General features: G+C 59.2%; 48 protein-coding genes (1 of these 48 running past the window's edge). 36 read left to right on the top strand and 12 right to left on the bottom strand.

The window, feature by feature from the left end; translation table 11 throughout:
• Positions 1 to 6 precede the first annotated feature (6 nt).
• Entirely contained in the window at positions 7 to 1,449 is a 1,443-nt protein-coding gene (locus tag ACFSKT_RS24965; protein ID WP_377720940.1) for a S41 family peptidase, read from the top strand.
• 111 nt (positions 1,450 to 1,560) lie between these two features.
• On the opposite strand, the gene ACFSKT_RS24960 is transcribed toward ACFSKT_RS24965, so the two are convergent.
• The gene (locus tag ACFSKT_RS24960; protein WP_377720941.1) at positions 1,561 to 2,439 is read right to left on the bottom strand and encodes a LysR family transcriptional regulator; all 879 of its coding nucleotides are present in this window, start codon (positions 2,437 to 2,439) and stop codon (positions 1,561 to 1,563) included.
• Between the two features lie 113 nt (positions 2,440 to 2,552).
• Here ACFSKT_RS24960 and ACFSKT_RS24955 point away from each other — a divergent pair, with 113 nt between their 5' ends.
• Together ACFSKT_RS24955 and ACFSKT_RS24950 are read left to right on the top strand one after the other, a co-directional pair.
• Positions 2,553 to 3,839 (top strand): adenylosuccinate synthase, encoded by a 1,287-nt coding sequence (locus tag ACFSKT_RS24955; RefSeq protein WP_377720942.1) that lies wholly within the window; start codon positions 2,553 to 2,555, stop codon positions 3,837 to 3,839.
• A gap of 259 nt (positions 3,840 to 4,098) precedes the next feature.
• Positions 4,099 to 5,199: a copper amine oxidase N-terminal domain-containing protein gene (locus ACFSKT_RS24950; RefSeq protein WP_377720943.1), complete on the top strand. Its 1,101-nt coding sequence runs from the start codon at positions 4,099 to 4,101 to the stop codon at positions 5,197 to 5,199.
• Positions 5,200 to 5,308: 109 nt separating this feature from the next.
• Here the strand turns inward: ACFSKT_RS24950 and ACFSKT_RS24945 are convergent, their stop codons facing one another.
• The 3 genes from ACFSKT_RS24945 to ACFSKT_RS24935 all read right to left on the bottom strand — a co-directional run bounded on the left by ACFSKT_RS24945 (position 5,309) and on the right by ACFSKT_RS24935 (position 11,492).
• Positions 5,309 to 8,131: a glycosyl hydrolase gene (locus ACFSKT_RS24945; protein WP_377720944.1), complete on the bottom strand. Its 2,823-nt coding sequence runs from the start codon at positions 8,129 to 8,131 to the stop codon at positions 5,309 to 5,311.
• A 536-nt stretch (positions 8,132 to 8,667) separates the two neighbouring features.
• On the bottom strand, positions 8,668 to 9,279 hold the full coding sequence (locus ACFSKT_RS24940; RefSeq protein ID WP_377721130.1) for a DUF2087 domain-containing protein: 612 nt from the start codon (positions 9,277 to 9,279) through the stop codon (positions 8,668 to 8,670).
• A gap of 1,448 nt (positions 9,280 to 10,727) precedes the next feature.
• The gene (locus ACFSKT_RS24935; protein ID WP_377720945.1) at positions 10,728 to 11,492 is read right to left on the bottom strand and encodes a tryptophan-rich sensory protein; all 765 of its coding nucleotides are present in this window, start codon (positions 11,490 to 11,492) and stop codon (positions 10,728 to 10,730) included.
• A gap of 373 nt (positions 11,493 to 11,865) precedes the next feature.
• Between ACFSKT_RS24935 and ACFSKT_RS24930 the strand changes: the two genes are divergently transcribed.
• Positions 11,866 to 12,828, top strand: a complete 963-nt coding sequence (locus tag ACFSKT_RS24930) for a hypothetical protein (RefSeq protein ID WP_377720946.1) — start codon at positions 11,866 to 11,868, stop codon at positions 12,826 to 12,828.
• A 75-nt stretch (positions 12,829 to 12,903) separates the two neighbouring features.
• Here the strand turns inward: ACFSKT_RS24930 and ACFSKT_RS24925 are convergent, their stop codons facing one another.
• Entirely contained in the window at positions 12,904 to 13,848 is a 945-nt protein-coding gene (locus tag ACFSKT_RS24925) for a hypothetical protein (protein ID WP_377720947.1), read from the bottom strand.
• A 527-nt stretch (positions 13,849 to 14,375) separates the two neighbouring features.
• On the opposite strand from ACFSKT_RS24925, the gene ACFSKT_RS24920 reads away from it, so the two are divergent.
• The 3 genes from ACFSKT_RS24920 to ACFSKT_RS24910 all read left to right on the top strand — a co-directional run bounded on the left by ACFSKT_RS24920 (position 14,376) and on the right by ACFSKT_RS24910 (position 16,362).
• Positions 14,376 to 15,215: a copper amine oxidase N-terminal domain-containing protein gene (locus ACFSKT_RS24920; protein ID WP_377720948.1), complete on the top strand. Its 840-nt coding sequence runs from the start codon at positions 14,376 to 14,378 to the stop codon at positions 15,213 to 15,215.
• Between the two features lie 63 nt (positions 15,216 to 15,278).
• Positions 15,279 to 15,674: a hypothetical protein gene (locus ACFSKT_RS24915; RefSeq protein WP_377720949.1), complete on the top strand. Its 396-nt coding sequence runs from the start codon at positions 15,279 to 15,281 to the stop codon at positions 15,672 to 15,674.
• Between the two features lie 112 nt (positions 15,675 to 15,786).
• Positions 15,787 to 16,362 carry a hypothetical protein gene (locus ACFSKT_RS24910; RefSeq protein ID WP_377720950.1) on the top strand — a complete coding sequence of 192 codons (576 nt, stop codon included), beginning with the start codon at positions 15,787 to 15,789 and terminating at the stop codon, positions 16,360 to 16,362.
• Positions 16,363 to 16,404: 42 nt separating this feature from the next.
• On the opposite strand, the gene ACFSKT_RS24905 is transcribed toward ACFSKT_RS24910, so the two are convergent.
• Positions 16,405 to 16,686: a toxin-antitoxin system YwqK family antitoxin gene (locus ACFSKT_RS24905; protein ID WP_377720951.1), complete on the bottom strand. Its 282-nt coding sequence runs from the start codon at positions 16,684 to 16,686 to the stop codon at positions 16,405 to 16,407.
• Between the two features lie 590 nt (positions 16,687 to 17,276).
• On the opposite strand from ACFSKT_RS24905, the gene ACFSKT_RS24900 reads away from it, so the two are divergent.
• The 6 genes from ACFSKT_RS24900 to ACFSKT_RS24875 all read left to right on the top strand — a co-directional run bounded on the left by ACFSKT_RS24900 (position 17,277) and on the right by ACFSKT_RS24875 (position 23,564).
• Positions 17,277 to 17,966 (top strand): response regulator transcription factor, encoded by a 690-nt coding sequence (locus ACFSKT_RS24900; RefSeq protein WP_377720952.1) that lies wholly within the window; start codon positions 17,277 to 17,279, stop codon positions 17,964 to 17,966.
• Complete coding sequence (locus ACFSKT_RS24895; protein WP_377720953.1) at positions 17,963 to 19,348, top strand: sensor histidine kinase; 1,386 nt, start codon at positions 17,963 to 17,965, stop codon at positions 19,346 to 19,348. Before ACFSKT_RS24900 ends, ACFSKT_RS24895 begins: the two co-directional genes overlap by 4 nt.
• A gap of 208 nt (positions 19,349 to 19,556) precedes the next feature.
• The gene (locus ACFSKT_RS24890; protein WP_377720954.1) at positions 19,557 to 20,267 is read left to right on the top strand and encodes a hypothetical protein; all 711 of its coding nucleotides are present in this window, start codon (positions 19,557 to 19,559) and stop codon (positions 20,265 to 20,267) included.
• Entirely contained in the window at positions 20,264 to 21,685 is a 1,422-nt protein-coding gene (locus tag ACFSKT_RS24885) for an efflux RND transporter periplasmic adaptor subunit (RefSeq protein ID WP_377720955.1), read from the top strand. The genes ACFSKT_RS24890 and ACFSKT_RS24885 overlap by 4 nt, the downstream gene beginning before the upstream one ends.
• Positions 21,686 to 22,414, top strand: coding sequence for an ABC transporter ATP-binding protein (locus ACFSKT_RS24880; protein WP_377720956.1), 729 nt, complete (start codon positions 21,686 to 21,688; stop codon positions 22,412 to 22,414).
• Positions 22,392 to 23,564, top strand: coding sequence for an ABC transporter permease (locus tag ACFSKT_RS24875; protein ID WP_377720957.1), 1,173 nt, complete (start codon positions 22,392 to 22,394; stop codon positions 23,562 to 23,564). Before ACFSKT_RS24880 ends, ACFSKT_RS24875 begins: the two co-directional genes overlap by 23 nt.
• 388 nt (positions 23,565 to 23,952) lie before the next feature.
• Here the strand turns inward: ACFSKT_RS24875 and ACFSKT_RS24870 are convergent, their stop codons facing one another.
• A complete protein-coding gene (locus ACFSKT_RS24870) occupies positions 23,953 to 25,164 on the bottom strand; it encodes an MFS transporter (RefSeq protein ID WP_377720958.1) in 1,212 nt (403 codons plus the stop codon).
• A 185-nt stretch (positions 25,165 to 25,349) separates the two neighbouring features.
• On the opposite strand from ACFSKT_RS24870, the gene ACFSKT_RS24865 reads away from it, so the two are divergent.
• The 4 genes from ACFSKT_RS24865 to ACFSKT_RS24850 all read left to right on the top strand — a co-directional run bounded on the left by ACFSKT_RS24865 (position 25,350) and on the right by ACFSKT_RS24850 (position 29,668).
• Positions 25,350 to 26,306, top strand: coding sequence for an NAD(P)/FAD-dependent oxidoreductase (locus ACFSKT_RS24865; RefSeq protein WP_377720959.1), 957 nt, complete (start codon positions 25,350 to 25,352; stop codon positions 26,304 to 26,306).
• Positions 26,307 to 26,495: 189 nt separating this feature from the next.
• On the top strand, positions 26,496 to 28,223 hold the full coding sequence (locus ACFSKT_RS24860; protein WP_377720960.1) for an ABC transporter ATP-binding protein: 1,728 nt from the start codon (positions 26,496 to 26,498) through the stop codon (positions 28,221 to 28,223).
• Between the two features lie 183 nt (positions 28,224 to 28,406).
• Complete coding sequence (locus tag ACFSKT_RS24855) at positions 28,407 to 29,180, top strand: hypothetical protein (RefSeq protein WP_377720961.1); 774 nt, start codon at positions 28,407 to 28,409, stop codon at positions 29,178 to 29,180.
• A gap of 2 nt (positions 29,181 to 29,182) precedes the next feature.
• Positions 29,183 to 29,668 (top strand): hypothetical protein, encoded by a 486-nt coding sequence (locus ACFSKT_RS24850; protein ID WP_377720962.1) that lies wholly within the window; start codon positions 29,183 to 29,185, stop codon positions 29,666 to 29,668.
• Positions 29,669 to 29,698: 30 nt separating this feature from the next.
• On the opposite strand, the gene ACFSKT_RS24845 is transcribed toward ACFSKT_RS24850, so the two are convergent.
• A complete protein-coding gene (locus ACFSKT_RS24845) occupies positions 29,699 to 30,259 on the bottom strand; it encodes a CBO0543 family protein (RefSeq protein WP_377720963.1) in 561 nt (186 codons plus the stop codon).
• A gap of 211 nt (positions 30,260 to 30,470) precedes the next feature.
• Here ACFSKT_RS24845 and ACFSKT_RS24840 point away from each other — a divergent pair, with 211 nt between their 5' ends.
• On the top strand, positions 30,471 to 31,694 hold the full coding sequence (locus tag ACFSKT_RS24840; RefSeq protein ID WP_377720964.1) for an MFS transporter: 1,224 nt from the start codon (positions 30,471 to 30,473) through the stop codon (positions 31,692 to 31,694).
• Here ACFSKT_RS24840 and ACFSKT_RS24835 read toward each other — a convergent pair.
• Positions 31,691 to 32,491 carry a Cof-type HAD-IIB family hydrolase gene (locus ACFSKT_RS24835; protein WP_377720965.1) on the bottom strand — a complete coding sequence of 267 codons (801 nt, stop codon included), beginning with the start codon at positions 32,489 to 32,491 and terminating at the stop codon, positions 31,691 to 31,693. The two genes, ACFSKT_RS24840 and ACFSKT_RS24835, sit on opposite strands and share 4 nt — an antisense overlap.
• Before the next feature lie 146 nt (positions 32,492 to 32,637).
• Here ACFSKT_RS24835 and ACFSKT_RS24830 point away from each other — a divergent pair, with 146 nt between their 5' ends.
• The 10 genes from ACFSKT_RS24830 (at position 32,638) to ACFSKT_RS24785 (ending at position 44,992) form a co-directional block, all read left to right on the top strand.
• Positions 32,638 to 33,621, top strand: a complete 984-nt coding sequence (locus ACFSKT_RS24830; RefSeq protein WP_377720966.1) for a LacI family DNA-binding transcriptional regulator — start codon at positions 32,638 to 32,640, stop codon at positions 33,619 to 33,621.
• Positions 33,622 to 33,868: 247 nt separating this feature from the next.
• Complete coding sequence (locus tag ACFSKT_RS24825; RefSeq protein ID WP_377720967.1) at positions 33,869 to 34,288, top strand: GIY-YIG nuclease family protein; 420 nt, start codon at positions 33,869 to 33,871, stop codon at positions 34,286 to 34,288.
• 39 nt (positions 34,289 to 34,327) lie between these two features.
• Entirely contained in the window at positions 34,328 to 35,596 is a 1,269-nt protein-coding gene (locus ACFSKT_RS24820; RefSeq protein WP_377720968.1) for an MFS transporter, read from the top strand.
• A 169-nt stretch (positions 35,597 to 35,765) separates the two neighbouring features.
• Positions 35,766 to 36,815, top strand: a complete 1,050-nt coding sequence (locus tag ACFSKT_RS24815; protein WP_377720969.1) for a sugar ABC transporter substrate-binding protein — start codon at positions 35,766 to 35,768, stop codon at positions 36,813 to 36,815.
• 41 nt (positions 36,816 to 36,856) lie between these two features.
• Entirely contained in the window at positions 36,857 to 38,560 is a 1,704-nt protein-coding gene (locus ACFSKT_RS24810; RefSeq protein ID WP_377720970.1) for a methyl-accepting chemotaxis protein, read from the top strand.
• A gap of 216 nt (positions 38,561 to 38,776) precedes the next feature.
• Positions 38,777 to 39,769, top strand: coding sequence for a GNAT family N-acetyltransferase (locus ACFSKT_RS24805; protein ID WP_377720971.1), 993 nt, complete (start codon positions 38,777 to 38,779; stop codon positions 39,767 to 39,769).
• 219 nt (positions 39,770 to 39,988) lie between these two features.
• Positions 39,989 to 40,585 (top strand): sigma-70 family RNA polymerase sigma factor, encoded by a 597-nt coding sequence (locus ACFSKT_RS24800; RefSeq protein WP_377720972.1) that lies wholly within the window; start codon positions 39,989 to 39,991, stop codon positions 40,583 to 40,585.
• Positions 40,582 to 42,138 carry an ABC transporter substrate-binding protein gene (locus tag ACFSKT_RS24795; RefSeq protein ID WP_377720973.1) on the top strand — a complete coding sequence of 519 codons (1,557 nt, stop codon included), beginning with the start codon at positions 40,582 to 40,584 and terminating at the stop codon, positions 42,136 to 42,138. The genes ACFSKT_RS24800 and ACFSKT_RS24795 overlap by 4 nt, the downstream gene beginning before the upstream one ends.
• Positions 42,110 to 43,483 (top strand): ABC transporter substrate-binding protein, encoded by a 1,374-nt coding sequence (locus ACFSKT_RS24790; protein ID WP_377720974.1) that lies wholly within the window; start codon positions 42,110 to 42,112, stop codon positions 43,481 to 43,483. Before ACFSKT_RS24795 ends, ACFSKT_RS24790 begins: the two co-directional genes overlap by 29 nt.
• A gap of 195 nt (positions 43,484 to 43,678) precedes the next feature.
• On the top strand, positions 43,679 to 44,992 hold the full coding sequence (locus ACFSKT_RS24785; protein ID WP_377720975.1) for an ABC transporter substrate-binding protein: 1,314 nt from the start codon (positions 43,679 to 43,681) through the stop codon (positions 44,990 to 44,992).
• A 96-nt stretch (positions 44,993 to 45,088) separates the two neighbouring features.
• Here the strand turns inward: ACFSKT_RS24785 and ACFSKT_RS24780 are convergent, their stop codons facing one another.
• Positions 45,089 to 46,264 (bottom strand): ROK family protein, encoded by a 1,176-nt coding sequence (locus tag ACFSKT_RS24780; protein WP_377720976.1) that lies wholly within the window; start codon positions 46,262 to 46,264, stop codon positions 45,089 to 45,091.
• A 305-nt stretch (positions 46,265 to 46,569) separates the two neighbouring features.
• On the opposite strand from ACFSKT_RS24780, the gene xylA reads away from it, so the two are divergent.
• From xylA to ACFSKT_RS24750, 6 genes are all read left to right on the top strand, one after another.
• A complete protein-coding gene (xylA, locus tag ACFSKT_RS24775) occupies positions 46,570 to 47,883 on the top strand; it encodes a xylose isomerase (RefSeq protein ID WP_377720977.1) in 1,314 nt (437 codons plus the stop codon).
• A 16-nt stretch (positions 47,884 to 47,899) separates the two neighbouring features.
• On the top strand, positions 47,900 to 49,393 hold the full coding sequence (gene xylB / locus ACFSKT_RS24770) for a xylulokinase (protein WP_377720978.1): 1,494 nt from the start codon (positions 47,900 to 47,902) through the stop codon (positions 49,391 to 49,393).
• Positions 49,394 to 49,556: 163 nt separating this feature from the next.
• Positions 49,557 to 51,242, top strand: a complete 1,686-nt coding sequence (locus ACFSKT_RS24765) for a methyl-accepting chemotaxis protein (RefSeq protein ID WP_377720979.1) — start codon at positions 49,557 to 49,559, stop codon at positions 51,240 to 51,242.
• A gap of 71 nt (positions 51,243 to 51,313) precedes the next feature.
• Positions 51,314 to 52,015: an ABC transporter ATP-binding protein gene (locus ACFSKT_RS24760; protein WP_377720980.1), complete on the top strand. Its 702-nt coding sequence runs from the start codon at positions 51,314 to 51,316 to the stop codon at positions 52,013 to 52,015.
• 21 nt (positions 52,016 to 52,036) lie between these two features.
• Complete coding sequence (locus ACFSKT_RS24755; protein ID WP_377720981.1) at positions 52,037 to 53,308, top strand: ABC transporter permease; 1,272 nt, start codon at positions 52,037 to 52,039, stop codon at positions 53,306 to 53,308.
• 102 nt (positions 53,309 to 53,410) lie between these two features.
• The gene (locus ACFSKT_RS24750; protein ID WP_377720982.1) at positions 53,411 to 53,812 is read left to right on the top strand and encodes a hypothetical protein; all 402 of its coding nucleotides are present in this window, start codon (positions 53,411 to 53,413) and stop codon (positions 53,810 to 53,812) included.
• A gap of 97 nt (positions 53,813 to 53,909) precedes the next feature.
• On the opposite strand, the gene ACFSKT_RS24745 is transcribed toward ACFSKT_RS24750, so the two are convergent.
• A complete protein-coding gene (locus ACFSKT_RS24745; protein ID WP_377720983.1) occupies positions 53,910 to 54,200 on the bottom strand; it encodes a hypothetical protein in 291 nt (96 codons plus the stop codon).
• Between the two features lie 80 nt (positions 54,201 to 54,280).
• Positions 54,281 to 55,543, bottom strand: coding sequence for a BaiN/RdsA family NAD(P)/FAD-dependent oxidoreductase (locus tag ACFSKT_RS24740; protein WP_377720984.1), 1,263 nt, complete (start codon positions 55,541 to 55,543; stop codon positions 54,281 to 54,283).
• Positions 55,544 to 55,724: 181 nt separating this feature from the next.
• On the opposite strand from ACFSKT_RS24740, the gene ACFSKT_RS24735 reads away from it, so the two are divergent.
• Positions 55,725 to 56,108: a LytTR family transcriptional regulator DNA-binding domain-containing protein gene (locus ACFSKT_RS24735; RefSeq protein WP_377720985.1), complete on the top strand. Its 384-nt coding sequence runs from the start codon at positions 55,725 to 55,727 to the stop codon at positions 56,106 to 56,108.
• A gap of 29 nt (positions 56,109 to 56,137) precedes the next feature.
• A protein-coding gene (locus ACFSKT_RS24730; protein WP_377720986.1) for a two-component system sensor histidine kinase NtrB crosses the window boundary here: on the top strand, positions 56,138 to 57,671 show its 5' portion. The gene runs 128 nt beyond the window's last position; the window shows 1,534 of its 1,662 coding nt (coding positions 1–1,534); the start codon lies at positions 56,138 to 56,140; its stop codon lies beyond the right edge, outside the window.

The raw sequence follows: 57,671 nt of genomic DNA, 5'->3' as shown, positions 1-57,671 counted from the left end.
GATGCGATGAACAGATTTGGCGAAGAAGCGATGGCGCAGCGCAAGCGCACGATCCGGGGGCTCCTGCTGCTCGTGGCGGTCGCGGCCGTTTTCCTGGCGGGCCGGTATTCGATGGTGATGCAGCATCCGATTTTGAAGACGGCGAATTTCGAGAATTTAAGCTATGCCTATAATGAAATCATAAATGGTTACTTGGAAGGCGCCGAAGGGGAGAAGCTCGTCGACGGCGCGGTTGAAGGGATGGTCGCGTCGTTGGACGATCCGTACTCGGTCTATTTGACGGGCGAAGCGGGCAAGGCGTACATGGAATCGTACGAGGATCATTTCGTCGGCATCGGGGTCGAAGTGCGCGAAGAGGACGGCGCGTTTATTATCGAGAAGGTCATCGAAGGCGCGCCTGCCGAGAAGGCCGGGGTGAAGGACCACGATACGATCGTCGCGGTCGACGGCCAAGCGGCCAATGGCATGGCGTCCGATAAGCTGCTCGGCATGGTCCGCGGCAAGGAAGGCACGACGGTCAAGCTTAAGCTGGCGCGGGCGGGGGTCGAGCAGCCGATCGAGCTGTCGGTGAAGCGCGGATCGGTGCCGATCAAGACGGTGGAGTACGAGATGAAGGAGAACGGCATCGGCCAAATTACGATCGAGCGGTTCGCGGACAAGACGGGCGACGAGTTCGACAAGGCATTGGAGGCGCTCACCGCTAAAGGCATGAAGGGGCTGCTGCTCGATCTGCGCGGCAACCCGGGCGGTCTGCTGGATCCGACCATTCAGATCGCGAGCCGGTTCCTGCCGAAGGGCGAGAAGATTTTGCAGGTCGTCGGCAAAGGCGAGAAGCACGTCGTCACGCACAAGTCCGACGAGGAGACGCCGCTGAAGCTGCCGATCTCGATTCTCGTGGATGGTCATACCGCCAGCTCCTCGGAGGTGTTGACCGCCGCGTTGAAGGAGAAGGCGGGAGCGACGGTGATCGGCGAGAAGACCTACGGCAAAGGCATCGTGCAGCAGTTTACCCAGCTGAACGACGGCTCGGTGCTTAAGATCACCAAAGCGCAGTGGCGTACGCCGGAAGGCAGCTGGATTCACAAGAAGGGCATCGAGCCGACGACGGAGGTCGAGCCGCCTGCTTACACGCTGCTGCCTTCGCTGCCGACAGGCTTATCGCTTAAGAAGGGCGACTACGGCGACCAGGTGAAGACGGCCGAGCACATGCTCAAGGCGCTCGGGTATTTGCCGGGCGAGGCCGGCGGCGTGTACGACGACGCGATGGAGCAGGCGGTCGAGCGGTTCCAGCGCAGTCAGTCGCTGCCGGAGACCGGCAGCCTGAACGACAAGACCGCATACCGGATGACGACGCTGCTCGCCGAACGGTATGACCGTGAAGATCCGCAGCGGAAGAAGGCGGAGGAGACGTTGAGGACGGCTATCGGGGGGACAGCTAAGTCGCGGTAGTTGAAGTAAGACGGCATGACCACACGGTACGCGCATAGATGGTCCGCATTAAAAGAAGCCGCAATTCGGCATGCCTTTGGGCATCCGCGTTGCGGCTTCATTGCGTTCGCCTTAAGGGAAGCAGCTTAGGAAACGGCTGGCGGCGGACGACAGCGGCACGCCCTTCAACGTCGCGATCCCGATGTGACGGGGCGGAATGGGCGGCTCCAGCGGGATCTCTACGAGTTGACCGGAGGCCAGCTGATCCGCGACGTATTCGCGCGCGATGATCGTCAGGCCGAAGCCGCTCTGCGCGAACTGCGCCAGAAGATCAAGGCTGCCGAGCTCGAATTCGGGCGTCAGCTGCACGCCGCATGCAAGCGCGTACGCATCGAGGTAACGTCTGGTGCTTCCGCCGGATTCGAGCAGCAGAAGCGGGTGGCGGCGCAGCTCTTCGAGCGGCATCGGGCTTGCGGCGAGTTCTCGGTAAGCCGGACCGCCGACGAGGCAGTCCTGCAGCGGGGCGCTCGGTCGAAGTTCGACCTTCGCGTCGTCCGCCGGCAGGTTGACGAGGCCGAAGTCGATTCGCCCCTCCTTCAGCAGCGCGAGTGTCTCCGGCGTTGTCCGGTTCGTCACCTTCACCCGGATGTCGGGATACTGCCGGTGGAATCGCTCCAGCTGCGGCAGGAGGAAATGCCGGCATAGGGTATCGCTCGCCCCGATGCTGATCTCCCCGTAATCCAGATTGTGCATCTCGGCCAGCTTCCGCTCCCCGAAGTCGATCAGCTGCATCCCCTGCTCGACGTATCGGAACAGCATTTCACCCTCGCCGGTTAACGTGACGCCCTTCGCGGTTCGGAAAAACAACGGTCCGCCGAGTCCAGCCTCCAGCTGCTTGAGGGTATGGCTGACGGCCGGCTGCGTAATGTGCAGCTGCTCCGCGGCCTTCGTCAGGCTGCCGAGCTTTGCGGTCCAATAGAAGACGCGATACCATTCCAAACTGAATTCCATAGCCATTACCTCATTTTATGACTGGTATTAGTTATATGCATTTTATTAATGGTCTCCTCCGAAATTATAATAAGCCTTGCAGAGGAAAACAAGAGACTCGGGAGGCGAAGGGAATGACGGTGACGGCAATCGTGGGCGCCAATTGGGGCGACGAAGGCAAGGGGAAAATGACGGACGCGCTGGCGGCGAATTCTGCTTATGCGGTGCGGTTCCAAGGCGGGAGCAACGCAGGACATACGATCATCAACGCGTACGGGAAGTTCGCGCTGCGCATGCTGCCCTCCGGCGTGTTCAATCCGGAGGTCACGAATGTGATTGGCCCGGGAACGGCGCTGGATGCGGAGATTCTGATGAAGGAGCTTGCCATGCTGACCGAGCGGGGCGTACCGGCCCCGCGATTGCGCATCTCCGACCGGGCGCAGGTTGTTCTGCCCGTGCACCGGTTGTTCGATGAACTGGAGGAGCGGCGGCTGGGCGACCGCAGCTTCGGCTCCACGCGTATGGGCATCGCGCCGTTCTACGCCGACAAGTACGCGAAGCTCGGCATCCAGGTCGCCGATCTATTCGACGCGGACAGGCTGCGGGCGCGGCTGGAACAATTGCTGGAAGCGAAGAACGTGCTGCTCGTCCATCTGTACGGGCGCGAACCGATTGCGGCGGACGATCTGCTGCCGGCGTTGATGGAGACGGGGGTGCGGCTGCGGCCCTATCTGTGCGATGTATCGTTATTGCTGGCGGAAGCCCGAGAACGCGGGGAATCGATCCTGCTCGAAGGCCAGCTTGGCGCGCTTCGCGATCCGGATCACGGCATCTATCCGTATTCGACTTCGTCGTCGACGCTGGCCGGGTTCGCGCCGGTGGGGGCGGGCTTGCCCGCGCATGCGATTCAGCACGTGCTAGCCGTCACCAAGGCGTATTCCAGCTGCGTCGGAGCGGGGCCTTTCGTCACGGAGCTGGCAGGCAGCGAAGCGGAGGAGCTGCGCCGGCGCGGCGGCGACGCGGGCGAATACGGCGTCAATACGCGGCGTCCGCGCCGGGTTGGCTGGTTCGACGCCGTGGCGACTCGTTACGGCTGCGCTATCCAAGGGGCGACGTCGGTCGCGCTCACTAATCTCGACGTGCTCGGTTATTTGGACGAGATCCCGGTCTGCATCGCATACGAACTGGCGGACGGCACGGTAACGGACCGGTTCCCGGACGGCGCGAGGCTTGCCGGGGCGAAGCCGATCTGGCAGAAGCTCGCGGGCTGGCGCGTGGATATCTCGGACGCGCGCACGTTCGAAGAGCTGCCGCCGGAAGCGCGGAACTACATTGCATTCATGGAAGCCGCCATCGGCGTGCGCATCTCGCACGTATCGGTTGGGCCGCGGCGCGATCAGCTGATCGTCCGGGACGAATAAAGCGGCGCGCGCAAGCGCACGGAAGAGGAAGAGCCTGATCGCGATCAGGCTCTTTTTGATGCGGTGAGACGTTCGTTCATGTTCTACCTGATCGGCCACCTAGCGGCGTGAGTTAACTTGAAGCGGTCGTAGTCGTTCGTTTGGCGACCGGGCTCGCGCATGCCTACATATCGTAGCGGCGGCATGGGTGTTCCGGGCGCGCGAGCTGAAGTATAATTTGAATTGCATGGTATGAGGGCATTGTAGGAGGACATTTAATATGAGATTCACGTTTAAAATAAGCGGCTTGGCCTTCATGACGGCAATGCTGCTGCTGGCTTCGCTGCATTGGCAGGTCGGAATCGCCCGGGCGGACTCCCCGCTGACCTCGACGGATTTTCACGAGGCTTATGCGAACGTCGCGAAGGTGAGCGAAGCCCGCAAGAACGGGTTGACGAAGAATGTGGCGGCGTTCCTGGCGTCGGAGAAAACGGCGCTCGCCGAGAAGGCGGCCGCGGTTCATGCGATTTATGCCGGCGCGGGCGCTTGGGAAGAGCGGGACCTCGCTTCGCAATACGTCAAGCTTGCGTACGGCAAAGCCCTATCGTCGCTCGGGACGAAGACGCTGCGTCCGGACGAGGTGTTCGTCGTCGGCTATTTGAAGGCGATGGACCATTACTTGGCGCCGGATACGGCATGGCTGGCGGCAGCCCAGGACGCCATGCCGGACAGCTTGACGGCCGCGCTCATCTATGCGCTGGCGCAATCGCAGGGACAGCCGGATTCGTCGTTGTACGGCTGGTGCGCGATTGAGCGCGTGCTGAACGATTCGTCGCTTAAGAAAGACATGCGTCAGGATGCGATCTACCGAATCAAGAACTATATGATGCTGTACCAGAACGGCGAGTGCAAGGACGAGCTCGCCTTGCTGCTGGAGCAGTCAGTCGCCTTAACCATTGAAGGGCCGGCGGTGCTGATCCATGGCAAGTCGGGCACCGTCGACCCGGAGGACGCGGCTGTCAAGCCGTATGTACAAGATGGCGTGACGCGGGTGCCGCTGCGTTTCGTCGCCAGCGCCTTCGGGGCGAAGGTCGACTATGACGCGAAGAAACGGGAGGTCGCGGTGGCGTACGCGGGAGAGCGGCTGATCTTCGGCGAGGGAGGAGACGGGGGAGGGCTTCTTCGGGTCTTGAACGGGCGGACGTTCGTCCCGCTGCGGACGATTGCCGAGGCGCTCGGCAAGCAGGTCTATTACGACCAGGGCTTGATTATTCTCTCAAGCGGCATCCGTCTGAATCCGCAGGACGGACACGACCGGGCGCTTGCGGAGCAAGTACGGAAGCTGCTGGGCGATTTAGCGGCGAAAGCGGTGCAGCACTAAACAGCGGTCCTCGCGCCGCAAACGGAAGACGCCTCCGGCGCCGCATCAAGCGGTCCCGGAGGCGTCTTCTCGTCATGTAAGCTGTATTGTATCCTCGCGAGCAGGGAGTTTAGTGCGTATACGTATAATGCGGCGAGTCGTACTGCGGTCCGGATTTCTCGTACGTGAACCACAGGTCGATCGCTTGCCCTGCGCTGAGTCCGTTAATTGTATGCTCCCATGTGCCGTTGTTGTTGGTCATGCGCACGTTCTGCTGGTTCGCGCCGTTCACCGTGTAGTGGATATCCACGTACAGGGCGGCGGTCGTTGGCTTGAACGTGATTTTCTCCGAGGAGGAGGTCGGCTTCGTCACCGTGGCGGTGAAGTCCGCCGTCACGTATTGACCGCTGCTCGCATTCGTCGTGACGCTATGCGCCGCGCTCGCCGCGGATACGTTGCCCGCGGCGTCTTTCGCGCGTAGGGTGTAGCTGTATGCCGTTCCGGCCGCAAGGCCGTTGTCCGTATAGCTCGTGGAAGCCGTGGAGCCAACGAGAGCGCCGCCGCGGTAGACGTCGTAACCGGTCACGCCGACGTTATCCGTGGATGCGTTCCACGTCAGCGTCACGCTGGTGCTCGTCTTCGTGGAAGCGAGGTTCGTCGGCACGGAAGGCGCCTGCGTATCGCCGCCACCGCCACCGCCACCGCCACCGCCGCCGTTGCCGGTGTTGAAGCTGTTCGCCGGGACGTTCACGACCGTGCCGTCGGAGAACGTGACCGTGATCGGCGAATTGGTCATGTTATACGCGATATACGTCTTGACGCCGTTCTTGTTGAACACCGCATAGAGCGGCGTGTTCGCCGTGATCGTCGGATCGGCGTTGCCCATCGCGTCCAAGTTGTAGATCCAGTGGTAGGCGTTCGCCTTGGAGTTGCCGGCTTCCGCGCCGAGGGCCGCGCCGCGGGCGCTCCAGAAGTTCTTCGCCTCGGTCGGATTCGAGATGGCGCGGTACATGTAGATCAGATCTTCCCACGCGTCGAAGTTCGTGCCGCCGTTCTCGCTGACGAGCGCGGTGTAGTTTTTGTTCGTGTAGGTCGGGTAGTGCGTCAAGTAAAGCGATGCCGACGTGAACGGCAGCCAGTTGATGCCGTGCACCTCCTCCGGGTTGCCGGTCCACCACGTGCCGTCGCCGACCGTCTTGCCGCCCCATACCATGCTCGCGGTCGAACGGGTGAAGCTGGCCGGACGGTTCGTGTTCGCCACGTCGAACCAGTATTCGTTGATCGCGTTCATCTCCGTCGTGTAGAGCGCAATGCCGGCGTCGCGGACAGCCGTGTCGCCCGTCGCTTGGCCCCACAATACCATACCGGCCCACGCGTTCATTCCCTCGGAGGACGATTCGTTGTTGTTGCCGTCGCCGAAGCGGGCATGCCCGGCAGCCCAGGAGTGGCCGGCATACGGGTCAAAATTGCGCAAGTACGGGAACATCGAGTCGCTGCGGTTCGTGTTGGCGATGTCGCGGATGAGCAGGTTGACCATCGGTCCCCAGCTTTGCGCCCACGACTTGTCGACGCGCGCGACTTCCGCCGCCGCCTTGATGAAGTAACCGTAGTGGAAATGATGGTCGTTCAATTCCTCGCTCGAGCCATAGCTGGCTGGGTAGCCGATGACCGTTCCCCAGTTGCTGTTGTAGTAAAAGACGCTTTGGCTCTTCAGGTTGCCCGCCGCGTCGCTTGCTTTGAACCAATTCTGCAGGATGGATTTGATCTCGTTGCGGAATTTGGTCGCTGCCGTCGCGTCGCCTACTTGATCGGCGATCGGCGCGAGCGTCGCGAGCTTGCCAAGCCGCTTGCCGACCCAGTACGTATCGGCCGTGCCTGTGTACGTCTCGGCTTCCGCCTCGTTGACGTACTGCTGCAGCGTCGTTTTGTTATACGAGCCTTTATCCGGCAGCGTCGGGAGCACGCCCGTGAACTTCATCGACGTCTGGAACGAAGTGCCCTCCGCCGCTTTCATCGCGCCGCGTACGGAGTTGTACGTGTAGGGAAGAAGCGCCTTCGACGAGTTCTTCCATTGATGCGGGTAGAGGGCGAAAATCGTGCCGGACTGCGAGCCCTGCTTCGCCTGGGTCGTGTACGTGTACGTCGTCGTCACTTGGCTAGCCGCCGCGTTGAACGCGTAGCTGACCTGCGTGCCCGTAACGTGCGAGTAGGCGTATTGCGCGAATTTGTTCAGCGTCGCCTGCGTGTTGTCCGGAAGGACGGCAACGGAGAAATACGAGCTGCCGTTATTGGTCAGCGTCTTGGAGCCGATACCGCTCCACGTGCTGCCGTTGGCCCCGAACAGACCATAATGCGCGCCTTCCATCGTAATGCCGAGCACCGGTGTCGAGGCGCTGCCCGACCAGACCGTCGGCGGCGTGTAGAAGGAGAGCTTCGGATTGCCGCCCGTGAAATTAAAATAGACGTAAGGCGAGCCGTGTCCATAGGAAACGTTCATCGCGCTGCTGCCGCTCTGGTAGTTCGCCTTGACGAACCAGTCGCTGAAGCCGTCGACTTTCGCATCCGGGAAAGTCGCGACTGCCGTATGGCCCACCGTGAAATCATGGATGTCGTTGATCCAGCCGCACACGCAGGAGGAGTTGGCCGTGATCCGGTTGCCTGGATAATAGATGCGGAAGCCGTCGGATTGATTCTTCACCGCGAGCGGGTGCGGGTATTGCGCTTCGGAATACGTATCCCAAGCGAGGTTGCTCCACCAGTCGTTGGTCGGCATCGGACCGGAGACGTTGCCGGTCTTAAAGATCGTGCTTTGCGTATTCGTGGCCCCAGGCGGCAAAACGGTCGAGTACGAACCCGAGCCGAGCGGGACCTCGCCGTTGAATGCGCCGGCTTGAGCCGGGAGCAGCGTCGCGAGGAGCGTGACAAGCAGCAGATAGATGGATACTTTTTTCATTAGAACCTCCTATAAATTATGATAACGCTTACAAAAAATCCGGTTCCTCCTTTCCGTGCGAACTTTCGCGGGCGGCTGGCGCGAGCCCGTTCAAACGATTAACTGCCCGAAAGGTTCGTGCCGTGAATTTGAACTGTCGGACGAACCCGCCGGCTTTCGCCGTGTTTCTATCGTATCAGCGGCGCGCAGGCGGCTGAATAGCCAAATTGTTGTGATCGATGCCAATTATTTGTGGAAAATCGGGGAATTCGTCAAGGATTTGGTGAATTGCTGCAGAATTGAGGGACTCCAATTTCGATACAAGACGGATCGGAGTTGGGACAGGTTAAGCGAGGCGTATTTAGATTAAGACGCTGCGGAGCGAGCAATAAGAGAGGCGAGCAGAAGATCCGGTTCCTCGGAAGGAGCGGGACATGCGAATAGAGACAACCTGACGACAGCGGCAGTCTAAGCGGTGTTTCCTATCTTGGTCCGCCGCTGGTTCATGTTGATGTTCCGTCTAAAACGTGGTTCGCAACCTGCTATTCCCGATGGGGCTAGGATAACGTCTCCCACTTTTCCCACATCTCGCGAGGGTTGCGTTCGTAGATCTCATGGTCCCGGAACAAATACGCATGCATGATGAATTCGCGGCGGATCGTGGCAAAGTCGGGATGGAACGCCTCGATGAAGGCATTAATCTCCTTCTCGGTGTAGGTGCGTCCGGCCTCGAGCTTCTCGGCCAAAAATTCGAGCACGATGCGTTTCTTCTTCAGCTGCGATGGAATGTGCTTCAGCTTTCCGTCCGCGGTGAAGAAGTTTTTGATGACGGACAGCTTGAGCCGTTCGTTCTTGTCAGCCAGGGGTTCCTGCTCCTCCGAAACGGAGCGCGCAGTCCGGCCGGCGATGAGCTGCTGCATGGCTTGGGCGTACGCATCCAAGAAATAGCGGTCGAGCGTAAAATAAATCGAATTCTTGTCGCGCCGCTCCTTCACGAGACTGACGGCCCGCAGCTTGGCGGCGTGATGCGTAACGGTGGCGGGCGAAAGGCACAGCTTCTCGGCCAGCTCCTGTCCGGTCAGCTCGCCCTCGGTCAGCAGAATCACCATCCGCATCCGCGTCGGGTCTCCGAGCGCTTTGTGATAGCTGACGATCTTATCCAACTGCATCATAGTCGTTCACTCCTTATGGAGTTAGGCTATCATCTAATTAGATGAGAGTCAAATGGAAATACGGTCAGGGGCAAGTCATGCGAGAGAGATGAATCGGCGCTTATAGTTAATCAGCAACCGTAAGCTTTGTCCGAGGGACAAAAGCGTGCCACGATCGCAACTACCCGCCAACCACTACCCAACGTGTTAGCACGAAATTGGGAGTCCAGAGGGCAGCGCCCTTTGGAGCCTCCTCGGTGGAGGAGGTGGGAGGTGGGACACCAACGTAAGCTTTGTCCAAGGGACAAAAGCGTGCCACGCTCGCAACTTCTCGCCAACCAACTACCCAACGTGTTAGCATGAATCGGGAGTCCAGAGGGCAAAGCCCTTTGAAGCCTCCTCGGCGGAGGAGGTGGGAGGAGGGACACCAACGTAAGCTTTGTCCAAGGGACAAAAGCGTGCCACGCTCGCAACTACCCGCCGACCAACTACCCAACATGTTAGCATGAATCGGGAGTCCAGAGGTAAAAGTTTTCCCAAGGAAAACTCGCATCGAAAGCATATGCTTAGCCCTTTGGAGCCTCCTCGGCGGAGGAGGTGGGAGGAGGGACACCAACGTAAGCTTTGTCCAAGGGACAAAAGCGTGCCACGCTCGCAACTACCCGCCAACCAACTACCCAACGTGTTAGCATGAATCGGGAGTCCAGAGGTAAAAGTTTTCCCAAGGAAAACTCGCATCGAAAGCATATGCTTAGTCCTTTGGAGCCTCCTCGGCGGAGGAGGTGGGAGGTGGGTGATCCAATGAAAAAGGGATTTCAATTGTCCGAAGACAACTGAAACCCCTGGCTGTACATGATTGACCTATTCAATTGCCTTTGACACGCTCCGTTCGACAACTTGCGTTGCTTAAAATGATGATGCTCATTCGGTTAAACCCGGATTCCGATTGACAACGTTTCGACTTGAGTTCCCGCATGTCTTATGCCGTTCACAATGAAGGAGATGACTCCTTTCCGCATAATGCAGATAACCGCTAGCGCTGGCTGGGTTACCTTATACGAAACCTGCTCGCCTCAGATGGGTGGGCGAATCGGTTAGATTCAAGACATGCATCGCTTGCCTACTTCAATGGACTATCCCCTCTCGCCTCGAATTCCATCCGATCCGGCCGCCATCCTTGGGAGAAGCTTGTCGCCGGTGTAGCTTGTACCGGATGTTATGGTTTTATTGTAAACGCAGATGATAATTTTGTAAATATTCAGAAAATTGAATTAACGGGCTTATAGGCGCGTGGACGCAGGTTTTTCTCGCCCATGCTGCCGTTTAGATGGAATTTCGCATCCTTTCGCTGATTTTCGTTCGCTTAGCTCGCTGAACGAGATCATTGTCGTCATCGTCATCGTCCTCAAGGGTGGAAGGCGCACGAAAAAACCGGCTTCTCCGAGAAGCCGGTCTACATGAAGTCGTTAGTCTTTTACATGCTTAAACTTGCGGATCCATAGGGCTATCGCGTACGCGAGCAGCAATCCGGCTGCGATCAACGCCGATGTCATGACGGATTCATAAGACTGCTGCTTATAGGCAATCGCGATATAGGCCCACACGAACACGAGCACATAATAAGGGTCCGTATACAAACCGCCGATTACGAAAGCCAGTATTGTCCCGAGCGTCAGCACGATGACGCTCCACGTCGCATCGGAGAGACCGAACCCTTCCCAGCCGGATTTGTAGAACGCGACGGAGATGTTAACGATCGTGGCCACGCTGATCCAGCCCAAATAAATACTGAAGGGAAGCTGGACGAGCAGGCTCTCGCCGACCGTCGGCCGATCCGTCGCGGTGTGCGTCTTCACGTAGAGCGCGATAAGCGAGAGAAGCAGCGCCAACATGACGGCCACGCTCGCATAGACGTATTCGTAGTGCCAGACAAGAATCCAGCCGATGTTGAACGCGCAGCTAAGAATAAACCAAGGTCCGATACGTTGGATCGTCGACCGCTCGATGGAACGGGAGCGCGCTTGATAAATAACGAAGCCGGCGAGCAGCGCATAGATGAGCGACCAGATCGAAAAGGCGTAGCCGGCCGGCGTGACGAGCACCGGATATTTGGCGGACAATTCGCCGGTCGTCAAGCCGTTGATCGGCAGTAAATTGGCCAGCGCGTTCACGGCCACGACCGCAACCAAGCCGATGACGTTCAACCATCGGTAAGGATGACGCGTTTGCATGGCATAACCCCCTCGCAATATCGGACGGCCAAGCCGACCGCCCTTTGTAATGGTATTCACCAATGCGGAATTTCATTAAAACTCGCTACTTGGTTTGCACGCCCGGTAGGGCGGGCAGCATGTAGCGCAATGATTGGTTTGAGCGCCCGGTAGGGCGAGCAGCATTCAGCGGTCTACTTGGTTTGCACGCCCGGTAGGGCGGGCAGCATGTAGCGCAATGAGTGGTTTGCACGCCCTCACCTCTACTATGGCCCTCGGGCGCATTTCTCTTTGGTGAAAATGTGGTAACATATGGAGAATAAACACCGTCTAAAGGTGGCAAAGCGAACCGTTGAACGACGGCTGAAGAAGCAGGGAGCTAGGAGGGAATAGGATGAGAAAGACATTGCTGCTGGCGGTGCTGGCCTGCACGCTGGCCGGCTGCAGCTCGAATAATGATCAAGCGGCGCATCGGGCGCCACAGCAGAACGGGCAGGCGGAAAATACCACCGCCGATTCCGGGAACACGGTCGTCGAAGAGGAGACGACCGCGGGCGCGACAGCGGACGGAGAAGCGGAGCCTTCTGAAGCAGAAGCGTCGGAAGAGGCGATGAACCGGGAGGAGCTGGGCAAGGGCGCGTTCGCTTTCGCGGATGAGACCGGCAAGAGGCTGATCACGATCGGAGATACCGAAGCGAAGCAGGATCATTACGATTTGGCGGTAGGCAGCAACGGCACGGTGCTCAAGGTGAAGTTCGCGCAGCAGCAGGCTTCGGACGCGGAGGATACGAGCAGGCAGAGCATGTACAATTTCGACCATATCGCCGGACATGTGTATGTGGTGGTCGAGGGTGACGCGAAGCCGGACGACACCTACCTGATGACAACGTCGGACGTCTGGGTCCCAGGCGCGGCGCTGGCGATCGATGCGGCCGGTCATGGCCAGACAGTAGACGAGCAGCTCGTGCAGGCGGTCGAGGCGAAAAAGCAGCGAGGCGTCCTGCAGGGCGGGAAAATCGCGGATATCGGAGCCGATAGCGCGTTGTACTTAATTCAGTTCGAACGGCAGGAAGACGATATGCTGGCCAGTCTCGTGCTGACGCGGGGCAACGAGCTGTTGTTTTGCGATTTTCCCGCGACGTACGAGCCTAGCTCGACTTGGCGGGTAGACGACGGCGGCGAGATTAGCGCCGGACAGTTCGAGCTTATGTTCGCGGCGAATACGGACAAAGGGCTTGTCTTGTCGGTGAACTGGCTGGGCGCAGAGGGAATTACGAGCTTCTTCATCGGCGAAGAAGGCGAAAGCGGCTTGAAGCGCTTGGATACCGGAGTCGCGAGATACACGGCCCCGCTATAACAAGCAAGCATTCGCATAACAAAAAGAAGGCTCGGCAGCGAAGGACTGCCGAGCCTTGTCTATTTTGGGTGCTCGCTAAGCAAGCTCGCGCCCTTCGATCCAGTTGAGCCGCCCGATCTTCATGCCGGCCAGCTGCGATTCCGCGGCGGCGTGCGCCGCTTCGGTCCGGGCCACCATGCTGCGGACGCTCAGAAGCGCGCGGTGAATCACGTCGATCGCGTTCAGCATGCGACCGTGTTCGATCCAGTCGCCGATCAAACCGTCGATCCATTCGTCGGTCAACCGCAGCAGACCATCCGGATCGAGGCCGAGATCCGACGTGCGCTTCACTTCGATCAGCTCGTCGCGGTAGGCGGCCAGCAGGTGCTGCGCGTGATGGGTATGGCTTTTGGCCTCGTCGATATCGTTATAGGGGAGAGGTTTGCTGCCGAAACCGCGAACGGGAGCATCCCACCCGCCCCAACGCTCCACCTTCCCGAGCATCCGGGAGACGTCATCCAGCGACGCCGCTGCACGGCGTCCCGCGGCGCAAGCTTCCTGCAGCTCCTTGGCCAGCGCGGCCTGCGTGGCGATCGACTCGTCCATCTCGGCCAAGTCGTACGTAAAGGTGGGCGAGGTACGCAGCAGCGCCTCTTTCTCGGCCGTCAACTCATCGTATTCGCGCGAGGCGTTGCGGTAGTGGCTCAAGTCGACGCCAACCTGGTGCAGATCCGCCTCCGTGTCGGCATGCAGCTGCCGGGCGGCTTGAAGCTGCAGCGCGGCCGCCAGCGCCAGCCGGCGGCCCGGCTTCCGCTGCTCCTCTTCGCTGTGAAGCAGCGTTTGGAACAGATGCGCGACCGGCAGGCGCAGGAGCTTGCCGTAGTCGGGCGTTTCGGCCTCGAGCGTCATTTCGTGCCGCATGATGAGCCGCTCCTGCTCCCGGAGCCGCTTCTGGAGCTCCTCTTTGCGGCGCTGCGCCTTCTGCAGCCGAAAGACGCGTTCTTTCGCGCCGATCAGTCGTTGATGCACGGAATCCGACATGATGATCCCTCCCCTACTGGACTTGAATGAAGTTTTCCGATCGATGCATGTTTCTCCGGGCTTTGCAAAACCCGCATACCCTACAGTTTCCGCATGAAGCGGCCGCATTCCTTCTACCGGATGGCAAAATAGGAAGCATCTCCCGGTTACGATTTTGGTCACACGGGACTTGCCGCCTATTCCGTGTTGGCCGTCTGAATGCCGAATAGCTGGCGCGTACGAAAGGCGTCAGCGGAAACTAATGTATTAGTCTGAAAAAACTGCAGGTAAGCGATCGTACAGTTTAGCGCAACAAATTCATCATTATTTGCGTATAAAGGTTGAATGGTAAAATATGGGTTGTAACTGCGGGTTAAGAGTGTGAACCTTTTAGGGAGTGAACAAATGGTGCTGTGGTTATCGTTTCTGTCGGAGTTGGTGGTGCTCTAGCATACCAGCATGTATATGCCAAAAGTGCAACTACCCCAAGCCGCGTTAGTGCGCAAGCCAATAAGGGTAGAGGATCATTTAGATGCGGAGGTAGAAAATTGAAGAAGGCGCTCTCAGGGATTCTCTTAATTCTAATAATGATTTTGACCGTATCACCGGTTACATCCGCTGCGGACATGCAGATTCAAATTGACGGTGTTACCCTTGTATCCGAGGTTAAGCCAGAAATAAAGAATAGTCGAATGATGGTTCCTTTGCGGGTCATAAGTGAGAATTTATGGGCTACAGTTAACTGGTCAGGCTCTGATGTAATACTGAAGAAAAGGGACCTAGAGGTAGTAATCACATTAAATAGTAATAAAGCCGCTGTAAACGGTAAGCCTGTGCTGCTTGATGCCAAGCCCTATCTAAAAGATAATCGGACTTTTGTGCCTCTTCGTTTTATAGCACAAGCTTTTGATTGTAACGTGATGTATACAAACGCAATCGCAACCATTAAAACGAAGCCATTCTATATAGACGGTGTTAAAATTACAGCCGTGCATGAAGAATTTCAAATGACTATGGGCAGCATCATGGCTGAAATTAAAGGAAATGCCTATATCGAAGAGATGTATAACATCCTCAAACAAAACAAAGGCGCCGAGGTGGAGGCCCCCGGCAACCTATCGCCAAACTACCGATTCGCGGAAGGTTACGACAGAACCATTCAGGTTTATTTTGTGAGCGAAAAAGGAGATTACGTGGAACGTTTCTCCTTCTATTCTTCTATCTTATCAATTGGAGAGTCTGAAGATAAACGTCGTATTTTGATGTATGCCGATACGGAGAATAAATGGTATACCTTCACCTCCAAAGCCTATCATGAGATTCTGAAATTAAACTCCATCACGTCTATGTACGGTTTCCAAACTACGATCAGTAATTCAACCCCTTAAGTATAGTGATATTAAAATCAGAGAACCGGATGCGATATTTCATTTGTTCTGAGGTGAAGGAACTTGAGAGTTATCCTTGTAATCCTATCCCTGTTGCTGCTTACAACAGGTTGCTTCAATAATAATTACAAGCAAAATCAGAAGCCGTTTTTATACTCATATGAATTAAATACAGTTGAACCTAATCATCAGAAAGAAATCGGCCATTGGCTACAAGCAGCTAAAAATGATCCGGAAGTAAAGATTCATTCATTCGAAACCAAAGATGGATATAAGTATAGCTATGTAAAAGGCTATCAGGATGTCGAGGTTTCTTTCATTTATTCAAATAATGAAGGGAAATTGAAACAACGGTTTATTAAAGGATCAAAAGACGAAGAAATTCTTGTCAAAGTTAAATATAATAAATCGATCTGTTGTAACACAAATATTTATGAAACTGAAGATGAAAATAAATAAGACAAGGCAATTATTCGGTGAGCAGGTTGGACTTGGTGAGGAGAAAGTTATGATGTTTGTTAGCGCAAATATCGATATCGGCAAATTGTCAGTCTTGTAAAGGGAGGGCGTTGTGAAGAAGATAAGCTTATTGATGATCAGCGTAATCGCGTTGCTCGCGATTAGCGGCTGCGGGGCGGAAAAGACTTTGTTTCAAGCGGATACTTTCTCGGATAAGGACAAATGCATTGTTACCATACAAAATAATAAGTCCCTGTGTTATGGCGATTCAAGAAAGGATATCGAGGCGATCATTCAAGAAGATGGCGATAGCGGGCATCCCTTTGTCATGTATCCTTCAGGTGTGCGCGTAGCGTATCGTGGCGATGTTGCTGTTGGCCTACAGTTATTGGAAGGCTCTGAAGGCGTATATCAAACAGCTCGCGGCGCACATGTTGGGATGAGTAAAGCCGAAGTCATGAATCTCTATGGGCTCAACTATGCTTATGAAGCAACGCCGAATAATCTTGATTATGCCTACGACATGAAGACGGGTAAATTTGTCGACAAAACGCATGTATTCTCGGCTGCGGTTCAACTGAAGCGTGAGCAGATTTTCCTTGTCTCTGCGATGTTCGATGGGAACAAAGGTGGGGCGGCTTCTCAGATTGGGCTGATTGATCAGAAGATGGCAATTTTTTTGGAGTAGGGCAACTACAGCCAGGCAGCCTGTTAAAATCTACCGTATCTTTTATGCTTTATCACGAATGGTGGATTTGTATTTATTTCCTTTGCTGTCATAGGTGACCCATTCACCAACAGGCTCGCCCATATCGAAATACCCTGAACGCTTTGTTGTTCCATCGATACGATACCATTCCCAGTAGCCGTCCGGCTTATCATCAACCATTTTTCCCTTTGACCACATTGTTTTTCCGTTAGCGTGGTACTTGATCGTGCAGCCATCAATCACTTCCAGATTCTTTTCCTTGACACCGTTTGGGTGTATCAAGTCACATTTTTCATTTTCCACGACTTGCCTCCGATAATCAGTTCTTTTGTTAATAATATCACATTTCAGATAGGTGAATATACGCACAGAACGAGGTTGCCGGCATCATCGGAAACCTTGCTTAACGTCAAAGAGCCGCAGCTAGTTAGTCGCTGCAGCTCTGCAAATGAAGTCATTTTTAAAGCTAAAATTCAGCTAACAGAGAACGGTAGTTGAACACAGACAGCGGCGGACCAGGACTTTATTTTTTAAGTCTTCTTGGTCCGCCGCTATTTCATTTATATGGACAGAAGGGCGGAATGGGGCTTCGACAAGCGACAGCGGGCTGCAGCTTCTTCGTTTCGCGAATGCTCCGCTTCGGTCCACGTAAATCCAGCCGACATGTTTTATCGAATCGGTGGAGGGTCAGCTTGATTCCAACGCCATATGCATGCGAGAAACCCGGCATCATGCCGAAAAGCGGCATGAATAGTTAACGCCTGCCGCAGGGGGAGCGAATTTGTCATTTCGGGCATTATTTCCCCGGAAATAGACAGCGTTCGTTCATTTTATCTTCATGTTCGCGTGATACGATGTGGGCAATTCTATTTTCGACTCGAAGGGGACGGGGCATGAGACCGATCAAATTGCTCACAATCGACGACGACGACCATGTATGCGAGCTGATTCGGCTGTACGCCGAGCTCGAGGGATACGTGGTATATGCGGCGCATAACGGCGCGGGCGGCCTGGAGCTCGTCTACGATGAATCGCCCGACTTGATCGTGCTCGACATCATGATGCCGGAGATGGATGGCTGGGCGGCCAGCGAACATATTCGCAAAGATTTCGCCACGCCGATCATCATGCTGTCGGGCAAAGGCGAGAGCTACGACAAATTGCGAGGGTTCGAGCTGGGCGTCGACGATTACATCGTGAAGCCGTTCGATCCGAAGGAGCTGATGGCCCGTATTCGCGCGGTGCTGCGCCGGACGAACCCATCGCTGTACCACGAGGAGATTGTCAAACTGGACGAGCTGTTGTTCGACATGCGCCATTTGCAGCTGACGGTGAACGGGGAGAACGCGATGTTCGCGCCGAAGGAGATCGAGCTGCTTTATTATTTGGCCTCGAACCGCAATCGCGTCTTTACGCGCCAGCAGCTGCTCGACCAGGTATGGGGCTACGATTACGACGGCGACCCGCGGACGGTGGACGTGCACGTGAAGCGAATTCGCGAGAAGCTGCGCCAATTCGGCATCGACTGCAAGGTCGAGACGATCCGCGGCATCGGCTACAAGTACGGGGAGGGCGGCGTATGAAGGCGCGGACGATTTTCGCCAAAATGTTTCTCAGCTTCCTGCTCATCACGTTCATCTCGTTCGGCTTGTCGAGCCTGTTGTCGGCGACGATCTTCAAAAGCAATCTGCGCAGCTTCATCCGCGCCGGGTCGGAGCAGATGCAGGATCGCGTCATCGAGCGGATCAAATACGGCTATTCCAAAGGCTGGGATCAGGAGACGCTTGTCGAATCGCTGCAGTGGGGGATGGGCGGGCCGGAGCGTACGTACCAACTGTATGGCGCGGACGGCCGATTGCTATATACGCTCGGCAATCATGGGAAGGCGATTCCGCTTGAAGCGGAGGTCGTTAGCGATGCGCTGCGCGGTAAACGGGTGGCGGAGGAGATGTATGCCGACCAGACGCGCGTCCTGCTCACGGCCAAGGCGATCCCGGGTGCGGCGAACATGGAGGAGAAGGCGATCGCGAGCCTTTCCTTCGAGTTCGAGCGCGACGTAAATCGGTTCGTGCAGCCGTATTTGCTCAGCATGCTGGTGACGATTCCGCTCGCCGTGGCGATCTACTTCGTGCTCGGACGAAGGCTTGCGCGGCCGCTGCGCGAGATGAGCCAGACGGCGCTGCAGTACGCGAAAGGCGATTTCTCCCGCAAGGTCGAGGTGCGGTCGGAGGACGAGATCGGCCAGTTGGGGCAAGCGATCAATTACATGGGCGAGGAGCTGGAGTCGCTGGAGAACCAGCGGCGGGAGTTTCTGGCCAACGTGTCGCACGACTTGCGCGCGCCGCTGACGTCGATCAACGGCTTTCTGACCGCGCTTACCGACGGAGCGATTCCGCCCGATAAGCAGCAGCGTTATTTGGAGCTGATGAAGGAATCGTCGGATCGGATGATGAAGCTGGTCGGCGACCTGCTCGACATGGCGCGGATCGAGGCCGGTCAATTCCGGCTGGAGAAGGTCCGCTTCAATCTGTCGGAGCAAACGCGCAAGACGATCGCCCGCATGGAGCCGCTATTCGCGCAGCAGCGTGTGAGCGTTAGTCTCGAAGGACCGGCGGAGGACCTGTACGTGACGGCCGATCCCGACCGGATCGATCAGGTGCTGGCCAATTTGCTGCAGAACGCGATCTTTTATTCGCCGGCGGGCAGCCGGGTGGACGTGTCGCTGCGGGAGGAGAAAGGCCTTGCGCGGATCATCGTCCGCGATTACGGCATCGGCATCGCGCCGGAGGAGCTGACGCGGATTTGGGAGCGGTTCTACAAAGGCGACCAATCGCGAAGCCGCAAGGTAGGGACGGGCATCGGCCTGTCGATCGTCAAACATATCTTGGATCTTCACGGCGCTCGGATTGAGGTGGAGAGCGAAGTCGGCCAAGGGACGACGTTCGCGATCACGATCGACGCCTGATGTCGAAGCAGGAAGCCGTCCCGACAGAGGATGGCTTCTTCGCATTCGCGGGAGTCATCGTCCCAGCGTATCCCCGATGACAAGGATGCGGGATGCGCATTCGCTCCGCTTCGGCAAGCGGTCAGCGCGGCGCGTATGTTCACTGATCGTTCATATTGCCCTGCTATGCTAGGGACATAAATTCAGAGCGAGAGGTGGACATGCGCAAGTGACGATACGGATGAGTTGGACAAGCATCGGGGCAGCGTTCGTGCTGACCGCCCTGCTCGCGGGCTGCAGCAGCGGGGATGGCCAGGCGGCCGCGACGAATATGGTGAGCGTAGCCGGCGCGCCCGAGCAAGCGGCGAGCGGCCTGGACGGCGTGGGCGTGCCGGAGCGGGCCGGCGATCTGCTGGGCAAAATCGTCAGCGTGACAGCCGATTCGGTCGTCATTCAGAAGTCGAACATGCAGCCCTCGGCTACGCCGGGCGGCGGCATGGGCGGCGGCCGACGGCCGAACGGGCAGGCGCCGGACGGTTCCGCTCCGCAAGGGGGCGGAGGAACAGGTAACGCGGCTCCTGCGCAAGGGGGCAATGCCGGCGCCGATGCTCCAGCCGGTGACGTCGCGCAAGATCGGCAAGACGGACCGGCCGGCGACCCGCCGGCGGAGGGTCTAGGCCAGCGGCCGCAGGGCGGACGCGGCGGGTTCGCTCAGATGGCATTCACGGATGAGCAGGTCACGATCGGATTGAACGCGGAAACCTCGATCTCCGCGATGAGCTTCGGGCAAGGCGGCATGTCGAGTACGCCGATGGAGGCGTCGGCGCTCAAGACGGGCGATATCGTGACCGTATGGCTCAATCCGGACCAAGCGACGGCGCAATCGCTGCAAGTCCGGCCGATGCCGGCCAATAATGGAGAGGCGGGAGAACAGCAATGAGAAAGTGGTGGCTGCTAGGCATCGGCGCCGTCCTGGTAGGCGGGGCGGTTACGGCCTATTTTGTCATGAATAAAGAAGAGCAGGTCGTGGCGGCGCCGGTGGCGACGACAAAGGTGTTCAAAGGCTCGATCGAGGTGACTGTATCGGGATCGGGCAGCATCTCGCTGGCGAACCGGGAGACGGTGAAGGCCGGCAAGTCCGGCACGGTAATCGAGGTGAAGGCGAAGGAAGGCGACACCGTCAAAGCCGGCGACGTGCTGGTCGTGCTGGCGGGCGAGGACAATGCGGATTCCATCAAGTCGAAGGAAGTCGACCTGGAGAAGAAGCGGATGGAATTGACCAATCTGCAGGAGAGCTACAAGACGGCGGCGGATGAAGCGGAGCAGAAGAAGATCGATCTTCAGATGAAGCAGCAGAAGATGGACATCGAGCTCGCCCGCTCGTCGATCGCCGAGCTGAAGGAGAAGAGCGCGTCGTCGACGATTACGGCGCCGATCGGCGGCACGGTCGCGACGATGAACGTGGCGGTGGACGACGAGCTGAACAATACGGCGGAGATCGGCGAGATTGTCGATTACGACAACATGGAGCTGGTCGTCTCTGTCGACGAGCTGGACATCCCGCAGGTCGTGCTGGGGCAGACCGCCGCGGTCGCGGTCGAGGCGCTGGAGGACGAGACCTTCACCGGCAAAGTCACGGATATCGCGAAGGAAGGCACCAGCAATAACGGCGTTGCGTCGTTCGATGTCACCATCACGGTCGACAAAGGCAAAAGCACGACCATTAAAGCCGGGATGTCGGCGGAAGCGAGCATTACGATCGACAAGAAAGACGACGCGCTGCTGCTCCCGATCGATGCGGTCCAATCAATGGGCGACCGGTATATGGTCATGCTGCCGACGGCTGAGCAGACGGCGGCAGCGGATGCGGCCACGGCCGGACGCCGTCAATGGGCGGGGCAAGCCGGCACCGGAGGCGGAGCAACAACTGGCGGCCAAGGAGGCGTGGCAGGAGAAGCGCCTGCAGGTGGCCAAGGCGGTGCGGCGGGAGAAGCGCCGGCAGGCGGCCAGGGCGGCACGACAGGCGAAGCGCCAGCAGGACAGCAGGGCACAGGTACCCGAGGAACTCAGCAAGGCGGACGCGGTAATATGCAGATCATCGAGGTCGGCTTACATAACGAAGATTATATCGAGATCATATCCGGCCTCGGCGAAGGCGACTCGGTCGTCGTGCCGACTGTCGTGACGGGCACGTCCTCCAACCAACAGCAAATGCAAGGCGGCATGGGGATGGGGATCATGGGCGGCATGACCGGCGGCTTCCCTAGCGGAGGTGGCTTCCAGGGCGGAGGCGGCGGTTTCCAGCGTCCGTCCGGTACGGGCGGAACAGGCGGTACGGGCGGCGGAGGTCGAAACTAGATGGATGCGGAGCATAACGGAAATCAACCGCTCATTCGGATCGAACAGCTGAATAAGCAGTACAAAATGGGCGGCGAGATCGTCCACGCGCTGAGCGAGATTTCGCTGGAAATCGCGCATGGCGACATGCTCGCGATCATCGGGCCGTCCGGCTCGGGTAAATCGACGCTGATGAACGTCATTGGCTGTCTCGACAGTCCGACTTCCGGCAGCTACTGGATGGACGGCGAGGAGGTCAGCCGGCTTCGGGAGAACCGGCTGGCCGAGATTCGCAATCGCAAGATCGGATTCATATTCCAAAATTTTAACCTGCTTAACAAACTGACCGCGCTCGAGAATGTCGAGCTGCCGCTGATCTATCGCGGCATGCCGGCGAAGCAGCGCAAGGATGCGGCGATGGAGGCGCTGGCGAAGGTGGGTCTCGATTCGCGCAGCAAGCATCGGCCGAACGAGCTGTCCGGCGGCCAGCAGCAGCGGGTCGCCATCGCGCGGGCGCTGGCGGGGAATCCGCCGATCTTGCTTGCCGACGAACCGACGGGCGCGCTCGATACAAAGACGGGCGTCGAGGTGATGGGGCTGATCAAGGAACTGAACGCATCCGGTCATACGATCATTTTGATTACGCACGACTTGTCGATCGCCCAGCAGGCGGGGCGCGTCGTCCGCATCCAGGATGGACGGATCAGCGAGGAAGGCGGTGGCGCGGGTGCATATCGGGCAAGCGTTTAGAATGGCCGCCAAGAGCATTCTTGGCAACAAAATGCGCGCGCTCCTGACGATGCTCGGCATCATCATCGGGGTGACGGCGGTCATCTCGCTCGTGTCGCTCGGGCAAGGGGCGACGAAGTCCGTGACGGATTCCGTCGCCGCGCTCGGCACGAGCTCGCTGACGGTCAACATCAGCGGACGGGGCAGCACGACGACGATCGATTACAAGGAAGCGGCGGAGTTCGCCGAACTTGAAGGCGTGGAGGACTCCGCGCCGGCGAACCGGCAGAACGGAACGGTCAAATTCGGCACGACCAGCGTGGACGTCAGCGTGCTCGGCGTGACGCCGGATTATACGAGCGCGCAGGATTATCAGGTGTCGGCGGGGCGTTTCGTCTCCCAGATCGACCTGGACTTCTATCAGCGCATCGCCGTCCTCGGCTCGAGCACGGCGGAGGAGCTGTTCGGCGCCGAGAACGCGGTCGGCCAGCGGATCCTCATCAACGGCATCCGGTATAAGGTCGTCGGACTGCTCGCGTCGAAGGGCTCCTCGCTCAGCGGATCGAACGACGACATCGTCATGATTCCGATTACGAACTCGGAGCGGCTGTTCAAGTCGAAGGGCGTCAGCACGGTCTACATCAAGGTCGAAGACGGCGCGGACATGGACGCGGTGACGCTGGAGCTGGAGAACGCGCTGTACAAGAAGTTCCGCGGCAACGAGGACGCGTACAACGTCTTCAACCAGGCGGACGTGCTCGAGACGTTCAGCAGCATCTCGGATACGCTGTCGATCGCGCTGGGCGGCATCGCGGGCATCTCGCTGCTCGTCGGCGGGATCGGGATCATGAACATCATGCTCGTGTCGGTGACGGAGCGGACGCGCGAGATCGGCATCCGGAAGGCGATCGGCGCGAAGAAGAAGGATATCATGATTCAATTCCTGATCGAATCGGTCGCGCTCAGCGGACTGGGCGGGCTGCTCGGCGTTGGCTTCGGCGTCGGCATCGCGCTCATCGTCTCGAAGACGACGACGCTCGGCGTGGAGCTGTCGTATCCGATCATGGGCTTGGCATTCGGCTTCTCGGTCTTCATCGGCATCGTCTTCGGCATGTTCCCGGCCAACAAAGCCGCGAACCTGAAGCCGATCGACGCGCTGCGGTTCGAGTAGCTGCCGAGCGAGGATAGATGTTCAACGACATTGATAATGAATGACGTAGAGAATGAGTTGCGCAGATATTGAGTGGTAAAGGTAATTCTATGATATGGGCAATGAATGGCACCCTGATTGCGTGATCGGGGTGTTTTTTGCGTCGCCGTAATAGTGTAGCGGGAGACTTGGAGGGCGAGCTGAATCTAGTGGGCTCTAGTGGGCTGTGCGAGGCTACTGGAGATCGTACGACGGTTCAGAGGCTCCATAGTGGGTTATGCACGACTATACGCATGGTTGCGGCTGGGAGGGTTGCGCCCAACGGACAGTCGCGGCACGAACCATAGCCCCTAATGTTCGACCCTAGGGGGCGTAACGTTTAGGGGTGGTTGCGCCGCGTTGCTCGCGTCTACCGCGCTTCCGCCGCCGCGGTCGCGGCGACCGATTGGCGTACGCGCTGGCGCTTGAGCATGACCGCCGCGCAGATGAGGAGGACGCCGTTAATAATGAACACCCAGCGGATCGGAATGGAGCGCCCGAGGACGCCGCCGATCATCGGGCCGAGCATGGTGCCGACCTGGTTGGCGGATTGGCCAAGGCTGAAGGCCCGACCGCGGAACTGCGGCTCGGTCACCTTGACGATCGTCGCGTTCAGGGACGGGTAGACGCCGGCGAAGAACAGGCCGTACACGAAGCGAAGCACCCCGAATTGAGCGTAATGCGTGACGAAGAACTGCAGCAGGTTGCCGATGCCGCCGCCGAGCAAGCCGATGTAAAGCACCTTCTGGTAGCCGATCCGGCTGCCGATCTTGCCCCACTGCGGCGCGGCGATGAGCGTGGCGATGCCGACGGCCGAGAACACGATGCCGGAGGTAAGCGACGCGTCGCTCTGACCGACGCCGAGCTGCAGCATGTAGACCGTGAGCAGCGGCTCGAGAATCATGACCGAGAACGTCGTGATGGCCAACAACGCGAGCGTGCTCATGAACAGGCTGTTCTCCATCGCGTGCCGCAGGTCGTCACGGATGCTGGAGCGCGTGGCGGAACGGTTGAACGTCTGCTCCTTCGCGAAGAAGGTGGCGATGAGCGCCGCGATCAGGACGACGGCGCCCGAGATCAGGAACGACTCGCGGTTGCCCATGTAGTGACTGGCGACGCCGCCGACGAGCGGGCCGAGGATGCCGCCGGTCGCGCTGGCCGTCGCCATAATACCGAGCGCGTAGCCGGTCTTATGCTCGGGGGTGTTCGTGCCGATCAACGCGATGGCGGCGGGGACGTAACCGGCCAGCAGCCCTTGAAAGATCCGCAAAATCAGAAACAAATACGGGTCGTGGATGAAATAGGTCAGCACGTACAGCACCGCGAGCGAATAGCCGGAGCGGATGAGCATCGGCTTGCGCCCGTATTTGTCGGCCAGCGATCCCCAATAAGGCGCGATCAAGGCGCTGGCCAGAAAGGTAATGCCGAAGGCGAAGCCGGACCACAGCTCCAAATTCCGCTCGATGCCGAGGTCGTGATGCAGAAACAGCGGGATAAACGGGATGGAAATCGAATAAGCCGTACTGCAAAAGAACACGCCGGTCCATAGAACGATCAGGTTGCGTTTCCACGAATATTCCATGCAGTCATCTCCTTATTCCCATCATACACCTCGAATGCAACCGGGAATAAAGGGGCTCTGTACCGATTATCGCGGTAAAATCCAGCGGATGCTCGTTTAAGCTGGGTCTGCTGCGGGATAATGATGCTTATGGAATCTTGCGCCTTGGCCGATTGGCTGAATTGGAAACGAAAGGATGGATTCGGATGACCTATGACTGCATGATCGTCGGCGGCGGATTGGCCGGGCTTCAAGCGGCGATCCAGCTAGGACGCTACAACCGCAGCACGCTCGTCGTGGATGCGGGCGACGGGAGATCAACGCTGTGCAGACGCTACAATAATATTTTGGGCTGGCCGGAAGGCGTCAGCGGGAGGACGCTGCGGGAAGCGGGCAAGCAGCAGGCGCTCGCGCACGGCGTCCGGTTCTTGGAAGGCAAGGCGATCGGCGCGGAGCGCACGGCGGACGGCTTCGCCATCACGACGGCATCCGGGGATCGCGCTGTCGGCAGGCGGCTGCTGCTGGCGACGGGCGTCGTCGACCGGCTCCCGGAGCTGCCGGGGCTTGCGGCGTGCTTGGGCACGAGCATCTATGTGTGCCCCGATTGCGACGGGTACGAAGCGACCGGCAAGCCGTCGCTCATACTCGGCGCCGGCGATGCGGGGGCGCACATGGCGCTGACCGTCCGGTATTGGACGGACCAGCTGACCTACGTGAACCATGAACGAACGCCGGTGGACTCCGAGCTGCGCAAACAGATGGACGAGCAAGGCATCCTCTACATCGAGGAGCCCATCGCGGGTATTGACAGATCGGGAGAAGATGGCGAGGCCATGACGGGGATTACACTGCAGGATGGACGGCAGCTGCGGGCGGATACGGCGTTCGCGGCTTTCGGAGGCAACGAGGTGCGAGCCGAGTTGGCCGAGCAGTTAGGCGTCCAGCTGTTCAAGAACCGGCATATTCTGGTCGATGCCCGGACGAAAATGACGAGCGTGCCGGGCGTCTGGGCCGCCGGCGATATCGTCGCCCACTCGGAGCAAACGATCATCGCGATGGGGGACGGCTCGCAGGCGGCGATCTGGATGCATAAGACGCTTCTGCATGAGGAGCTGCTGGAGCGAATTCCGAAGCCGGAGCCATTCGTCGACCTGCGCGTGTAAGGATTCACGAGAAACACCAACCATCCAGAGGCCTCCGTCCCATCAGGGAATGGAGGCCTCGTTGACTTAAGCGAAACTAGCGGCCCCACATACGCTTGCCGAGAATGCCATTGCGGCGGATGCCGAAAGGTGCTACGGTTGAAATTAACGACGATTTACAAATAAAGAGAGAAACAGGAGGGCGAGATCGTGCTTCGGCGTTTTGCATCTTACTATTTACCGTACAAGAAACTATTCCTGCTCGACTTCGGCTGCGCCGTCGTGGCCGCGCTGCTGGAGCTCGCTTACCCGCTCGCGGTGCAGTGGATGGTCGACGATCTGCTGCCGAAGGGCGATTGGTCGATGATCGCCGCGGCTGGCGCGGCGCTGCTGCTCGTGTATCTGATGAGCATGGGGCTGCAGTTCGTCGTCAACTATTGGGGCCATAAGCTGGGCATCAATATCGAGACGGACATGCGCCAGCAGCTGTTCAATCACGTGCAGAAGCTGTCGTTCCGCTTCTTCGACAACAACAAGACCGGCACGATCATGTCGCGGATGACGAACGACCTGTTCGAGATCGGCGAGATGTCCCACCACGGACCGGAGGATGCGTTCATCGCGCTGATGACGTTCGCCGGCGCGTTCTCCATCATGCTAACGGTCAATTGGCAGCTGGCGCTTATTACGTTCATCGTGGTGCCGTTCCTCATCTGGATCATCGTGTATTTCAACCGGAAGCTGGACCGCGCCGCGACGAATATGTTCGAGCGGATCGCCGAGGTAAACAGCCGGGTGGAAGACAGCGTCTCGGGCATACGCGTCGTTCAGTCGTTCACGAACGAGACGTACGAGCAGGAGCAATTCCGCGTCAACAACCAGCTGTTCCGCGCGGCGAAGCTGCGCTCCTACTTGGCCATTTCCTTCAGCTCGTCGGGCATCTACATGATGACGAAGCTGATCTCGCTGATCGTGCTTGTCTGCGGAGCCTGGTTCGCGCACGAAGGGAAGCTGACCAGCGGGGAGCTGGTGGCGTTCTTGCTCTACGTCAACATCTTCCTGAAGCCGATCGACAAGATCAACGCCCTAATGGAGTCCTATCCCAAAGGCATGGCCGGCTTCAAGCGGTTCCTCCAGCTTCTGGACACCGAGCCAGACGTGAAGGACGCCCCGAATGCCGTGGCCGTGAACGGGCTGCGCGGCGATATCGAATTCCGCAACGTGACGTTCAGCTACGAAGGGCATGCCGACGTCTTAAGCGGCATTAACCTGAGCATTCGCGCGGGCGAGACGGTCGCGCTCGTCGGACCGTCCGGCGCCGGCAAATCGACGCTGTGCAGCTTGATTCCGCGCTTCTACGAGGTGGACGGCGGGGAAATCGCGATCGATGGCATCCCCATACGCGACATGCAGCTGCGGTCGCTTCGAGCCCACATCGGGATCGTCCAGCAGGACGTGTTCCTGTTCGCAGGCACGATTCGGGAGAATATCGGGTACGGTCGCCTAGGCGCAAGCGAAGCAGAAATCCGCGACGCGGCGCGGCGGGCACACCTGCTCGAGATGATCGACGGCTTGCCGGAAGGGATGGATACGGTCATCGGCGAACGGGGGCTGAAGCTCTCCGGCGGGCAGCGGCAGCGGCTGGCAATCGCGCGCATGTTCCTGAAGAACCCGCCGATCCTCATTCTCGACGAAGCGACGTCCGCGCTGGACACCGAGACCGAGACGATCATCCAGCAGGCGCTGGCGGAGCTGGCGCATAACCGCACGACGCTCGTCATCGCCCACCGGCTGGCGACGATCCGCCATGCAGACCGCATTCTCGTCGTGAACGAGAACGGCATCGCCGAGAGCGGCAAGCACGAGGAGCTGCTCGCGAAGGACGGCGCCTATGCGAGGCTTCACCGCGCGCAGTTCGGTCAAGCCGTCCCAATATAAGCGCAAGACGCGCATCGAACAGACCTGCACCGGCTGCCTGCCGGAGGCGGGTCTGTTCGGCGTTGCGCCGGAAATTCGTCGGGCGCGAATTGTCGACTCCTGCATGCGAATTATCAAATATTGACATACTAACCTTAAACAAATGATCCTGTTCTTACCAAGCGAAGAAGGAATGATCGCGACTTGACTCGGACTACTGCCATTCGTCGGCCGCAGACGTTTATCACCACCAACGGCATCACGATGCTCACGCGGCATAATCCCTACGTTATTTTGTGGTGGTCGGCGTCCTTCCCCGGATTCGGTCATTTCGTGCTGAACATGTACCTGCGCGGCGCGCTGCTGTCCGTCGGCGAAGTCATTACCAATACCCTCGCCCATATCAACGAAGCGATGGTGCTGTCGTTTTGCGGACGGTTCGAAGAGGCCACCGCGGTAATCGACCCGACGTGGACGTATGGGTACTTGATGATTTATTTCTGGGCGATGTACGACAGCTACCGCAGCGCCTCCGAGGTGAACAAGTTAACGCGACTGGCGGAGCTCGAGAACGCGCCGATCCAGCCTTTCTATATCGGCCGTTGGAGCTTGCAGTACATGGAGATCAAAAAACCGAGCGTGGCGGCGATTTGTTCGTTGATCTTCCCTGGTTTGGGCCAACTCTATAACCACAGGCTAGACCTCGGATTCTGGGGCATTTTGTGGTGGTGGATTTATGTGGGCAAGTCGCACCTCTACGATAGTTTACTGGCGCTCATTAACGGCAATCTCCGGTATTCGACGGCGGTGCTCAGTCCCCATTGGCTATTATTTATGCCATCCGTGCTGGGCGGCGCCATCTACCATGCCCATCTGCAGGCGGGGGACCACAATCGGCTGTTTAGGCTGGAGCAGCGCCAATATATGACCAATCGGTATCAGGAGGGCGATATCGATCGAATATGGAAGGGGGAGTGAGCATGCTGGTGGTCGGCTCATTTCAAATTACGACCGAGCTGGAACAGGTGCTTGCTCTGCTGGAGAACGCGGGGATCGGGCGGGACCGGATCATGGCCGTGCCGATGGATATTGACGAGACGAACGATGCCTTGGCGCCCATCCAATCCCGGGATCGCAGGGCGGGCGGGTTCGAGATGGGCATGGCCTGCGCGACCGCGTTGTCCGTCGTCGGGACAAGCCGTGGATTCATATGGCCGTGGGGGCCGATCATCTGCGGCATTTCATCCGCGATCATCGGCTTTGGCATTGGGCTGCTTTTGCACGTAATCATCTCGAAGGCGAGAGGCGGCCGTCCGAGGAAGCCGGCGAGGTTGCCGGAAGTCACGGTGCTGATCCGCTGCCAGCCCGACAGCGTGGAGTCGATTAGACGGCTGCTCTGGCAGCATCAAGCGCTCAGCGTAGGCGTCGTGCATCAGCAGCCGAATGAAGATGGGTCGACATCCTGAACGAGCGAAGGCTTCCTGGCACGGTCGCGTCTACCTGCTTCCGGTCAACGGATTACCGCCCCGTTTGGCCACATAATCGGTGAACGCTTTGATTCCGCACGCTAATGCCACGTAGCAGAGAAAAGAATAATAATGCTCCCAGGCATAGACATTGTACATGTTCAGCCAGATTAGCACGGGTTCTATTACGAAAGCGAAGACGGCCGCCGCGCAGGTCGAGGCGGCAGCAAACCCTTTCCACGAACGGAAATACTGGTACAGCAAGCTGAGTATGACACTCAGTCCCAGATCCGCGCAAAACAATCTAGCTCCCCAAGGAAGCACCATGTACGGGTAATCCCAAAGCATTAATTCGGCGCCTATCACGTCCAGCGTAATCGCGATCAGCAGCGTGATCAGACCGTATAGCAGCAGCAGCGGCTTCTCGCTCTTGCGCGACAGCTTGAGCCAAACCCCGATCATGACGAGAGAGACAATAAGCAGCAGCCACCACCGCCAGGAGAAGACGACCTCCTGCTGCCAATATTGCCATCGCAAATCACTGAGCGTCTTCTGCGCGTCATAAATATCCGCCATCTTCACGTCTTCCACGGCTGGCCCCTCCGCATCTCGTATCCTTGTTGGCCTTTATCTTTCCCTAGCGACGCCCCAACTAGCCGAAAATTCGCCAAAAGCGCAATGGCCGGCCGTTTTCCATAACATGGATTGTCACCTTACCCGGAGTGTGTTATCGTTGCTGGTATATTTTAGGGGTGCCTTCATGAGCGGCGAGGCGTGGAGGCGGGAAGGTGGCTGTCGTAACATGAGTACGTCTTTATCTTCTGCAAAAGGAAACGCCATTCAAACCGGCATGGTGTACACGGTGCTGCTGGCGATCAGTTCGGTGCATATGCTCAACGACACGATGCAGGCCGTCGTAACGGCGATGTTCCCGGTCGTGCGGGAATCGCTGCATTTGACGCTCGGTCAGATCGGCTGGATTACGTTCGCGCTTAACATGACCTCTTCGATCATGCAGCCGGTCGTCGGATTGATCTCCGACAAACGTCCGGCGCCTTGGATGCTGCCGGCGGGCATGGGGCTCAGTCTGGCTGGGATCGCGGGGCTAAGCATCGCGCCGTCTTTCTTGACGCTCATGCTCGCGGTGGTATTCATCGGCCTCGGCTCGGCGATCTTCCATCCGGAAGGGTCGCGCGTCGTCTATTTCGCGGCCGGCGGCCGGCGCGGCTTCGCGCAGTCGATCTATCAGGTCGGCGGCAACGCGGGCAGCGCGCTCGCGCCGCTCATGACGATATTCATTTTCGAGCCGCTCGGCCAGCCCGGCGCGATCTGGGGGACGCTGCTGGCGATTACCGCCATCCTCATTCTGCTGCGGGTCGTGCCTTGGTACCGCCAGCAGCTCGCGGCCAACGGCAAGCCGGTCAAGAAGCAGACGGCGACGGCCGCAAGCGGCCAAGCGAAGCCGCTCACCCGGAACGCGATCGTGTTCGCCATGACGGTGCTCGTCCTGCTCGTCTTCGCACGCTCATGGTACTTCTCGAGCCTCGGCACGTTCTATCAGATTTACTTGCACGATTTCAAGGGGATGTCGGTCAAAGCGGCGCAGCTGCCGATCTTCCTGTTCATGGCGGCCGGCGTGCTCGGCACGTTCTTCGGCGGCATGCTGGCGGATCGGTTCGGGCGCAAACGGATGATCCTGTTCTCCATCGCCGGGGCGGCGCCGTTCGCCCTCGCGCTGCCGCACCTGCCGATCTCGCTCGTCTATCCGATTATTTTCATCCTCGGATTCGTGCTCCTCTCCGGCTTCTCGGTTAGCGTCGTCTACGCGCAGGAGCTGGTGCCCGGCAATGTGGGCATGGTGTCGGGTCTTATTACGGGACTTGCGTTCGGCATGGGCGCGCTCGGCGCGGTCGCGATCGGCAATGCAGGCGATCATTGGGGACTGGACCGCGTGCTCGTCTGGGCGAGCTTCCTGCCGCTCGCCGGGGTGCTTGCGGTGCTGCTGCCCGCCGATCGCCGCGACTAGCGGGCCGGGTAAGCGGGCTGCGGCAGCCCGAGCCATTGAAGCGCGGACCATATGCCATGTTCGGAAGAGGAAGCGGTGACATAGTTCGCCGCTTCTTTCGCTTCCGGGCATCCATTGCCCATCGCGATGCCGATGCCGACGGCCGACAGCATCTCCAGATCATTCAGGCCGTCTCCGAACGCGGCGCATTCCTCGTAGGTTACGCCGAACGCCTGCAGCAGATACGCGATGCCGGCGGCCTTGGAGCTTCCGACCGGCAGAAAGTCGACGGCCTGTTCATGCCAACGGATGAACCGCAGCGAAGGGAACCGGGTTATATAGCGCGCTTCTTCCTCGGCAGTCATGAAGATATTGCCTTGATAGACCGGGGAATGCTGATAATAATGGGGATCGACCTCCGGATACGGCAGATTGACGGAGCTGAAGCCAACGGTCAAATGCGGCTCGGCCGGACGGCTGACACAGACTTTGCTCGCGCCGCAGTAGGCGGTCATATGGCCGGCGTCGTCCGCGAACGCCGACAGCTCGCGCAGCAGCTCGACGGGCATGCGATTCTCGTAGATTACATCGTCTTCATGCACGACGTATTGGCCGTTGATCGACACATACGAACGAATGCCGAGCTCTTCGCGTACCCAGGTGAAATCGGAGGGGGTTCGGCCGGTCGCAATGGCGGTATGAATGCCGGCCGCTTGAAGAAGCGCGACCGCTTCCTTCGTCGAAGCGGGGATGTGGTGAGTATGATCAAGCAGCGTGCCGTCAATGTCGAAGAGAACGAGCTTAGGTAGGGATAGCATGGGCGAAATCCGCCTTTCATATTGGAATGGAGCAGCGTCACGCCCTCGGGAAGAGGTAACGTTGCCGCTTGCAAGACAAAGCGTAAAGGATGAAACGCGTTTCAGGTCAAGCGGACATCGCAAAAAAAATTCGAGGGGGGACAAACGTGGCCAACATCCGGCAGATCGCCAAGCTGGCGGGCGTATCGGTCAGCACGGTGTCCAGGGTGCTGAACGGCCACCCGTATGTCTCGGCGGACAAGCGCCGCGCGGTGGAGGACGTCATGGCCAGGCTCAATTACTCGCGCAACATCAATGCCGTGCATTTGCTTCGGGGACGGACGGACATGGTCGGGATTATGCTGCCGTCCATCAATCATCCGTATTTCTCCCGCTTGGTCGAAGGCATGTCGGATGAAGCGCTGGACCAAGGGCTGCGGCTCGTGCTCTGCCAAACGGGGTATGACGAGAACGAGGAGCGCCGGGCGCTCGCGCTGGTGAAGGAGAAACAAATCGACGGCTTGATCGTCTGCTCCAAATCGCTGGGCTGGTCCGAAATCGCTTCATACCGTTCGTACGGAGCGCTCGTCTCGTGCGGCGAGGATGCGGGGGAGCGAATCTCGTCCGTGTACATCGATCATTATCGTTCATTCGAGACGGGCATGCGGCATCTCTTGAGCAAGGGTCATCGCAAAATCGGACTGTGCATGAGCCGGTATGTCAGCAGCAGCAGCGAGCGGCGTAGGTCCGCGTATTTGAATGCGCTGCGAGAGATCGGGGAGCCCTGCCGAGAAGCGTGGACGTTCTATGATTGTTACGACATCGAGAGCGGAGCGGACGTGATGCGGCGATTGAAAGCCATGGCGGAGCGGCCGACCGCGATGATCGTGACGGGCGATCAGGTGGCCGTCGGCATGATGGCCGAAGCGGGCAAGCACGGCTGGCGCGTGCCGGAGGACTTAGCGCTGATGGGATTGGATAATCAGCCGATCGCGGAGGTGTTGGGATTAACGACGATCGATAATCATCTGTACGAGATGGGGCGGGAGGCGCTGCGGATGCTGAGAGCCGAACTGGCCGACCCGGATGATGGCAGGAAGCGGAGACGCCTCGAAATCGCGTGCGAATTGATCGTGCGATCAACGGTGTGAGAGTCCTTTCGCCTCCGAATGCGGGTTTGGTTAAACAGGATTAAAGTTTGTTTGGTTATTCGAGATTATAACGGTTATTCGAGATTATAACGTGCGATAGATCAACCGTTTGCCTTGTCGGCAGACGGTTTTTTGATTTTCAATAAAAGGTATTGATAAAATTAATTAGATGTTTTATTATTACGTCTATAAATTAACTAAACATAAATTGATTAAATCTATGCTAATGTATGAGGAGGGTATTGCAGTGAATAGAAGGAAAGAATTACAGCAAGAATACGGCGCGATGAAACGGCAAATGGGCGTATACCAGATCGTCAATCAACGAAATGGCAAACGATTCATCAATTCGTCTAACTCTTTGAGCGCCGCTTGGCAGCGAGATCGATTCGTGCTGGACTTAGGTTCGCACATGAACAAGTCGCTTCAGGCGGAGTATTCAGCCAGCGGCGGCGAAGGTTTCGAATTCGAGGTTCTCGAGGAGCTGAGACTGGACGATTCGGTCCGTCATGATTACAAGGATATCGCGGATCCGGATGGCACCGGCTCGAACCGTCTTGTTGCAATGGGGTATCGAGACGCGCTGCGGAAGCTGGAGGATAAGTGGCTGGCGCGATTGGCGTGCTACGAGCCGGTCGGCTATAACCGCCGCAGAAGAAGCACGTAAATCAAGTCAACCAAGCGAGCATGAAAGGAGTATATTACCGTGTCTAATCCTGCTGTATCCAAGAAAGGCCCAGGTATTCTAGGCAATCCATTCATCCGAACGGCCATGCTGTCGCATATGATGCTGCAAATCGGCATCTGGGTGCGTAATTTCGCCGTCCTCCTCTATGTGACCGAGAGGACGGATCAAGATCCGGTCGCGGTCTCGCTGATTTCGGTGGCGGAATTCGCCCCGATCTTCATCTTCTCGTTCATCGGCGGCACGTTCGCCGATCGGTGGCGTCCCAAACGGACGATGGTCGGCTGCGATCTGCTATCCGCCTTATCCGTGTGCGCGGTGCTGCTTACTTTGGCGTTCGAAGTATGGGAGGCCGTGTATTTCGCCACCTTCGTCTCGGCGGTGCTCTCGCAATTCTCGCAGCCGTCGATGATGAAATTGTTCAAGCGCCAAGTGCCGCCGGAGCAGCAACAGGGCGCGATGGCGATGACGCAGACGTTGACCGGCGTGTTCATGGTGCTTGGTCCTGCCCTGGGAGGCGCGATCTACGGCGCATTCGGGATCGAGACATCGCTCGGCTTTACCGGCGCGGCATTCCTGGCTTCGGCCCTCATCCTGCTGCGCTTGCCGAAGGACGAAGCGCCGGTGTCGAGGGGCGGGGAGCGGCGCCGGTTCGTGGCGGAGCTGGGCGACGGATTCCGGTACGTATTGCGCAGCAAGGTGCTTCGGACGCTTAGCATCACGTTCGCGTTTGTCGGTCTGTCGAGCGGCATCGCGAACACGCTGGGGATATTCGTCGTCACCGATTTGCTCGGCAAACCGGAGTCGTTCATGCAATATTTCCAGATGGCGAACGGCGCGGCGGTGCTCGCAGGCGGGATTTCCGTGGCGCTTCTGGCGAAGAAAATGTCGCCGCCGCAAATGCTGCTCTTGGCGCTCGCGTTCGATACGGCCGCCTTGATCGGCATGGGCTATTCGACGAGCACGGCGCTCACGCTCGGTTTGAATGCCATCGCGGGCTTCTTCTTCCCCGTCATTCAAGTGGCCATTAGCACGATGATGCTCCGTTGGACGGAAGGCGCCTTCATGGGGCGCGTGGGCGGGGTCATGATGCCGATGTTCACCGGGACGATGGTGCTCATGATGGCGGTCAGCGGACCGCTGCTCCACGTGTTCTCGCTGGGGACGATGGCCATTATTTCGGGGGCGTTCATGTTGGCCGGCGGCATGATGCAATTCGCGATCATGAAGGAGCGCGCCCCTTCGTTCGCGCGGCAGGAACCGCAGCCTCCGGCTTCTTCGGCCGTTTAGCGGTCGTCGATCGGTATGAAGCAAAAGGGTTATCCTCGGGGATAACCCTTTTGTCCGTGTCCCGGTGGAAGAAGCTTCTACTTACCAGAGCGCTTCGAATAACCGATATTTTATCCATCATCCAAAACATTCATTCAGAATATTCATTCAGAGAAGGAGACTAGCGATTATGAAACGTGTACGCCCCTTGGTGTTACTGGCCTGCATCGCGATGCTGTTGCTGACGGCCGGGTGCTCGGCCGCAGTGGATCCGTCGTCTACCGGCGAGCAGAAGCTGCTGATCGGTCTTTCGTTCCACAATCTGATCGACGAGCGGTGGCAGCGCGACCGCGACACGTTCGAGAGCAAGGCGGCCGGCCTTGGCGCGGACGTGATTACGGTTGAGGCGGGCGGCGACGAGCAGAAGCAGTTGAACCAGATTGACGAACTGCTCGAGCAGAACATCAACGTGCTGGTCGTCGTGGCCCAAAATACGGAGAACATGAAGTCCGCTGTCGACAAGGCGCGGGCGAAAGGTGTAAAGGTGCTCTCATACGCACGTCTCATGAAGAACGCCGACGTTGATTTTTACGTGTCGATCGATAACGTGAAGGCCGGCGAAATGCAAGCGGAAGAGATTCTGAAGCTGGCGCCGTCCGGGAATTATGCTTACATCGGCGGAGGCGACACGGACAACAACGCCGTACTGCTGCGCGACGGCTCGATGAACGTGCTGAAAGCAAGCAGCGGCATTACGCTCGTCGGCGACGAATATTCGAAAGACTGGAACCCGGACGAGGCGCTCAAACATATGCGGGCGATCCTCGCGAGGACGGGCGGCAATATACAAGGCGTCGTGGCGGCGAATGACGGTACGGCGGGAGCGGCGATTCAGGCGCTCGCCGAATATGGGCTGGACGGCAAAGTACCGGTATCCGGCCAGGACGCCGAACTGGAGGCGCTGCAGCGCATCGCGGCGGGCAAACAGGCGATGACGATTTACCTCCCGATCGAGAATATGGTTGCCGCGGCGGCAGAGGCGGCGGTAGAGCTTGCGCAGGGCAAGGAACCGGCGGCGAACAATAAAGTGCCCAACGGGATGAAGGACGTGCCGTCCAACCTGCTGGAGCCGGTCATCGTCACGAAAGCGAACATAAAGGCAACGGTTATCGATAGCGGATACGCGCAGCTGGAGGACGTCTACAAGGATATCCCGAAGGACCAGTGGCCGGCTTCCTAAACATCCAGATGCATCAATACACAGATAGGAGCTGATAACCTATGAGATTCACTATCCGGGCCAAATTGTTCAGCGGCTTCCTTGCTTGCGTCTGTTTGCTTCTGATCGGAAGCATAACGGGACTCTTGCAGATGAACGGTCTTGGCGCTACGGTTACGAACGTAACCGGCACGAATTTGCAAAGCGTCATTCTCATAAACGATATGGGCTTGTCCATGAAAAGCATGGAGAACAGCCTTCTCCAAATGATGAGCAGCACGAAATACAGCGAATTGCAGACGCTCAAGGCTTCCGTGCTCGAAGAGCAGAAGAACATGGAGGCGCTGCAGAGCCAGTATGCGGCGTTCACGCAGGACGAAGCGACGAAGCTCGACTACTTCCAATTCAACAGCGACTGGTCGGCGTTCTCGGCGCAGCTGCCATCGCTGATGAAGAGACTGGAGTCGACCGACAAGGCCGATATCCCGGTCAGAACCGTCAACTATATGAAATACTTGAGCAAAAAAGCGGGCGAATCGGTGAAAAGCCTCGTCGAGGTGAATCGCGCGGATGCTACGTCCGAAGCGGAAGACGCGCAGAAGACGCTTAGCTCCGGCAAGACGATCGTGTTGATCATGGCGATATTCGGCCTGGTTCTGGCCATGGTCATCGCGACCTGGATCTCGATGCTGATCGGCGGCGCGATCCGGAAGATGAAGACGTACGTCTCTCAGGTCGCGCAGGGCGATCTGACGGCCGTGCCGCCGGTCATCCGGACGCGCGACGAGATTAGCGATCTGGCCGCGCATATGCAGCTGCTCTCCGCGAGCCTGCGCGAGAAGCTCTCGAATGTCATCTTGGGTTCGCAGCAGCTGGCCGCCACGTCGGAGCAATTGACCGCCTCCGCCGAGCAGACCGCCAAATCGACCGAGGTCATTACCTTGGCCGTGCAGGAGATCGCCCAGGGAGCCGAGGAGCAGGTGAGCACGATCCTGAAGTCGATCGGCTCCTCGGAGCAGCTGGCCGGCAGCGTCGATCATGTCAACGATTCGCTCGGCGAAGTATCCGCGACGTCGAACCAAGCGATCAAGATGACCGAGCGCGGCAATACCGTGATCGCGCAGTCCGTCGCCCAGATTGACGTCATCGCCAGCAAGGTGACGACCTCTTCGGAGTACGTGTTCTCGCTCGGCCAGAAGTCCGAGCAAATCGGCAGCATTGTCTCCGTCATCTCGGGCATCGCGGGCCAGACCAACATGCTTGCGTTGAATGCGGCCATCGAAGCGGCGCGCTCCGGCGAACATGGACGCGGCTTTGCGGTCGTCGCGGAGGAAGTACGCAAGTTGGCGGTCCAATCCAGCGGCGCGGCAAGCCAGATTTCGGGACTGATCCAGGAGATCCAAAGTCAAATTCACCACGCGATTCACGCGATGGAGCAAGGCAACGACGCGGTGAAGGAAGGCATGGTCATCATCGGCGACGCCGGCTCCGCCTTCGAGCAGATCCGCGCTTCCATCGTCGCGATGGACGGCCGCTCGCAGGAGGCGGTGCGCGACGCGCACGCGATCCGCGCCGAGACGAATCAGGTCGCGTCCGATCTGTCCACCATCTCCAAGGTGGCGCAGACCGCATCCCGACATACGCAAGGCGTCGCGGCGTCCGCGGAAGAGCAGAACGCCACGATGGAGGAGATCGCGGCCGCCTCGGCGATGCTCGCACGGCTGGCGGAAGATTTGCAGGAGGCGCTCTCGACGTTCAAGCTTTAACGCGGGACCTTCGAACATCGATAATCGCCTCCATGTACGCACGAGAAGTCCGCTTTGCCATGAAGAAGCCCTCATGTCCTTTCGCGACATGAGGGCTTTTTGGCGCAGGCGCACGATGGCGACTTTCAATATACCCAAATTCTACCATGAATTGGTATGCTCGCTATGGGATAATGGAATCAAACGGAAGCGATTCCATGATAGAGGAGAAGATGCATGCCAACATTTACGATTCGCAAAATGCGCCAGCCCGAGGATTTCGCCGCGGCGGCGAACCTGCTCAATTACGTTAACTCGGAGCCGACGACGGCCGAACGACTGGAAGAAGAAGAGAAACAAATCCCGCCAGGTCAGCTCCATTACGACGAGCAAGGGAGGCTAATGGGATGGGATCGCCCGCAATGGGTGGCCGAGGACGAGAGCGGGACGGTCATCGCATACGCCATCGCATGGCGGGCGCCCTGGACCGAGCCCGGCGGGCTGATCCATACCTTGGTCGTCCATCCGGATCATCGGGGCGAAGGCGTCGGCAGCGCGCTGCATGACGAGCTGCGCCAATGGGCGGAGGAAGCGAAAGCTTCCCGCCTCATCGACTTCGGCGTCCGGGAGACGGACGAGGCGTCGATCGCGTTCGCCGAACGACGGGGATACGCGAAGGACCGGCATATGTTCGAGTCCGTGCTGGAGCTCTCCTCGTTCGACGCCGGCCCGTTCGAGGACGCGATTCAAGCGGCGGAGCAAAGCGGCATCCGGTTCGTGACGCTGGCCGACGAAGCGGGCGAAGAGAACGAGCGGAAGCTGTATGAGCTGTACAAGGTGACCCACCCGGACATTCCGGGCTACGACGGGGACTACCCCTGGTTCGAGGAGTGGAAGAAGTGGAGTCTCGATCCGCCGGGCTTCCGCCCGGAATGGATCCACCTCGCCAAGGACGGCGACCGCTACGTCGGTGTTGTTACGCTGCACCGGAACGAGGGGACGGGGGCCATGTATCACGACTACACGTGCGTGCTGCCGGAATATCGCGGCCGTCGGCTCGCGCTCGCGCTGAAGGTGCTTGCCGCCCGGACGGCTCGCGGTCAAGGCGTTCCTTACCTGCGGACGCACAACGATTCGATGAACGCGCCGATGCTGCGGATTAACCGGGATTTGCTGGGCTTCCGGGCGGAGCCGGGCTTCTATCGGATGATCAGAGAGCTGCGCGCATAGCTAGTCGGATGGAACATAGGCAGGCGAAGACACGGGCTGCAGCCGCGAAAGACGCGGATGGCGGTCCGTTTTTTTGTGTTGTTCCGGGTAGAATCGGGGGATAAAATGGAATTCGTGCCCAAATGAGAAATTCGATGGAATCTGCAGGTCGAATAAGTCTCCAAAAAAAATTTCGGAAATAAGGGAACTATTTTCCAATCCTTTCGTCTACTTGCCGAGGTGAACGAGTTGCAATTCGAATTTTTGAAGCATGTCACGGGCGGACTGGACCGCGATACGGTGCTGAGCGAGCTGATGCGCGAATACGGCAAGGACGTGTGGAATTTCGCGTTTTTCCTATCGCGCAGACGCGAGCTGGCCGACGACATCGCGCAGGACGTGTTCGTGAAAGTATACGAGCGGCTGTACGATTTCCGCGGCCAATCCTCCATTCGCACGTGGCTGCTGGCCATTACGCGCAATACGGCGATCGACGCGCTCCGCTCGTCGTGGCTGAAGCGGGTCATTCTGCTGCCGGGCCGGATCGAGCGGTTCGCTTCCCCTTCCGCCGAGCAGGAGACGATGCGGCGCCTGGAAGCGGACGAGTTATGGGACACTGTGCTGGACTTGCCGCGCAAGCTGCGGGAGGTGCTGCTGCTCAGCTGCCACTACGGGCAATCGATGCGCGAGATCTCGGAGCTGCTCGGGATCTCCGAAGGCACGGTGAAGTCGCGCCTGCATCGGGCCAGGACGGCGGTCAACCGGAAGCTGGCGCGCGGCGCCTTCGATGCCGCGGATCGCGCGGGCGACCTTTCAGTAGAGGAGACGTGGTCATGAGCGAACGGACGCAGGATTGGCAGCAGAAGCTCCGAGGCGAGCCGCCGATCGAGAACGGATTCACCTCGCAAGTAGAACGAAAGGTGAGGGAGAGGATCCGAATGAAGACGAAAGAGCGGCGTGCCCCGCTGCGGATGGTCGCGGCCGCGATGAGCATCGCGGTGATCGCCGGCGGCGGATGGTGGTTCAAGGATGATTTGCAGGGATGGATGGCGAGGGAAGCGACGACCGACGTGCCGGCCGCGCTGCGGAACGATCCGCTTGCGGATACGGCCGTGGAGCTGAAGGTGCAGCAAGATTCGATGTCCAGCTTCCTGTTCGATAACTATGGCAAGAAGATGTTCATCATTCGTCACCCGTCGGTAAGCTTCCAGACGCTAACGCCGCCTCCCATGGATGCATCGGGCGATATGGCGCAATGGACGCAAGCCTTTGAGACGTGGATGGATCAAGCAAGGCCGGACGTGCTGCAGCTGCCGTACAACATGTATGTCGAATTAGCGGCGAAAGGAAAGCTCCTGTCGCTCGAATCGCGCATCCAGAGCGCGAACATCGATCTGGATGTTTATTATAAACCGATCACCGAGCTGCTCCGGCTGGGCGGCGGGGGCGAGCTGTACGGACTGTCCGCCAGGTTCGATACGAGCGTCGTGTATATCAACAGGAAGCTGTTCGAGTCCCGGAGCGTGGCGCTGCCTGCCGAAGACGGCATGACGGTGGACGAGATTCTGGCGACGGCGGCTCGTTTTGCCGGTACGGGCGCGGCCGGATTGTACGGACAGAGCGGGAATCAGACCTACAGGATCGTGAATTTCATGGGCGAGACGTCGGGACTGCAATCGGTTGTGTACCAGGACGGCGCTTGGCGGGCGACGGTCGGCACGGAGGGCTGGCAGAACATCTGGCGGAAGATGGCCGAAGGGTCGAAGACGGGCTGGCTGCAGCACGCCAAGCCGCTCGGCAGCAGCTACACGTACGACGATCGAATGAAACAGGATGCCTTCGCGCAGGGCAATGCGGCAATGACGATCGGCGGCGCGGCCTATGCGCATATGTTGGAGGACTACAAGTCGTTGGGCCGAATCCAGGACGATTGGATGGCCGTGCCGATCAAGCCGGCCGACGGAGCGCCGAACCAAGACAGCTTCCTTATGCCGGGAACGGTCTATGCCGTCAACGCGGCCTCTTCGAACCAAGAAGCGGCTTGGGAAGTCGTGAAGTTCATGGCCGGGCGGGAGTTCGGCAAGAAGCTGATGTCGCCTGAGATTTTATCGGATACCGTCAGCAGCCGGCTGGACGTTCAGAGCGCCGCCGAACAGCGTCGGTGGCAGGCGTTCTATGCGGGCACGATGGAACCGGCCCAAGCCTATAAGCAGCTGACGGCCGCGAAGCCGGGCTACTGGAGCGCGACGGGCGTGCTCGCCGAAGCGGGAGCCAAGTATATGAAGGCCGTGACGGACGGCGGGTCGACGGAGGCGGAGGCGCTTGAGCGCATGCAGGCCGAGCTGGATAAGACGCTTCCCTATGTCGGATTGGAGGTTCCTGACCAGTGACGTACGTGGGACGGAGACGACCCCGCGGCCTTGCGCTGCCGATGATGCTGGTGGTGCTGCCATCGCCGCGCTGCTCGGCGGATGCGCGGAAGAGAACGCCGCGGCGGCGAAGACGACGCTCAAAATCGCGGTCGTGAACGAGAGTTGGTATCGCCACTTCTACGGGGATTACATCGAGGCCGCCTTTCCCGAACAGCCGATCGAGCTGATCGTAACGGAACCGGACGACCGGCATCCGCCGACCTACGAGCAGTACAAGCGGCAGCTGGCGGAGACGCAGCCGGATTTGATTTTGAACGACCGGGATTTCTACCGGAGGCTGGCCGAGGATGGGCTGCTCTCGGATTTGTCCGCCCGCATGCAAGCGGATGGCATGGACGAGAACCGATATTTTCGCGGAATGCTCGAAGGGATGAAAGTCGGCGGTCAGCTGTACGGGCTGTCGCCGTGGTTCGATGCCTCGTTCCTGACCTATAACGAGGATCTATTCCGACGGTATGGCATCGATCCGCCGCGCAGCGGAATGACGATGGCGGAGGTGCTGGCGCTGGCGGACGAATTCTCGCGTGCGGGCAGCGCGAAGGACGGGATCTATGGGTTTCACGCGAATTTGCAGAGCATGCCGTACGATCACCTCTTCCTGTTTGCCTTCTGGGAAGGGATTCGGATGTACAATGCCGACACGGGGAAAGTGACGCTGAATACGCCCGCATGGGAGCGGATCGCTGGGAGTATCATCGAAGCCTACCGTTCGGGCACGTTCTACATGCAGGATATCGAGGGCCGGGTGGAGGATGGCCGCACGTATTACGATAAAGAGATGATGGAGGCGGGCGAGCTGTTCGGTCAGGGCAAGGCGGCGATGACGATCGATGGCTACCGTGCGGACGGCGCATCGTTCAAGGTCGGACGCGTGGCCGGGCCGGTAAGTTCGGCGAATCCCGGGCATTCGGCGACGGTAACGCTGCATCAGTTCATGGGTATCGCTTCGTCGGCGGCGCAAGCGGATCGCGCGTGGAAGGTGATTCGGTTCATGATGAGCGACTACGTGGCCAAGGCGACCGTCGCGGTCGAGGAGGATCGTCTCACCTCCAATCGGGCGTATTTGGAGTACCGGCCCGATCCGACCTTGTCGGAGGTGTACGAACTGCTCCCCTTGCCATACGTGGAGACGAACCAAGAAGCGATGGACGATTATGACTGGACCGCGTTCCGCAGACCGTTCGAGGATATGATCGATGCGGAGATGAAGAAGGCGATCCACGGCGAGCGGACGGCCGCGGAGACGATGGCGGCGATTCAGAAAGAAGGGCAGGCGCTGCTTGACATGGCGCGGCGTGAATAGCAGGAAGGCGCTCGAATGAAGCGTCCAAAGAGCGGGCTAAGACATTTTACGTCGGTCCCATAGCAAGCAGGCGCAAGGCGGTCAGATAAGGAGTTAGCAGCGATGCGGATAAATGGGCAATGCAGGACATGTAACGGCCGGAACGGCCTCAGAATACGCTTCCTCACGGCTGCTAGAGCGGCGCCCGCAGCGGTCATGAGCCTGGTTCTGCTTATGCTCGCGACCGGGTGCGCCGAACAGGCGGAGACGCGCGTGCAGCCCGCGCTTAAAGTTCTTGCCGCGAGCCAGGCGGAATTCGACCGAAATTACGGGGATTATATCGCGGCGGCTTTCCCGGAGCTCGAAGTGACGGTAATTGAGACAAACGCGGCGAATCCGGTCGGCATCACGGAGGCGCAGGTCGAGCAGCTTCTGCAGGCGGAGCAGCCGGATCTGATCTGCATCGCATTCAATCCCAACTTGTACCGGGGGCTTGCAGCGGACGGCCTGCTGACGGATTTGTCCGCGAGCATGAAGGCGGACGGACTCGCGGAAACGGATTATTACGCAGGTATGATCGAGGGATTGCGGATCGACGGGACGCTGTATGGACTCGCGCCGACGTTCCAAACCTCCTCGATCGTGTATAATCCGGCGCTGTTTCAACAATACGGCATCACGCCGCCACGCAACGGGCTCACGTCGGAGGAGCTGTACGCGTTAGCGAACGAATTCGCGCTGGCGGGGAGCGGAGGAGCTGGCGTGGCAGGGCTGCATTTGGATCATGTGGACCGCCCCTTCGATCATCTGTGGAACTTCGGCATGCGGGAAGGCATGACGCTCTTCAACATGAAGACGGGGAAAGTGACGGTCGATACGCCGCATTGGGCGCGGTTCGTCGGGACGCTGCTGCAGAGCTATAGGCTGGGGACGTTCAAGCTGCGGCCGGACGAAAGCGGGAGCGGGATCGAGCAATCCTTTAATGAAGGCAAGGCGGCGATGTCGATCGAGGTCTTCAACACGTCGGAGCTGTATGCATTCGCGGGCGTGGGGCAGGAGCGCGCTTTTCCAGTCGGGAAGGCGGTCGGGCCGCTCGGCATGGACAGTCCGAATCGGAGCGACGACATTTATTTTCCGGGCGTGTTGGCGATTCCCGCTGGGGCGAAGGAGACGGAGCTCGCGTGGACGGTGACGAAATTTCTGATGAGCGACTATATGGCGAAGGTGTGGAACGCGCTCTCGAATTCGAACCTCCCGTCGAATCGCGCATATATGAAGTACAACGACGATCCCGTTCTGCCGGGGCTGTACGAGCTGCTGCCGAAACCGGCCTTCCCCCTGGATACGCTCAATGGCGACTACGACCCCAAGTTCATGACGCGTTTCGGGGAGCTGGTCAATCGCGAATTCGAGGTGGCGGTCGCGAACGGAATCGGTGCGAAGGAATTGGTGCGGACGCTGCAGTCGGAGGGGCAGGAGCTGCTGGAAGCGCATAAGCTGGCGCCGGGAACGCGGAAACGCGGAAGCTAACGGGGCGGAGCGATAAGGGACGAAGAAAAAGCCGTACCGCGGGCGCAAGCCTTGCGGATACAGCTTTTTTCGTTGTTTACGATCGAGCCGCCTGCATTAACCTCCCGCATGACCGCCCTTCATCCGCGCGATGAACCCGCTGATCGCGTAATACGCCGCGCCGCGGACGGCCGATTGCTCGCGCAGGTCCGCGAACAGGATGCGCATCCGCTCGCGGTGGAACGAGAGCGTCCTCGCGTTGACGGTGTCCGTCAGCGCGTCCTCGATCCAACGCTGCGCCCGGCTCATCCGGTTGCCGATGATGACGGCTTCCGGATTGAACACGTTGACGATGTTGGCGATGCCGATGCCGAGCGATTCGCCGATCCCTTGGAACAGGCGAAGCACGTCGGCGTCGCCCGCATCCGCGGCGCGAAGCAGCGCGCCTAAGTCGGCATGCCCGAGCGAGGCAGCTTGCTCGAGCAGCGCGTTCTCCGACGCGTACAGCTCCCAGCAGCCTTGGTTGCCGCAGCGGCAGGGCTTGCCGCCGCGTTCGATCGACAGATGGCCGAGCTCTCCGGAGAAGCCGGAAGCGCCTTTGTACAGATCCTTGTGCAGGATGATGCCCGTCCCGATCCCGATGCCGACGCTCACGTAGATCTGGTGCGCGATGCCGCGGCCGGCGCCGTATTTCTGCTCGCCCTGCGCGCCGGCGTTCGCCTCGTTGTCGATCGTCACCGGCACGCCGAAGCGCTCCGCCAACCGGCGCTGCAGGGGCATGTCCCGCCAGCCGAGATTCGGCGCGAACAGGATGGCGCCTTCGTCGTCCACGACCCCGGGGACGCCGACGCCAATGCCGACGAGACCGTGCGGGCAGGCGGGAATTTGGCTCCGAAGGCTGTCGATGCAGTCCTCCAGCTGGCGAACGATGATTTCCTCGTCCTTCGTGGCGATCGTCTGCTCATGCTCGGCGACGACCGTTCCCTCGAGATCGGTCAGCACGCCCCGGATATAGTTGACGCCAAGGTCGATGCCGACGGCGAAGCCGGCCTTCGCATTGAAGAGGAGGATGACCGGCTTGCGGCCGCCGCTCGATTCGCCGGGGCCGGTCTCCACGACGAGGCTCGCGTCGATCAGATCCTGCACGAGACTGGAGACGGTCGCTTTGTTGAGTCCGGTCCGCTCCGAGATTTGCGCGCGCGAGAGTGGCGCATGCTTGAGCACCGCTTCGAGCACGATAGCGGTATTAATCTTTTTGATCATGGCGAGGTCGCCCGTAGCTTTGGCTTTCATATTCGAAACACGCTCCATCGTTAATGACGCAAGAATGACCTAATGAAAGAAGGTATTGAAGACGTTGGCCGATCTCGAGCAGATCAGCCGCGCCGCCGAGTGCGGCAGCCTTGACGGTCATGCCGCTCATTGTAACATAGATCGGGCATAAAAAAAGTGTAACATAAACTTAGTTTGTTTAATAGACAAACTAAGTTAGTTCATGCTATGCTAAGTGCAGGTCATCGAAAGACAGCGTTTTCAACAACGAGCAAGATACGCAGCTGTACTCGTTCATTCCATAATCCCAAGGAGGCATCCCCATTATGTCGTACTTCAAAAACATCAACAAAATTCAATACGAAGGCAAAGGCACGGACAATCCGTTCGCATTCCAGCGCTACAATCCGAAGGAAGTCGTGCTCGGCAAAACGATGGAAGAGCATCTTCGCTTCGCGGTCGCTTACTGGCATACGTTCACGTACGGCGGCGCGGATCCATTCGGCGTAAGCACGTCGGTACGCGGCTGGGATTACAGCGACGCGATGGACCAAGCGAAAGCACGCGTCGAAGCGAACTTCGAGTTCCTCGAGAAAATCGACATCCCGTTCTACGCGTTCCATGACCGCGACATCGCGCCGGAAGGCGAGACGCTGCAAGAGACGAACAAGAACCTGGACGTCATCGCCGACCTGCTGGAATCCAACATGAAGGCAACCGGCAAAAAGCTGCTCTGGAACACGGCGAACATGTTCACCAATCCGCGTTTCGTTCACGGCGCGGGCACGACTTCCAATGCGGACGTGTATGCCTATGCCGGCGCGCAGCTGAAGAAGTCGCTTGAGATCGGCAAACGCCTCGGCGCCGAGAACTATGTCTTCTGGGGCGGCCGCGAAGGCTACGAGACGCTGCTGAACACCGACATGGCGCTTGAGCTCGACAACCTGGCGCGCCTGCTCCATATGGCTGTTGCTTATTCGAAGGAAATCGGCTTCGACGCCCAATTCCTGATCGAGCCGAAGCCGAAAGAGCCAACGAAGCACCAGTACGACTTCGACGCGGCGACGACGATCGCGTTCCTGCAGAAGTACGGCCTGAAAGACTACTTCAAGCTTAACCTGGAAGCGAACCATGCGACGCTCGCGGGCCATACGTTCGAGCACGAGATCCGCACGGCCGCGATCAACGGCATGCTCGGCTCGCTCGACGCGAACCAGGGCGACCTGCTCCTCGGCTGGGATACCGACGAGTTCCCGACGGACCTGTACTCGACGACGCTTACGATGTTCGAAGTGCTGAAGGCGGGCGGCATCGGCCGCGGCGGCGTCAACTTCGACGCCAAAGTACGCCGCGGTTCGTTCGAGAATGAAGATCTGTTCCTGGCGCACATCGCGGGCATGGATACGTACGCATGGGGCCTCAAAGCCGCAGCCAAGCTGATCGAAGAGAAGGTGATCGACAACATCGTCGACAACCGCTACCGCAGCTTCAAAGAAGGCATCGGCGCGGACATCGTCTCCGGCAAGGCGACGCTGCACACGCTTGAGCAATATGCGCTGCAGAACAACCCGATCATCAACGAGTCCGGCCGCCAAGAGCGTATCAAACTGCAGCTGAACGAAATCATCTTCAGCGTCTAATAGGGGGCGAACGCGCATGTCTTACGTCATCGGCATCGACCTCGGCACAAGCGCGGTGAAGGCGCTGCTCCTCGACAGGAGCGGCGCGCTCGTCGCCGAGGCTTCGCGCAGCTACCCGCTTTTCCACGAGCATGCGGGCTGGAGCGAGCAGCGCCCCGACGACTGGGTGGAGGCGACGCTAGCCGCCCTGGCGGAACTGGCGCAAGCCCCGGGGGTAAAGCCCGAGGCTATCGAAGGGATCAGCTTCTCCGGCCAAATGCACGGTCTCGTGCTGCTGGATGCGGCCGGCAATCCGGTGCGCAATGCGATTCTATGGAACGACACGCGCACGACGTCGCAGTGCCGCGAGATCGAAGGCGTGCTCGGCGAGAAGCTGCTGCGCATTACGCGCAATCCGGCGCTCGAAGGCTTCACGCTGCCGAAGATTCTGTGGGTGAAGCAGCATGAGCCCGAAGCGTTCGCCAAGTCCGTCTCTTTCCTGCTGCCGAAGGATTACGTCCGCTATCGGCTGACCGGCACGCTGCATATGGATTACTCCGATGCGGCCGGCACGCTGCTGCTGGACGTAGAAGCGAAGTCGTGGAGCGGCGACGTGCTGGCGGCGTTCGAGCTGCCGCAGAGCTTCTGCCCGGCGCTCGCGGAATCGCATGAGCTGGTCGGCACCTTGCTGCCGGAGCTGGCGGGGTCCACGGGGCTTCCGGCGGCGACTAAGGTATTCGCCGGCGGCGCGGACAATGCGTGCGGCGCGATCGGCGCGGGCATTCTATCCGAAGGACTGACGATGTGCAGCATCGGCACCTCCGGCGTGATCCTCTCGTATGAGCCGGATGCCAGCGCCGATTACAAGGGCAAGGTGCATCTGTTCAACCACGGCAAGGAGAACGCGTATTATGCGATGGGCGTCACGCTCGCGGCCGGCTACAGCTTGAGCTGGTTCCGCGAGACGTTCGCCAAGGGCGAATCGTTCGAATCGCTGCTGGCGGGCGTTGGCGACCTGCCGCCGGGTTCGGGCGGACTCTTGTTCGCGCCGTACTTGGTGGGCGAGCGTACGCCGCACGCGGACGCGCAGATCCGGGGCAGCTTCATCGGCATCGACGGCTCGCACACCCGGGCGCATTTTGCCCGCGCGATCATGGAGGGCATCACGTTCTCGCTGCATGAGTCGGTCGATATGTTCCGCTCGGCCGGCAAGACGATCGACAAGATCGTCTCCATCGGCGGGGGAGCGCAAAACCCGGTCTGGCTCCAAATGCAGGCGGACATCTTCGGCGCGGACGTCGTGGCCCTGGCGAGCGAGCAGGGACCGGGGCTCGGCGCGGCGATGCTCGCGGCTTACGGATGCGGCTGGTTCGCCAGCCTGGACGCCTGCGCGGAGGCGTTCGTCTCGCATGCGGCCGTCTATCATCCGCAGCCGGAGGCATCGGCGCAATATGCCGAATTGTTCCGTCTTTACCAGCAAGTCTATCCGAGCACGCGCGATATCAACCATGCGCTCGGACAATTCCGCTAGCGTTTGTCAAGTCTTGTCGACCGCTTTGGGTGCAGGGAAAACTTCCTGCTTCCGAAGCGGTTTTCTTTTGCCTGAAACTCTAATCTCTTTGCGTCGCGCTGTCGATATTGTCCCTATGAGAGATGACAAGACGCAACTAGATGGGAGCAGGAGGAGACTCATAATGAAGCGGATGAATATGAAATTGAAGGTCGGGACGAAGATTTCGCTGTCCTTCGTCGTCGTGATCGGTCTTATGGGGACGATGGCGTACAGCGCGTATAACAGCAGCCAGAACACGGAAGATCAAATGATCCTGTTCGCCAACAACCGCGTGCAGGCGGTGGAGAGCGTGCACGAGATGAAGTACGGTCTCGAGCGGCTGCAGATGATTGGCATGATGGCCGCTACCGCGAAGGACGAATCGCAGGCGAAACAGCTGTTCGAGGAGCGCAGCGAGCTGTTCGGCTGGATGGGCGAGCAGATCGAGACGTATAAGAAAAACGCGATCGGCGACCGAGAAATCGAACTGATCGGGGAGATCGAAGAGACTTATAAAACACTCGCGGAGATGGCGTCCAGCGGCGTAACGATCTCGGTCGAGGATAGCTTGGCCCACTACAGAGCCTACCAGGAAACCATCCAGAAGCTGGATGACGAGAACGGTACGAATACGGAAGCGATGCTTGCGGAAGCGATCGATAGCTCGGACGAAGGTCAATTGTCCTCGATGGCACTCGGCGGTATCGCCGTCGCCGTCTCCATTATCATTGTGTTTATCCTGACGCGCAATCTGATCCGTCCGCTGCGCATCGTGCGCGATCGGATGCTGGAAGTCGGCGATGGCGTGCTGACATCGGAGCCGCTTCACCTGAAGCGCGTCGACGAATTCGGCGAGCTGGCCGAAGCCGCGGACAAGATGGTCGCGAACCTTCGTAATATCGTCCTGAAGACCGCCGATTATTCCAGCGAGCTTGCCGTTGCGGCAAGCATGCTGTCCGAGAGCGCGGAAGGCACCAACAAGTCCGCGGCCGGCATCAAGGACACGATCGGTCAAGCAGCGGCGGGCGCCGAGCAGCAAGGCCACAGCGCGGGCGAGACGGCTCGCGCGATGGAAGAGATGACGCTTGGCGTGCAGCGCGTGGCGGAGTCCGCGGGCGACGTCAGCGACAAATCGATCGAGGCGAAGCAGGATGCCGAGCAAGGCCAGCGTTCGATCGTCAATGCAGGCGACCGCATGGACGCGGTAATCGCCGCTACCGATCATCTGTCCCAATTGATCAACCATCTGGAGGAGCGCAACGAGCAAATCGGCAGCTTGGTCGACCAAATCAACAATATCGCCCGTCAGACCGGCGTTCTCGCTCTGAACGCGGGGATCGAGGCGGCGCGCGCGGGCGAGCATGGACGCGGATTCGCGGTCGTCGCGGGCGAAGTTCGCCAGCTGGCGGCGCAATCGCAGACGGCGGCGACGTCCATCGTCGAAGTGATCGGCGAGATTCAAGAGAGCACGAAGGCGGCCAGCGAAGCGATGGACAAAGAGCTGGGCGAAGTGAACGAGGCGAACCGCGCCGTGAAGCTCGCGGGCGCTCAATTCGCCAAGATCGTCAAGTCCGTGCAAGAGATGGGCGCGCAAGTCGAAGAGACGCTGGCGGTCGCGGAAGAGATGTCGGCCAGCTCGCAAGAGGTCAGCGCGTCGGTGACCGAGCAGGCTTCGATCGCTGCGCAGCTGTCCCGTTCCTTCAAATCCGTCACGGACCGCGCCGAGGCGCAAGTATCGTCCATGACGCAGATCAGCGCGTACACGCAAGAGCTGACGCGCATCGCGAAGGAGCTGCAGGCCACGGTTCAGCGTTTCCAATTGAAATAAGGAAAATTCCGGAACTTCATAGGCGCCGTCCACGTTTAAGAATTATCTTGAACGAGAGGACGGGGATCGCGATGAACGTATTAACCGTAAACATCGCGGAGGCAGGCTACGAGCAAGACAAGCCTGTCATCCGCGATGTTTCTTTTTGCGTCGGGGCAGGCGAGCTGGTCGGCTTGATCGGTCCCAACGGAGCGGGCAAAAGCACGACGGTGAAGGCGCTGCTCGGCCTGCTGCGGAACATGAAAGGGGAAGTGGCGTTCGGCCGGGGGGAACGGCGCTGCGCTTACGTGCCGGAGCAGCCGGTGCTGTACGAATACATGACGCTGTGGGAGCATATGCAGCTGGCGGCCAGCGTGCACAAGTTGGACGATCGCGTTTTTCGGGAGCGGGCCGCCGAGCTGCTGCGCCTGTTCCGCATGGAGCAGGACCGCGACCGGCTGCCGACCGGATTCTCCAAAGGCATGCAGCAGAAGATGATGCTCATCATCGGGTTTATGCTGAAGCCCGATCTCTACGTCGTCGATGAGCCGTTCGTCGGCTTGGATCCCCGGGCGACGAAGGACTTCTTGACGCTGCTGAACGAGGAGCGGAAGCGGGGGGCCGGCGTGCTCATGAGCACGCACGTGCTGGATACCGCCGAGCGGATCAGCGACCGATTCGTGCTCATTAATGAAGGGACAGTCGTGGCCGGCGGCACGCTCGCCGATGTGCGGGATCAGGCGGGCTGCGGCGCGGATGCGCCGTTGTTCGACTGTTTCTATGCGCTTACCTGACCGGGGAAGGGGCGATCGAAGATGACGATGAACGACGAATTCGCCGAGCGGGCGTGGACGATCAAAAGGCTGTTTCGCAAAAGGGTGGCGCGTTACTGGAAGGAACAACGGCGAGTATGGGGGACCGTCGTGGATGGGGTCGTCCTATGTTATCTGCTGTTCCCGCTGTTGATTGCGGGCGTGGTGTACGCGGGATGGTGGGCGGACCCGCCGGCTTGGATGGCCGCCGGGCCGCTCTGGGCGGCGCAGCTTGCGCCGATGCTGCTCGCGCTCGGCGCGAGGTTTCGGACGTTCGCGGAAGACGCCGACGTGCTGTTCTTGCACCGAAGCGCCTGGCGGCGCGGTCTGCTCGCGTACGGGTTCGGCTATACGGCGGCAGGGTTGGTCGTGCCCGGAATAGTGATCTATGCCATCCTGCTGCCATTCCTGATGGGGGTGCATGGCCTGGGAATAGCTGATGTCGCGCTCTTATTCAGCGCGGCTTGGTCGGTATCGCTTGCCGGCGCGCTGTGGCGCAATCGCATCCACGGACGGCTCCGCGGATTCCGGAAGGAAGCTTGCATCGGGGGCGTGAATGTAACGCTTATTCTGGCGCTGCTGCTTCCTTCTTTCTTGTCCGGCAGCGCGCAGACCGCTGCTTGGCTGGGTTGCATCGGCTTGGGGGCGGGGACGGCCTACGTCTTGCTGCGCGGCAAGCTGAGACATGACGGCGACTTCGCCTCCGACGTTGCGCTCGAGCATGCCGCGAGACTCTCCGGTACGGCATTGCTCGTGCGCGACGTCGTCCCGCACAAGCCGCTCGTCCGGCTCGACAAGCCGTTGTTCTTCCGGCGCTCGCAGCGGCTCTTCCGATCCGATGCATCGGCGGTCGTGCTGGCGGAGAGCGCGCTCAAAGCGTTCCTGCGGCAGTGGCTCATGCTTCGTTATTGGCTCAGCTTCATGAGCCTGGGCATATTCGCCGTAAGCCAGTCTCCTCTATTCGCGCAGATTGCGCTTGCTGCGGGCATTCCGCTGCTCGTCAACATGATGGTTCAGAATCATAGGTTCAATTTCACGGGCGAGGCCTTCGTTCGGCAGTTCCACTGGGAGGACAGCGACCTTCGCAAGGCAGGCGAGCGGCTGCGGCTATGGCTAGTGACGCCGATTGCTCTCGTGCTGGGCGCGGTTGCCGGCTATGATTCGTTCGGGCTGCTCGGCATCATGGGAGGGATCCTCCTTTCGGCGGCGTACCTATGGTTCGTCAATCATTTGACCGCTGTATTCGGACGGCTGCGCGCGACGAGGAGGAGCTGAGCTCCTTTGCGTGCATGCATGCATCGTTTATCCTTGCGCGGGTACATTAAGGAAGATGGAATAAAGCCAAGAAATCCCCACGCGGAAAGGAATCAAGCTCGCATGCAACATGATACCGCATTGCTGTTTCAATTCCCCGACGAGGCGACGGCGGCTCTAGCGGCCGATACCTTGTCGGAGCTGGGCTACGAGCCGGAGGTGAGCGGCGGGAGAGAAGTTCATATCCACCTTCACGGGAGCGATCTGACCTCCGCGCTCGAGATCGCGCAGTCGCACGGCGGCGTCATGGCCGGCCAATCCAGGTTGGACGAGAACGCGATCACGGCTAGCGCTTACAGCCTCGACGCGATTACCATTCCGGCACATATCGTGAACGAGGATCTGATCGCCCGCGAGGAGGCGGAGATGGGCCTGCGCAACCATGACGAGGACGCAATCGATCCCGAGGCGTTCACGCCGGATCCGGGCACGTACGATCATTTCTCCGGCGACGTGCATACGTGAGGAGCGCCCCGGGCGGCTTGACGAGGATAATAGGCATCACGCAATAAAACCGGCAAGGCTTAGCGCCTTGCCGGTTTTTGTTCATCCTGCAGCCGAATTATTTGCGTTTAGCCGCGCGGCGGCCATTGGATTTGGATCTCGTCTTTGCTTTCTCTCCGGCCACTGTCGCGTTGCCGCCATGGTGATGGTGGTGCGTACAGTCCTCTTCCCGCTCGACGACTTGGACGACCTTCTCATAGACCGGCACGCAGTGATGGCGGTTGACGACTTCCACGATCTGCACGACTTGGACGCGCTGCGGGTGGAAGAAGTCGCGAACGACGCGGATCGGCGGATCATAGATCGTCTCGGTCGGACATAACGGATTGCAATGATGGTGGTCACACATGAAAGCAGGGCTCCCTTCCATTTGGATTACTATATGATATGTGATCCCTATGGACAACGCTTGTGCGACCGCCTTCATGGCTATTTGCGGAGCCTAACCGCGTTCAGTCCCGCCGCGTAACCGGTCGAGAACGCGGCCGTGATGTTATATCCGCCCGTGTACCCGTGGATGTCGAGAACCTCGCCGCAGAAGAACAGTCCATGCATCAGCTTGGAGCCCATCGTCTTCGGATCGATCTCCTTCAGGTTCACCCCGCCGCCGGTGACGAAAGCATCCTCGATCGACAGCGTGCCGTACGCGCGAAGCGGGAAGGCTTTGGTCAATTTGGCCAGCTCCATCCACTGCTGCTTCGGAATATTGTCGTATGTGATCTGCTCGTCCAGACCGGACTGGGCGAGCAGGAGCGGCACGAGCCGCTCGGGCAGCACACTCTTGAGGACGTTCTTGACGGCTTTCTTCGACTCCGCTTGCGCCAGCCCGAGCGTCTCCTTGTAGATCTCGTCCGGGCTCTTGTCCGGCAGCAGATCGATCGTCATCTTGACGTTGCCGGTACCGGATTGCTTCAGCGCCTTGACCACGAACTGGCTGCAGCGCAGCGCGGTCGGGCCGGAGAGGCCGAAGTGGGTGAAAATCATGTCGCCGCGATGCTCGATGATCCGCTTGCCCTTCGTATTCCAGACGGAGAGCCCGATATCCCGCAGCGACAGCCCTTGCAGCTCCTTCGTCTGGATGAACGGTTCATTCGACGTGATCGGCACCTCCGTCGGGAACAGCTCCGTGATCGTGTGGCCGGCCTGCTCGGCCCAGGCGTAGCCGTCGCCGGTCGAGCCGGTGTGCGGCACCGACTTGCCGCCCGAAGCGACGATGACGGCGGGGCTTGCGAACGTCTCGCCGCTTCTCAGCCGAACGCCCCGCACTTCGCCATCGCGGTACAGCACGTCCTTGACCGGCGCGTTGACCTTGATCTGAACGCCCAGCTTGCGGACTTGGCCGATCAGCGCGTCCACCACGGTCTTCGCCCGGTCGGACACGGGGAACATCCGTCCGTTGTCTTCTTCCTTGAGCGCGATGCCCAGCTTCTCGAAGAACGCGATAATCTCTTTATTGCCGAAGGCGTTCAGCGCGCTATGCAGAAATTTGCCGTTGCCGGGTATGTGGCGGATCAGCTCGTCCAGCTCTTTGTTATTCGTCACGTTGCATCTGCCGCCGCCGGAGATGCCGAGCTTGCGCCCCAGCTTGTCCCCTTTGTCCAGCAGCAGGACGCGGGCGCCGCGGCTGCCCGCCGATACGGCGGCCATCAGCCCGGCGGATCCGCCTCCGATGATGATTACGTCATAGTCCATTTTGCTCACCTGCTTGTTTGAAATCCTACTCATCATACTATCCGGATTCGCTAGCGTCCACTCTTCTTAAACTTGAATAATTGTATTTATTTGTATGTCGATAGGTTGTATAGTAGGGGCATGGAGCAGCGGCGCGGCCCAGCGTCCATCCAATCGCCAATACGCATGGAGTGCAGCAATTATGATGATCCCCGTTACGCGCGACCGGAACAACGAAACGCCGGTCGTCCTGCTGAATGCGGCCGATATTCTGTATATCGAATCCGCGAACGGCGCGCTCGTTTTCCATACGTTGACCGACTCCTTTTACCCCCTTGTTCCCTCGCTTACAACGTATGTCAAGCATCTTCAGTCTTACGGATTTCACAAGCTGGACCGGATCAACCTCGTCAATAAGTACCGCATCGTCCAATACGACCACGAGCAAGGCAAAGTATTCTTCCAATCCCCGGGCGGCGCGCCGGGCAAGTCCACGACGGTCGCCTATAGTCGGCGGGGACGGCTTCGGCATGAAATCGAACGTTGGATCGACCGCAACACGCATGGCATGGAAGGGCCAAACTGAACGTTTCGGAGGGAGAGACTTGATCTAACGTGTGGAAGCAAACCCTGTTGCAAATGATCGCAGCCGCGGTGCCTTACTTCGCCTTTCAAATCTGGCACGACCGAGCAGCCACGCGAAGAAGTCAACCGTTCTACCTGGCGTTGTTCTCGATTTGCTCCCTAATTATCGGTTTCATCGTTTGTGCGTCGGAGAACCGGCTGGACATGGTTTTTTCGTTCATCCCCCTTTTTGTCGGCTCCCTCTACGGCGGTTATGCGGCGATGGCCGTCCTCGGTACCGGATATGCGGCCGCCAGACTGCTGCATGATGGGTTAGCCGCGTGGTCGCTGCTGGAACTCGCAGGCATAGCCGCCCTCGTCATGCCGCTGCTGTTCTATTGGATCGGGCCGGGGTTTCAAGCGATGGACAGACGCCGCAAGCAGCTGATCCTCGCCGCGTTGATGTCGGGGGTCGTTCTCGTGCATCTCACGGTGTTCACCTTGTATCCGAACGAAGGGGGATTGTCGTTCCGGGCGCTTGCGGATCTGCAGGGCTGGACGTACATCTTCCTTTATTATGCAACCGCGTCGCTGGTCGTTTATTTAATTGAAAATGATAGGGAGCGTCTGCGGCTGCACGAGAATTTGTCGCAGTGGATAACGGAATACCGCATCGAGTCGCAGAAGCTGAAGCAGTTCGTCGAGGAACATCCGTTTGGCGTTATATTCGCGGAACAAAACGGGCGGATCTCCCATCTGAACGAGCGGGCGAGAAAGATGCTCCGGGCGCGGGAGGCGGACGGCGAGCTGCTCGGCAAGCCCTACGCGGCGCTGGGCGGCTATCCGTCGGGTTCCGTGCTGACGAAGCTGCTGGAGCAGTCGCTGGCCGGCGGGGCGAGCGCAACCGTCTATGCGCGGGAGCAGAGTGGAATTTATGCCTGCACGGGCATTAGCATCCGCGATCCCCGCGGCAGCGGCGTGATCGGCGCGGCCGTGCTCGCCCAGGATGTGACCGAGCTTAGCCTGCTGCAGGGCGAGGCGGAGCGGATGGAGCGGCTGAGTCTGGTCGGACAGATGGCGGCCAGCATCACGCACGAGATACGCAATCCGATGGCGGTCATACGCGGGTTCATCCAGCTGATGCGGGAGCGGAGCCCGGACAATCAGCGGGAATACTTCCGCATCGTGATGGACGAGCTCGACCGGGCGAACGGCATCATCAACGACTTTCTCTCGATGGCCCAAACCCGGCTAAGCGAGCGCTCCCCCGCGTCGCTGCACCATCTGATCGCCGAACTGCTGCCGCTGCTGATGGCCGATGCCAATATGAGGGGACTTACGATCGAGCTGGAACTGGCTGACGAGATGCCGCTCTTGTTGCTGAACGCCAAGGAGATCAAGCAGCTCATCCTCAATTTGTGCCGCAATGGCCTGGAGGCGATGGAGGAGCGCAAGGGGACGCTGCGAATCCGCACGCGCACGACGCCGGCCCATGTCGAGCTGCAGGTGGCCGACGGCGGGCACGGCATTCCGCGCGAGCGGCTCGAGCGGCTGTTCGAGCCGTTCTTCACGACGAAGACGCAAG

Origin of the sequence: Paenibacillus xanthanilyticus, assembly GCF_042682185.1 — a bacterium.
GTDB lineage: Bacteria > Bacillota > Bacilli > Paenibacillales > Paenibacillaceae > Paenibacillus_Z > Paenibacillus_Z xanthanilyticus.
This window is presented reverse-complemented; position numbering and strand designations above follow the sequence as displayed.

Coding starts and splice junctions, on each gene's coding strand:
- ACFSKT_RS24780 (WP_377720976.1), bottom strand. CDS start 46,264: ATGAAAGCCAAAGCTACGGGCGACCTCGCCATGATCAAAAAGATTAAT.
- ACFSKT_RS24945 (WP_377720944.1), bottom strand. CDS start 8,131: ATGAAAAAAGTATCCATCTATCTGCTGCTTGTCACGCTCCTCGCGACG.
- ACFSKT_RS24880 (WP_377720956.1), top strand. CDS start 21,686: ATGGATGCGGAGCATAACGGAAATCAACCGCTCATTCGGATCGAACAG.
- ACFSKT_RS24750 (WP_377720982.1), top strand. CDS start 53,411: ATGCAACATGATACCGCATTGCTGTTTCAATTCCCCGACGAGGCGACG.
- ACFSKT_RS24865 (WP_377720959.1), top strand. CDS start 25,350: ATGACCTATGACTGCATGATCGTCGGCGGCGGATTGGCCGGGCTTCAA.
- ACFSKT_RS24885 (WP_377720955.1), top strand. CDS start 20,264: ATGAGAAAGTGGTGGCTGCTAGGCATCGGCGCCGTCCTGGTAGGCGGG.
- xylB (WP_377720978.1), top strand. CDS start 47,900: ATGTCTTACGTCATCGGCATCGACCTCGGCACAAGCGCGGTGAAGGCG.
- ACFSKT_RS24805 (WP_377720971.1), top strand. CDS start 38,777: ATGCCAACATTTACGATTCGCAAAATGCGCCAGCCCGAGGATTTCGCC.
- ACFSKT_RS24900 (WP_377720952.1), top strand. CDS start 17,277: ATGAGACCGATCAAATTGCTCACAATCGACGACGACGACCATGTATGC.
- ACFSKT_RS24840 (WP_377720964.1), top strand. CDS start 30,471: ATGAGTACGTCTTTATCTTCTGCAAAAGGAAACGCCATTCAAACCGGC.
- ACFSKT_RS24935 (WP_377720945.1), bottom strand. CDS start 11,492: ATGCAAACGCGTCATCCTTACCGATGGTTGAACGTCATCGGCTTGGTT.
- ACFSKT_RS24795 (WP_377720973.1), top strand. CDS start 40,582: ATGAGCGAACGGACGCAGGATTGGCAGCAGAAGCTCCGAGGCGAGCCG.
- ACFSKT_RS24930 (WP_377720946.1), top strand. CDS start 11,866: ATGAGAAAGACATTGCTGCTGGCGGTGCTGGCCTGCACGCTGGCCGGC.
- ACFSKT_RS24950 (WP_377720943.1), top strand. CDS start 4,099: ATGAGATTCACGTTTAAAATAAGCGGCTTGGCCTTCATGACGGCAATG.
- ACFSKT_RS24850 (WP_377720962.1), top strand. CDS start 29,183: ATGCTGGTGGTCGGCTCATTTCAAATTACGACCGAGCTGGAACAGGTG.
- ACFSKT_RS24960 (WP_377720941.1), bottom strand. CDS start 2,439: ATGGAATTCAGTTTGGAATGGTATCGCGTCTTCTATTGGACCGCAAAG.
- ACFSKT_RS24785 (WP_377720975.1), top strand. CDS start 43,679: ATGAGCCTGGTTCTGCTTATGCTCGCGACCGGGTGCGCCGAACAGGCG.
- ACFSKT_RS24895 (WP_377720953.1), top strand. CDS start 17,963: ATGAAGGCGCGGACGATTTTCGCCAAAATGTTTCTCAGCTTCCTGCTC.
- ACFSKT_RS24815 (WP_377720969.1), top strand. CDS start 35,766: ATGAAACGTGTACGCCCCTTGGTGTTACTGGCCTGCATCGCGATGCTG.
- ACFSKT_RS24955 (WP_377720942.1), top strand. CDS start 2,553: ATGACGGTGACGGCAATCGTGGGCGCCAATTGGGGCGACGAAGGCAAG.
- ACFSKT_RS24925 (WP_377720947.1), bottom strand. CDS start 13,848: ATGTCGGATTCCGTGCATCAACGACTGATCGGCGCGAAAGAACGCGTC.
- ACFSKT_RS24755 (WP_377720981.1), top strand. CDS start 52,037: ATGACGATGAACGACGAATTCGCCGAGCGGGCGTGGACGATCAAAAGG.
- ACFSKT_RS24790 (WP_377720974.1), top strand. CDS start 42,110: ATGTCGGATTGGAGGTTCCTGACCAGTGACGTACGTGGGACGGAGACG.
- ACFSKT_RS24835 (WP_377720965.1), bottom strand. CDS start 32,491: ATGCTATCCCTACCTAAGCTCGTTCTCTTCGACATTGACGGCACGCTG.
- ACFSKT_RS24735 (WP_377720985.1), top strand. CDS start 55,725: ATGATGATCCCCGTTACGCGCGACCGGAACAACGAAACGCCGGTCGTC.
- xylA (WP_377720977.1), top strand. CDS start 46,570: ATGTCGTACTTCAAAAACATCAACAAAATTCAATACGAAGGCAAAGGC.
- ACFSKT_RS24760 (WP_377720980.1), top strand. CDS start 51,314: ATGAACGTATTAACCGTAAACATCGCGGAGGCAGGCTACGAGCAAGAC.
- ACFSKT_RS24765 (WP_377720979.1), top strand. CDS start 49,557: ATGAAGCGGATGAATATGAAATTGAAGGTCGGGACGAAGATTTCGCTG.
- ACFSKT_RS24745 (WP_377720983.1), bottom strand. CDS start 54,200: ATGTGTGACCACCATCATTGCAATCCGTTATGTCCGACCGAGACGATC.
- ACFSKT_RS24965 (WP_377720940.1), top strand. CDS start 7: ATGAACAGATTTGGCGAAGAAGCGATGGCGCAGCGCAAGCGCACGATC.
- ACFSKT_RS24740 (WP_377720984.1), bottom strand. CDS start 55,543: ATGGACTATGACGTAATCATCATCGGAGGCGGATCCGCCGGGCTGATG.
- ACFSKT_RS24870 (WP_377720958.1), bottom strand. CDS start 25,164: ATGGAATATTCGTGGAAACGCAACCTGATCGTTCTATGGACCGGCGTG.
- ACFSKT_RS24810 (WP_377720970.1), top strand. CDS start 36,857: ATGAGATTCACTATCCGGGCCAAATTGTTCAGCGGCTTCCTTGCTTGC.
- ACFSKT_RS24940 (WP_377721130.1), bottom strand. CDS start 9,279: ATGCAGTTGGATAAGATCGTCAGCTATCACAAAGCGCTCGGAGACCCG.